We start from the raw sequence: 55,588 nt of genomic DNA on the forward strand, positions 1-55,588 counted from the left end.
TTGCTCAAAACGGTGTGGCCTTGGATTGAATCGGGCCGCATCAAGCCGGTCATCCACAGCGTGTTTGCTGCGGCAGAGGCGGGCGGTGGTTTGCCATCGGGTGCGGCGCAAGCCCATGCCTTGATGGAGACCAACCAGCATGTGGGCAAATTGGTGGTGACTTGGTGATGACGATGCACAGCAAGTTGATGGTCGGCAACTGGAAGATGAATGGCAGCTTGGCTGCCAATGCGTCTTTGTTGTCGGATGTGCTGGCGGCTATGGCTGATCTGCACTGCCGTTCTGCGGTATGCGTGCCCTCGGTTTATCTGGCGCAGGTGCAAAGCTTGCTCGTGGGGTCGTCCATCGGCTTGGGGGCGCAAGATGTCTCTGCCCATGACATGGGGGCCTACACAGGAGAAGTGTCAGCCGACATGCTGCGTGATTTTGCGGTGCGCTATTGCATCGTGGGTCATTCGGAGCGCCGTCAGTACCATGCTGAGTCAGATGTGTTGGTGGCCCGCAAGGCACAGCGTGCGTTGGCTGCGGGCATTACACCCATCGTGTGTGTGGGCGAGAGCCTGTCCGAGCGCGAAGCGGGTCAGACCGAAGCTGTGGTCAAGCGCCAGTTGGCTGCGGTGATCCATGCCAATGGCCATTGCATCAGTGAAATCGTGGTGGCCTACGAACCTGTCTGGGCCATTGGCACCGGATTGACTGCCACACCTGAGCAAGCGCAACACGTGCACGCCGTTTTGCGGGCACAGTTGCAAGCGGCATCGTCGCATGCGGATCGGGTGTCGATTTTGTATGGCGGCAGCATGAATGCCGCCAACGCTGCCGAATTGTTGGCCCAGCCCGATGTGGACGGTGGCCTGATCGGTGGTGCGGCGCTGAAAGCGCCTGACTTTTTGTCCATGTTGAAGACCGCTTCGCGCTGAGTCTTTGGCCCACTTTTGATTGATTTTTGGAGATACAGATGAGCATGGTGTTGACTTTGATTTTGGTGGTGCAGATGTTGTCGGCCCTGGCCATGATCGGTTTGATCCTCATTCAGCATGGCAAAGGTGCTGACATGGGCGCAGCCTTTGGCAGCGGCGGTTCGGGCAGCCTGTTTGGCGCGACCGGGGGTGCCAACTTTTTGTCGCGCACCACGGCCGTTTTGGCTGCGGTATTCTTTGTGTGCACTTTGTTGTTGGCTTATTTCAGCAACGCCCGCCCAACGGCCCCCACTGGCAGCGTCCTGGAAGGCGTCGCGGTGACGGCTCCCGCAGCGCCTGTGGACAGCAGCACTGCAGCACAAATTCCGGGCAACGCCCCCACGGCCAAGCCTGACAACAGCGTGCCACCGGCACCCGCCAAGTAAGCTGACATTCAGCTTTGCTGCTCTGCACAAATTTCCCGTTTTCTGAAAGGAAATGGCAGGTTTTTCGGAGTAAACTACGGGATTGTCCGGAGAGCTAAATGCATCGTTTGATGTACCTCATGCAACCTGGTCAAAAGTATCCTGCCGTCGTGGTGAAATTGGTAGACACGCTATCTTGAGGGGGTAGTGGCGAAAGCTGTGCGAGTTCGAGTCTCGCCGACGGCACCAGACAAACAGAAAAGCCCAGGTTGTAAAGCCTGGGCTATTCATTCGGTGATACCGTCAGTCTCAAGATGAACCTCGAACAATACCTCCCCATTCTCTTGTTCATTTTGGTCGGCATTGCTGTCGGCATCATTCCCCAGGTTTTGGGCTACATCCTTGGCCCCAACCGACCTGACGCGGAAAAAAATTCCCCCTATGAGTGCGGCTTTGAGGCTTTTGAAGACGCTCGCATGAAGTTCGATGTGCGCTACTACCTGGTGGCCATCTTGTTCATCTTGTTCGATCTGGAAATCGCGTTCCTGTTTCCTTGGGCTGTGGCGCTCAAGGAAGTGGGTGTGGCGGGCTTTGTGGCCGTGGTGATTTTCCTGGCCATTCTGGTCGTGGGCTTTGTCTACGAGTGGAAAAAAGGCGCTCTGGACTGGGAATGATCTTGTCAAACACAACAGCATTCAGCCTGCTTAAGGACTCAAAATGATTGAAGGCGTGATGAAAGAAGGCTTCATCACCACGAGTTACGACTCGGTGGTGAATTGGGCCAAGACCGGCTCGCTCTGGCCCATGACCTTTGGTCTGGCGTGCTGCGCGGTTGAAATGATGCATTCGGCGACCGCCCGTTACGACTTGGCCCGCTTTGGTGCTGAAGTTTTTCGTGCCAGCCCACGCCAAGCCGATTTGATGATCGTGGCCGGAACCCTGTGTAACAAGATGGCCCCGGCCTTGCGCAAGGTCTATGACCAAATGTCCGAGCCGCGCTGGGTGATCTCCATGGGGTCGTGTGCCAATGGCGGGGGTTATTACCACTACAGCTATTCGGTGGTTCGCGGTTGCGACCGCATTGTGCCAGTCGATGTGTATGTGCCGGGTTGCCCGCCGACAGCCGAAGCGCTGATCTACGGCATCATCCAGCTGCAGCAAAAAATCCGCCGCACGCACACCATTGCGCGTGCTTGAGGGAAAGAAGACGATGACCGATTTCGCCATCCGCCCCGAAGACCTGCAAGACACCTTGGCTGCGGCTTTGGGTGATCGGGTTCAAAGTATTTCGATCGCTCTGGGGGAGGTCGCTGTTCATGTGAACGCGCAGCATTACCTGAGCGTGATGCAGACCCTGCGCGATGCCGCTGGCTGCCAATTCGAACAAATGATTGACTTGGCTGGTGTGGACTATTCCGCTTACCGCGAAGTCGGCACCGACGGCCCCCGCTTTGGCGTCACCGTGCACCTGCTGTCGGTCAGCCTGAACCAGCGCGTGCGCGTCAAAGTGCTGTGCCCAGACGATGATCTGCCTTTGGTGGCGTCTGTCAACGACCTCTGGAACTCGGCCAATTGGTACGAGCGCGAAGCCTTTGACCTGTACGGCATCGTGTTTGAAGGTCACAACGATCTGCGCCGCATCTTGACTGACTACGGTTTCATTGGCCATCCGTTCCGCAAAGACTTCCCGCTGTCGGGTCACGTCGAAATGCGTTACGACGCCGAGCGCAAGCGTGTGATTTATGAGCCCGTGAGCATTGAGCCACGCGAAATCACGCCTCGCATCATCCGCGAAGAAAACTATGGAGGCCTGAACTGATATGGCCGAAATCAAGAATTACACGCTGAACTTCGGTCCACAGCACCCGGCTGCGCACGGTGTGCTGCGCTTGGTGCTCGAGCTGGACGGCGAGGTCGTGCAACGCGCCGATCCGCACATCGGTTTGTTGCACCGTGCCACTGAAAAGCTGGCCGAAAGCAAAACCTATATCCAGTCCTTGCCCTACATGGACCGACTGGATTACGTGTCGATGATGTGCAACGAGCACGCTTACTGCCTGGCCATCGAAAAGATGCTGGGCCTGGAAGTGCCGATGCGTGCGCAGTACATCCGCGTGATGTTCTCCGAAATCACCCGCATCCTGAACCACCTCATGTGGCTCGGTTCGCACGGCAACGATTGCGGCAGCTCCACCATCCTGATCTACACCTTCCGCGAGCGTGAAGACCTGTTCGACATGTACGAGGCCGTTTCTGGCGCGCGCATGCACGCAGCCTATTTCCGTCCCGGTGGCGTGTACCGCGATCTGCCTGACAGCATGCCGCAGTACAAGGTTAGCAAGATCAAGAACGCCAAGGCCATCGAGCAGCTCAACAAGAACCGCAACGGTTCCTTGCTGGACTTCATCGACGACTTTACGCAGCGCTTCCCCAAGTGCGTGGACGAGTACGAAACCCTGCTGACCGACAACCGAATCTGGAAGCAGCGTACCGTCGGCATTGGCGTCGTGCCACCTGAGCGCGCTCTGAATTTGGGCATGACCGGCCCCATGCTGCGCGGCTCGGGCATTGCCTGGGACTTGCGTAAAAAGCAGCCCTACGATGCGTACGACCAAGTCGAGTTTGACGTGCCCGTGGGCAAGACCGGTGACAGCTACGACCGCTATTTGGTCCGAATGGCCGAGATGCGCGAGTCGAACCGCATCATCCAGCAGTGCGTTGCGTGGCTGCGTGCCAACCCAGGTCCGGTCATCACCGACAACCACAAGGTGGCACCGCCATCTCGCGAAGGCATGAAGTCCAACATGGAAGACTTGATCCACCATTTCAAGCTCTTCACCGAAGGTTTTCATGTGCCCGAAGGTGAGGCCTACGCAGCAGTCGAACACCCCAAGGGTGAGTTCGGCATCTACATGGTCAGTGACGGTGCCAACAAGCCTTACCGCCTCAAAATTCGCGCCCCGGGCTTCGCCCATCTGGCCACCCTCGATGAAATGGCCCGAGGCCACATGCTGGCCGATGCGGTCGCGATCATCGGGACCATGGACATCGTTTTTGGAGAGATTGACCGATGATCTCTGAGTCAACCAAAGCACGCTTTGCGCGTGAAGTCGCCAAGTTTCCTGCAGAACAAAAGCAGTCGGCCGTCATGGCTTGCCTGTCGATCGTGCAGCAAGAACAAGGCTGGGTCAGCCCCGACAGTGAGCTAGTCGTGGCCGAAGTTTTGGGCATGCCCGTGATGGCCGTGCACGAAGTCACCACCTTCTACAACATGTACAACCAAAAGCCGGTGGGCAAGTTCAAGCTGAACGTCTGCACCAACCTGCCTTGCCAGTTGCGTGGCGGTGCTCAGGCGCTGGCCCATCTGGAGCACAAATTGGGTGTGCACGCCGGTGAAACCACCGCAGATGGCTTGTTCACATTGCAACCCAGCGAATGCCAAGGTGCTTGCGCAGATGCACCCGTGCTCTTGGTCAATGACCGCCACATGTGCAGCTTCATGAGCCACGAAAAATTGGACCAACTCGTCGACAGCCTGAAGAAAGCAGAGGCCGCCTGATGAAAGTCGAACAAATCCTGAGCCAATTCCAGGCCACCGGCGTCGAAACTTGCTTCCATGATCGCCACATCAATCCGCAAATTTATGCGGGTCTGAATGGCCAAAACTGGGGCATCAAAGACTACGAAGCACGCGGTGGCTATGCCGCATTGCGCAAAATCTTGGGCAAAGATGGCAGTGCGCCGAACGCTGAAACAGGCGTGGCGGGCATGACACAAGACCAAGTGATCGCCACCGTCAAAGAGTCCGGTCTGCGTGGTCGCGGCGGTGCGGGCTTCCCCACGGGTTTGAAGTGGAGCTTCATGCCCCGCCAGTTCCCCGGTCAAAAGTATTTGGTCTGCAACTCGGACGAAGGCGAACCGGGCACGTGCAAAGACCGTGACATCATGGAGTACAACCCCCACACGGTGATCGAAGGCATGATCATCGCCGCTTATGCCATGGGCATCAGCGTGGGCTACAACTACATCCACGGCGAAATTTTCCACACCTACGAGCGCTTTGAAGCGGCTCTGGAGGAAGCCCGTGCAGCAGGCTACTTGGGTAACAACATTTTGGGCAGCACCTTCAGCTTCCAGTTGCACGCCTCGCACGGTTTTGGCGCATACATCTGCGGCGAAGAAACCGCCTTGCTCGAATCGCTCGAAGGCAAAAAAGGTCAGCCACGCTTCAAGCCGCCGTTTCCAGCCAGCTTTGGTTTGTACGGCAAGCCCACCACGATCAACAACACCGAGACCTTCGCAGCGGTGCCTTGGATCATCCGCAACGGTGGTCAGGCGTATCTGGAATGTGGCAAGCCCAACAACGGCGGCACCAAGATCTTCTCGGTCAGTGGTGACGTCGAGCGTCCTGGTAACTACGAAGTGCCCATGGGCACACCGTTTGCCAAGCTGCTCGAACTTGCTGGCGGCGTGCGCGGTGGCCGCAAGCTCAAGGCCGTGATCCCCGGCGGCTCGTCTTCTCCGGTTGTTCCCGCCGATTTGATGATGAAGCTCACCATGGACTACGACAGCATCGCCAAAGAAGGCGGCTCGATGTTGGGTTCGGGCGCGGTGATCGTCATGGACGAAACCCGTTGCATGGTCAAGGCCTTGGCGCGTTTGTCTTACTTTTACTCGCACGAGTCCTGTGGCCAATGCACGCCTTGCCGTGAAGGCACGGGCTGGCTGTGGCGCATGGTCGATCGCATTGAAAACGGCCAGGGCCGTGCCAGCGACATCGACATGCTTGACAGTGTGGCTGGCAACATCATGGGCCGCACGATTTGCGCCTTGGGCGACGCAGCGGCCATGCCGGTGCGCGGCATGCTCAAGCATTTCCGTCACGAATTTGTACACCTCATCGAGCACAAGACCTCCATGGTCGGTGCCGATGCAACAACGGTGAAGACCCATGGTTGAAATAGAACTCGACGGTCAGAAAGTGGAAGTTGTCGAAGGCAGCATGGTCATGCATGCCGCTGAAAAGGCCGGCACCTACATCCCGCATTTCTGCTACCACAAGAAACTCTCCATCGCGGCGAACTGCCGCATGTGCTTGGTTGAGGTCGAAAAGGCCCCCAAGCCCATGCCCGCCTGCGCCACGCCCGTGACGCAAGGCATGATCGTGCGCACCAAGAGCGACCGGGCCATCGCCGCCCAGAAGTCGGTCATGGAGTTCTTGCTCATCAACCACCCGCTCGATTGCCCGATTTGCGACCAAGGCGGTGAATGCCAGTTGCAAGACTTGGCTGTGGGTTACGGCGGCACGACCTCGCGCTACGAAGAAGAAAAGCGCGTGGTCTTCCACAAAGAAGTGGGCCCGCTGATCTCCATGGAAGAGATGAGCCGCTGCATCCACTGCACACGTTGCGTTCGTTTCGGTCAGGAAGTGGCCGGTGCCATGGAGCTGGGCATGTCCCACCGTGGCGAGCATGCCGAGATCGAAACCTTCTTGGGTCAGACCATCGATTCCGAACTGTCGGGCAACATGATCGACATCTGCCCCGTGGGGGCTTTGACCAGCAAGCCGTTCCGCTACCACGCCCGGACGTGGGAGCTGTCGCGCCGCAAGTCGGTGGCCGCCCACGATTCCTCGGGTGCCAACCTGATCGTGCAGGTCAAAAACAACCAGGTCATGCGTGTCGTGCCTCTGGAAAATGAAGATGTCAACGAGTGCTGGATCGCCGACCGCGACCGTTTCTCGTACGAAGCCCTGAACGGCACTGACCGCTTGACCCAGCCCATGCTCAAGCAAGGTGGCGAGTGGAAAGAAGTTGACTGGCAGACCGCGCTCGAGTATGTGGCCAATGGCTTGCGCAACATCCAGCGCGACCATGGTGCCAACAGCATCGGCGCACTGGTCAGCCCGCACAGCACCGTTGAAGAGATTTACCTGGCCGGCGCTTTGGTGCACGGCCTGGGTTCGGACAACATCGATTACCGACTGCGCAACGCCGAATTTGGCGCTGCTGAAGGTGTGCGCACGCTGGGCACATCGGTTGCATCGCTGTCCACTTTGCAGCGCGTGCTGGTCGTGGGCTCTAACCTGCGCAAGGATCATCCGCTGTTTGCTCTGCGCGTGCGCCACGCCGTGCGCCATGGTGCACAGCTGAACGTGATCACATCGCCCGCCGCTTTCAACCACGCCGACGCTTGGGCCATGCCCGTGGCGCAGGTCGTGTTGGGTGACGCTGCCGCTTGGGCGCAAGCCCTGGCTGATGTGGCAGCCGCCATCGCAGCAGAGAAGGGCGTTAGCGCCCCAGCCGCTGGCAACATCACAGCCCAGGCTCAAGCCATCGCCAAGTCCTTGCTGGGCGGTGAACGCAAAGCCGTGTTGCTGGGCAACGCCGCAGCGCACCACGCCAACGCTTCGTCCTTGTTGGCCCTGGCCAACTGGATCGCCGAGCAAACCGGTGCCAGCGTGGGCTACCTGACCGAAGCGGCCAACACCGTGGGTGCGCAGTGGGCCGGTGCACAGCCTCAGACCGGTGGCAAACACGCAGGTCAGATGCTGGCCGGTGGCCTGAAAGCTGCCGTTTTACTCAACACTGAACCCGAGTTCGACAGCGCCGCAGGTGCTGCCGCTGCTCAAGCCTTGGGTCAGGCCGAGATGGTCGTTACGCTCAGCCCGTTCAAGGCCAACATGGCTTTCAGCGATGTGCTGCTGCCCATTGCACCGTTCACCGAAACATCGGGCAGCTTCGTCAATGCCGAAGGCCGTTTGCAGAGTTTCCATGCTGTGGTCAAGCCTTTGGCTGAAACCCGTCCGGCCTGGAAGGTGTTGCGCGTGCTGGCCAATTTGCTCGAAATTCCGGGCGTGGCCTTTGAAACATCGCAAGAAGTTTTGGCCCGTGCCACGGCCAAGCCACTGGCTGCATCCAACGCCACACGCGCTGCGATCAACTTGGCTGCAGCAGCGGGTACGCCTGCTGTGGCATCCATTTACCAGCTCGACAGCATCGTGCGCCGTGCGCCCTCGTTGCAGCTGACTGCAGACGCACGCCAGGAGGTGGCCCCATGATTGACGCTCTGTACAACGGCGGCCTGAACCTGGTTGCCGCCACTTGGTGGGCCACTTTGGTCTGGCCGGTTTTGTGGATTTTGCTCAAGATCGTCGCCATCCTCGCGCCTTTGATGGGTGCGGTGGCTTACCTGACGCTCTGGGAGCGCAAGCTGCTGGGCTTCATGCAAGTGCGCCACGGCCCCAACCGCGTGGGTCCCTTTGGTTTGCTCCAGCCGATTGCCGATGCGCTCAAGCTATTGACCAAGGAATTGATCAACCCGTCCGCCGCCAGTCTGGGCTTGTTCCGCTTGGGTCCGATCATGGCCATCATGCCCGCCTTGGCGGCGTGGGTGGCGATTCCTTTCGGACCGGAAGTCGCATTGACCAACATCAACGCCGGCTTGATGCTGGTGATGGCCATTACCTCGATCGAGGTGTACGGCGTGATCATTGCGGGCTGGGCCTCCAACTCCAAATACGCCTTCCTCGGTGCTTTGCGTGCCTCGGCCCAGATGGTGAGCTACGAAATCGCCATGGGCTTTTGCTTCCTGGTGGTCTTGATGGTGTCGGGCAGCATGAACCTGACCGAGATCGTTCTGTCGCAAGGCAAGGGTCAGATGGCCCACATGGGTCTGGGTTTCTTGTCGTGGAACTGGCTGCCGCTGCTGCCCATCTTCGTCGTCTACCTGATCTCCGGCGTGGCCGAGACCAACCGTCACCCGTTTGACGTGGTCGAAGGCGAAGCCGAAATCGTGGCCGGTCACATGGTCGAGTACTCGGGTATGGGCTTTGCGATCTTCTTCCTGGCCGAGTACGCCAGCATGTGGTTGGTGTCCATTCTGGCCGTGATCATGTTCCTGGGCGGTTGGTTGTCGCCCATCGACAGTGCCTTGTTCAACATGATTCCGGGCTGGATCTGGTTGGGCCTGAAAACTTTCCTGGTCGTGTCCATGTTCATCTGGATCCGTGCCACTTTCCCGCGCTTCCGTTATGACCAGATCATGCGTCTGGGCTGGAAGATTTTCATTCCGGTCACCCTGGTGTGGCTGCTGGTGGTGGGCGCTTGGTTGTTCTCGCCCTGGAACATCTGGAAATAAGCGGTTCACGACCATGACAACAATGACTGCTTCCTCCTTTTCGATCAAGGACTTCTTCAAGAGCTTCATGCTCGTGGAGTTGCTCAAGGGCATGGCCCTGACCGGACGCTACGCTTTCGCCCGCAAGGTGACGGTGCAGTTTCCGGAAGAAAAAACACCGCTGTCGCCGCGTTTTCGTGGCCTGCATGCCCTGCGCCGTTATGACAACGGTGAAGAGCGCTGCATCGCTTGCAAACTGTGCGAAGCCGTGTGCCCCGCGATGGCCATCACCATCGAAGCTGGCCAGCGTGAAGACGGCTCACGCCGCACCACGCGTTACGACATCGACCTGACCAAGTGCATCTTCTGCGGTTTCTGCGAAGAAAGCTGCCCGGTGGACTCGATCGTCGAGACCCATATTTTTGAATACCACGGTGAAAAACGCGGTGACCTGTACTTCACCAAAGACATGTTGCTGGCCGTAGGCGACCGTTACGAAAAAGAGATCGCAGCCAACAAAGCTGCCGATGCTCCTTACCGTTGAACGCCCCCCAGTCCTGAACATTTAAAAAGACAGACCTATGGACGTCAAGACCGGTTTCTTCTACCTCTTCTCGGTGGTGCTGCTGTTTGCAGCCTTCCGGGTGGTGACTGCGCGTAACCCCGTGCACGCTGTGCTGTACCTCATGCTGGCTTTTTCGCAAGCCTCTGCGGTGTGGTTCCTCCTAAACGCCGAATTCCTGGCCATTGTGCTGGTGCTGGTGTATCTGGGTGCCGTGATGGTGCTCTTCCTGTTCGTGGTGATGATGCTGGACATCAACATCGACACCATGCGCAAGGGTTTTTGGAAAAACTTTCCGTTGGCTGCAACTTTGGGGGCCATCGTGGCGCTTGAAATGGCTGCGGTGTTGTTGTCGGGTTTTCGCTTGTCCCAAGCACCTGCCATGTTGGCAGGTGCTGTGCCGGTCGATAACGGCAAGGCCTTGGGCATCTTGCTGTACACCGAATACCTGATGCCGATCCAGATCGCGGCTTCCATCTTGTTGGTGGCCATGATCGCGGCGATTGCCTTGACGCTGCGTGAGCGCAAGGACAGCAAGGCGATTGACCCGTCCATCCAGGTCAAAGTACGTGCGGCAGACCGCATGCAATTGGTCAAGATGGGTGTCACACAACCGGCACCGGCACCGGCACCTGTGGCTCCAGTGGAGGAAAGCAAATGATGACACTGACCCTGGGACACTTCTTGTCGCTCGGCGCCATGCTGTTTGCATTGGCCGTGATCGGCATCTTCCTGAACCGCAAGAACCTGATCGTCTTGCTCATGGCCATCGAATTGATGTTGTTGGCTGTGAACATGAACTTTGTGGCGTTCTCTCACTACCTGGGTGATATGCACGGTCAAGTGTTCGTGTTTTTCATCCTCACTGTGGCTGCGGCCGAATCGGCCATTGGCCTGGCCATCCTCGTGCTGTTGTTCCGCAATAAGAACAGCATCAACGTGGACGAACTCAATTCGCTCAAGGGTTAATAAGAATATGAGTCAAACCCTCAACGCAAGCACGCTGCTGGCTGTGCCCCTCGCGCCCCTGATGGGCTCGGTGCTCGCCGGTGTCCTCGGTACCCAATTCGGTGGCAACTGGATGGGTCGCCGCCTGTCTCACACCCTGACCATTCTGGGTGTTTTGGTGGCCTTCATCCTGTCGGCCATGACACTCAAGAGTGTCATCGACGGGGCCCGATTCAACGAGACGCTCTACACCTGGATGGTGGTCGGTGGCCTCAAGATGGAAGTCGGCTTTTTGGTCGATGGCATCACCGCCATGATGATGTGCGTCGTGACCTTCGTGTCGCTGATGGTGCACCTATACACCATTGGCTACATGGAAGAAGACGAAGGCTACAACCGCTTCTTCGCCTACATCTCGCTGTTCACCTTCTCCATGTTGATGCTCGTCATGAGCAACAACCTGTTGCAGCTGTTCTTTGGCTGGGAAGCCGTGGGTCTGGTGTCGTATTTGCTGATCGGCTTTTGGTACAACAAACCGACCGCCATCTTCGCCAACATGAAGGCCTTTTTGGTCAACCGTGTGGGTGACTTCGGTTTCATCTTGGGCATTGGCCTGATCGTGGCCTACACCGGCACGCTCAACTACACCGAGTTGTTTGCCAAAGCCAATGAGCTGGCCGCCATCAACTTCCCTTGGTATGTGTTTGGCCTGGACGGCATGCTGATCACCGTGATCTGCATTTGCTTGTTCATTGGTGCCATGGGCAAGTCGGCCCAGTTCCCGCTGCACGTGTGGTTGCCTGACTCGATGGAAGGCCCGACCCCCATTTCCGCGCTTATCCACGCCGCCACCATGGTGACGGCTGGTATCTTCATGGTGGCCCGTATGTCGCCGCTGTTTGAGTTGTCCGATGCGGCCCTCAACTTCATCATGGTGATTGGCTCCATCACGGCCTTGTTCATGGGCTTTTTGGGCATCATCCAAAACGACATCAAGCGCGTGGTGGCTTACTCCACCTTGTCGCAACTGGGTTACATGACGGTGGCTTTGGGCGCATCGGCTTACTCGGTCGCTGTGTTCCACCTGATGACGCACGCGTTCTTCAAGGCGCTGCTGTTCTTGGGTGCCGGTTCGGTCATCATGGGCATGCACCACAACCAGGACATCCGCTGGATGGGTGGCGTGCGCAAGTACATGCCCATCACCTGGATCACCTCGCTGCTGGGTTCGCTGGCCTTGATCGGTACACCGTTTTTCTCGGGTTTTTACTCGAAGGACAGCATCATCGAAGCCGTGCACGAAAGCCACTTGGCTGCCGCTGGTTTTGCCAACTTCGCCGTGCTGGCCGGTGTGTTTGTCACGGCTTTCTATTCGTTCCGCATGTATTTCCTGGTCTTCCACGGCAAAGAGCGTTACGACCAGAACCCTGACGCGCACCATGGTCACGATGACCACCATGGGCATGACGATCACGGGCATGACAAACCCCACGAGTCGCCTTGGGTGGTGACGGTGCCCTTGGTCCTGTTGGCCATACCCTCGGTGCTGATTGGCTACATGACGATCGAGCCCATGCTGTACGGCGATTTCTTCAAAGACGTGATCTTTGTGAACGCCGACAAGCACCCGGTCATGGTCGAAATGGCCGAAGCTTTCCACGGCCCAGTGGCCATGGCCAAGCACGCGCTGACCACAGCACCGTTTTGGCTGGCTCTGGCCGGTGTGGTGACGGCTTGGTACATGTACCTGGTCAACCCCAAAGTGCCTGCGTTCTTTGCCCGCACATTGCGTCCGCTGATCGTGGTCATGGAGAACAAGTACTTCATGGACTGGATCAACGAGAACATTTTGGCCAAGGGTGCGCGTGGTTTGGGCACCGGTCTGTGGAAGGTGGGCGACCGCGCCATCATCGACGGCTTCTTCGTCAACGGTTCCTGGAAAGTCGTGGGCATGGTGTCTGGCGTGGTGCGCTGGTTCCAGTCGGGCTTCCTGTACCACTATGCCCTGGTCATGATCCTGGGTGTGTTTGTGCTGATGACGTATTTCGTCTGGCTCGCTTAACGATTTTGAGGACGATATAAAAATGGGATTGTTAAGCCTTGCCATCTGGATGCCGATTGCTTTCGGCGTCATCTTGCTGGCCTTCGGTCGTGACAGCCAAGCCCGCGCCGTGCGCTGGCTGGCCCTCATCGGCTCCGTCGTCAGTTTCCTGGTCACATTGCCTTTGTATTCGGGCTTTCAGCTTGGCACCTCGGCCATGCAGTTCGTCGAAAAAGCGCCGTGGATCGAGCGCTTCAATGTGCACTACCACTTGGGCGTGGACGGCATTTCGCTGTGGCTCGTGTTGCTCACAGCGTTCATCAACGTGATCGTGGTCATTGCAGGCTGGGAAGTCATCACCCGCAAAGTCAACCAGTACATGGCCGCCTTCCTGATCCTGTCGGGTCTGATGATCGGTGTGTTCAGTGCGCTGGACGGTATCTTGTTCTATGTCTTCTTCGAGGCGACCTTGATCCCGATGTACCTGATCATTGGTATTTGGGGTGGCCCGAACAAGATTTATGCGGCGTTCAAGTTCTTCCTGTACACCCTGATGGGGTCCTTGCTCACGCTGATTGCGCTGATCTACCTGTACACCGCATCGAATGGCAGCTTCGACATCCTGACCTGGCACAAGCTGCAGCTGTCGGGCACCGTGCAAACGCTGTTGTTCTTTGCTTTCTTTGCGGCCTTCGCCGTGAAGGTGCCCATGTGGCCCGTTCATACCTGGCTGCCCGATGTGCACGTCGAGGCGCCCACAGGCGGCTCCGCTGTGCTGGCGGCCATCATGCTCAAGCTCGGTGCTTATGGTTTCTTGCGTTTCTCGATGCCCATCGCACCCGATGCGGCACGTGAGTGGGGCATGTTCATCATCGTGCTGTCTTTGGTGGCCGTGGTCTACGTGGGTTTGGTGGCCATGGTCCAGCAAGACATGAAAAAGCTGGTGGCTTACTCATCGGTCGCGCACATGGGTTTTGTGACCCTGGGCTTTTTCATCTTCAACCCGCTGGGCGTGTCCGGCGGCATTGTGCAAATGATCGCGCACGGTTTTGTGTCCGCCGCCATGTTCTTGTCGATCGGCGTGTTGTACGACCGCGTGCACTCGCGTGAAATTGCCAGCTACGGTGGCGTGGTCAACACCATGCCCAAGTTCGCTGCTTTTGCCTTGTTCTTTTCCATGGCCAACTGCGGCTTGCCAGGCACAGCCGGTTTTGTGGGCGAGTGGATGGTCATTCTGGGTGCTGTGAAATTCAACTTCTGGATCGGTGCTTTGTCGGCGTCGGCCCTGATTTTTGGTGCGGCCTACACCCTGTGGATGTTCAAGCGCGTATACCTCGGCCCCGTGGCCAACGATGACGTCAAAGCACTGACCGATATCAATGCCCGTGAGTTCCTGGTGATGGCCTTGCTGGCTGCTGCTGTGCTTTACATGGGCGTGTACCCCAAACCTTTCACCGACGTGATGGACACTTCGGTGGCCGACTTGCTCAAGCACGTTGCCTTGTCCAAGTTGCCTTGAGCAACAGGCATTGAACGTTTCGCCTGATTAGAAGAATTGAGAGAACACACATGATGGACACCTCCAGCTGGATGACGATTTATCCGGAGATCGTGTTGCTGGTCATGGCCTGCGTGATTGCGCTGGCCGACCTCTTCGTGAAAAGCCCCAAGCGCACCGCCACCTACGCCCTGACATTGTTGTCACTGGGCGGTGTGGCCTGGCTGCACGCCATGTACGCCGATGCAGGGCAGACGCTTTACGGTTTTGGCCGCCTGGTGGTCAGTGACCCGATGGGCCATTGGCTCAAGTGTTTTGCCACGATCGCCGTCATGGTGACCTTGGTTTATTCGCGCCCTTATGCCGCAGACCGCGACATGTTGCGTGGTGGTGAGATTTTTAGCCTGAGCATGTTTGCTTTGCTGGGCATGAGCTTCATGATCTCGGGGCAGAACTTCATTGTCATCTATTTGGGCTTGGAGCTGTTGACCTTGTCGAGCTATGCCTTGGTCGCGCTGCGCCGTGACCACACGCAAGCCACCGAAGCGGCCATGAAGTACTTTGTGCTGGGCGCCATGGCTTCGGGCTTCTTGTTGTATGGCATGTCCATGATGTACGGTGCCACGGGCAGCTTGGAGCTGTCGGCTGTCTTCAAAGCGGTGGCTTCTGGCCATGTGAACCACCAGGTGCTGGTGTTCGGTTTGGTCTTCATTGTTGCGGGCCTGGCTTTCAAGATTGGCGCAGTGCCTTTCCACATGTGGATTCCCGACGTGTACCAAGGTGCCCCAACGGCCGCCACCCTCATGATTGGCGGTGCCCCCAAGTTGGCGGCTTTTGCGATCATGATCCGCTTGCTGGTGGAAGGCTTGTTGCCTCTGGCTTTCGACTGGCAGCAAATGCTGTCGTTCCTGGCCATTGGCTCACTGGTGGTGGGTAACCTGGCCGCGATTGCACAGACCAACCTCAAGCGCATGTTGGCTTATTCGACCATTGCGCAAATGGGCTTTGTCTTGCTGGGTTTTGTCGCAGGCGTGATCAACGGGCAGACCCTGTTGGCGGCCAACGCATACAGCTCGGCCATGTTCTACATCGTCTCTTATGTGTTGACCACATTGGCCAGCTTTGGCGTGATCATGTTGCTGGCGCGCCAAGGCTTCGAGAGCGAAGAGATCACCGACCTGGCTGGTTTGAACCAACGCAGCCCTCTGTACGCGGGTGTGATGGCGATCTGCCTGTTCTCCATGGCCGGCATCCCGCCCATGGTGGGCTTCTATGCCAAGTTGTCAGTGCTGCAGTCGCTGATTGTTTCGGGTCAGAGCTTCTACATCGGCTTGGCGATCTTTGCTGTGCTCATGTCGCTGATCGGTGCTTTCTATTACCTGCGCGTCGTCAAGGTCATGTACTTTGACGAACCCGTCACGGCCACCACCGTGTCGGCCACCACCGATGTGCGTGTGGTCCTGTCGGTGAACGGCTTGCTGGTGCTGGTGTTGGGCATTGTCCCAGGTGCCTTGATGGCCCTGTGCGCAGACGCCATTGCCCGCATGTTGGCTGTTTGAGCCAATCCGCATGATCGCCGCCTGGCAAATGGGTTTCTTGATGGCACTGGCTTTGCTGGCTGCTAACTTGCCTTTTGCCAATCAACGCATTTTGCTGGTTGGGCCCTTGCGGAGCACCAAGTCACTGGCCATTCGGCTGGCGGAGTTGGTGCTGTTGTATTTTGGGGTCGGTGCCGTGGGCCTGGCGCTCGAAAATCATGGTGGCCAGATCGCTCCCCAGGGCTGGGAGTTCTATGCCATCACGGGCACCCTGTTTGTGACCTTGGCGTTCCCCGGCTTTGTGTACCGCTACCTGATGCACCGCCCGCATTGACCGCCTGCTTGTGCACCGTTTTGCATGTCTGACGATCACCTGATCGAACACCGACTCAGCCAGGAAGAATTGCTGCACGGCAACTTCCTGCACGCTTTTCGCGACACCGTTCGCTTGCCCAATCAAAGTCTGGCCACACGGGAGTACGTGGTCCATCCTGGCGCGGTCATGGTCATTCCGATGCTTGAGACACCCGATGGTTTGCGTTTGGTGCTGGAGCGCCAATACCGTTACCCGGTCGGCCAGGTGATGATCGAATTCCCGGCGGGCAAGCTCGACCCGGGCGAAGACCCGTTCTTGTGTGCACAACGCGAGCTGATGGAAGAAACCGGCTACACCGCACGCCAGTGGGTGAGGGCGGGCGTATTGCACCCGGTGATCGCGTATTCGACAGAAGTCATCGAAATCTGGTTTGCCAAAGACCTGACGCTGGGTGAACGCCAACTCGATTCAGAAGAGTTTCTGGATGTGTTCACCGCCACACCCGCAGAGCTGATGGCCTGGTGTCGAGACGGCCAAGTCACCGATGCCAAAACCCTCACGGGCGCGCTTTGGTTGCAAAATGTGCTGGCTGGCGATTGGCCGCTGACCTGGCAAACCTTGCCCTGACATCTTCCGCCCATGAAAGTCCTGGACCTTCAATGTTCGCAGGGTCACAGCTTTGAAGGCTGGTTTGGCTCTCAAGACGACTACGACGCACAGCGTGCGCGGGGTCTGCTCACGTGCCCGGTGTGCAACGACAGCGAGATCGTCAAAATGCTCTCGGCTCCCCGCTTGAATCTGGGGCATGGCGTGGGCCCGGTGGCGGCCGCGTCTGAAACGTCGGGCAAAGACAATGCCAGTCCTTCGGGCCCCCCTGCTTTGCCGGATACGGCCGCTGCGCATGGCTTGCAACACATGCAAGCGGCCATGCTGAACATGGTGCGCCATGTGATCGCCAACACAGAAGATGTGGGCCCCCAGTTTGCCGAAGAGGCCCGCAAGATCCATTATGGTGAGCGCGAAGAACGCAACATCCGTGGCCAGGCCACCCGAGAAGAAACCGAAGCCTTGCTGGAAGAGGGCATTGACGTCATGCCCTTGCCCGTGCCCGAAAACCTCAAGGGTCCGCTGCAATAAGTGCAGAGCCCGCGCTCCATACGGGATGGCGGGGCAAATGACTGTGTGGGAGCGAGCCCCTGCTCGCGCATGATGAAAGAGCCCCTAATCCGATGAAACACGCCCTGCACATCGACGATGCCGAAGTGGAACTGAGTGCCATCCGGGCGCAAGGCCCAGGAGGACAAAACGTCAACAAAGTCTCTAGCGCCATCCAGCTGCGCTTTGATGTGGCGGGCTCATCCTTGCCCGACGACGTCAAGCAGCGCTGGCTGCAGTCGGGCGACGGCCGCCTGACGCAAGAGGGGGTGTTCATCCTCAAGGCCCAGCGCCACCGAACCAAAGAGGCCAACCGGGTGGATGCTTGGGCCAGGTTGTACGAAACGCTGGACCTCTACGCCAAGCCCCCCAAACCCCGCAAGGCCACCAAGCCCACTTATGGCTCGGTCCAGCGGCGGCTGGAGGGCAAGGCCATGCAGTCGAAGATCAAAAGCGGCCGCCGCAAGGATGCGGCCGATTAGCGCAGGCTTTCTAGGGCGATGCGCTGAACTTGCGCCAGCGGCTGATGTCCATCGGCCTGCACCACATGCCGCGTCGGCATGCTGCGCATCCAAGTGATTTGGCGCTTGGCCAGCTGTCGGGTGGCAAAGATGCCGCGCTCCCGGATTTCGGCTTCGGGCCAGCCCGCATCCAGCCCCTCCCAGGCTTGTCGATAGCCCACGCAGCGCATGGATGGCAAATCAGGATCCAGGTCGCCGCGTGTCTTGAGCCGCTTGACCTCGTCCAGAAAGCCTTGCGCCATCATTTGGTCAAAGCGCAGTGCAATGCGCTGGTGCAGCCAGCCGCGATCTGTGGGCTCCAGGCTGATGACCGGGATGTGCCAGTCGGGCGCATGGGCTTTGGCGCTTTGGTGAAAGGACGACAGGGTTTGGCCGGTCGAAGTCCACACTTCCAGGGCGCGACCAATGCGCTGGCTGTCACCCGGGGCCAGGCGAGCGGCGGTGATCGGGTCCACCTGGGCCAGCAGGGCGTGCATGGCTGGCCAGCCCAGGCTTTCGGCTTGTTGCTGGATGTGGGCACGAACCTCGGGGTTCGCTGCGGGAATGTCGTTCAAGCCTTCGAGCAAGGCCTTGAGGTAAAGCATGGTGCCGCCCACCAGCAGCGGGGTTTTGCCGCGCGCACGGATGTCCCGTATCAAACGCGTCGCATCTTTGGCGAATTCGGCCGCGCTGTAGCTTTGCAGCGGGTCGAGGGTGTCGATCAGATGATGGGGTACAGCGGCCAACTCTTCGCGGTTGGGTTTGGCTGTTCCGATGTCCATGCCCCGGTAAAGCAGCGCGGAATCCACGCTGATGATTTCGGCCCCGCCTTGTGTCTGGAGTGCCTCGGCCAAGGCCAGGGCGGCTGCCGTTTTTCCGCTGGCGGTGGGGCCTGCGATCGCGATGGCGTCGATGGGTTTGGTGTGCATGGGGCTTTGTCTGCTCATGCCGGTTGCGCGGCCACAGGCTCCGGGCGGCCATGGCGTTGCACAGCGGTCCAGGCCACGATGGTGATGATGCAAGCCCACAGCAAAATGCCATGTGCCAGTGCAAAAACGGGTCGGTCCATGTGTGCGCCCAGCCAGCCGCCCATGAAGAAAGCGCCCAGCATCATCAAAAAACCGTTCAGGGCCGAGGCGGTGCCTGCCCGGTGTGGGAAGGGCGCGACCGCACCGCTTTGTCCGCAAGGTTGGTGCACACCGTGGCCCAGCATGAAGATGTACATCGGCCCCATCACGGCCCAAGCCCCATACCAGTCCTGGCCCTGGCCCGCATAAGCCAGCGCGGCCATGCTCACGCCTGCCGTGATGGTCAGCACTGCCGCGATGCCCACAGTGCGGTGCACGCTGGTGCGCCGCAGCATCCAGCGGCACCAGAAGGTGCCCACGATGTAGGACAGTGACATGCTGAGCATGAGAAAGCCGTAAGCCGTTTTGCTGTAACCCATGAAGGTGACGAAGACAAACGACGAGCTGGCCAGAAAAGTGAACAACCCCAGGTAAGAAGCGGCCGACAGGGTGCACCAGGTGAGGAACACGGGATGGCGCAGGATGTCGAGGTTGGCACGGATCAGTGGCTTGGCGCGCAAGGCCTGCGCATCGGGCTGAGCCAGGGTTTCTTCAAACCGCCAATACAACAAGGCGAGTGTGGCGGCACCGAACACGGCGAGCATGAGCAAAGCGATGCGCCAGCCCAACCAGTCGGTCAGCATACCGCCCAGCGGCGCACAAGCGCAGGCGATGATGCCCAGGCCGGTCAGGCCTTGCGACATGACGGTGGCCCCTTGGGCAGGTTGGAACAAATCACGCACCACGGCGCGTGCGGCCATGACGCCTGCACCCATGGCGATGCCTTGCACGGTGCGCCCCGCGATCAGCCAGGCCATGTCGGGCGCAAACGCGCAGGCCACCGAGGCCAGGGTGTAGGCACCCATGCCCCACAGCAAAATCGGGCGGCGGCCAAAGCGGTCAGACAGTGGGCCCCAGACGAGTTGCGACAGCCCAAAGGCCAGCAAAAGGGCTGTGAGTGTGAGCTGGGCCTGGCCCATGCCCGCGCCAAAGCCTTGGGTGATGGCGGGCAGGGCGGGCAAGTACAGGTCGGTGGTGACGGGTTGCAGGCCGAGCAGCAGGGCGAGAATGAGGACGATCAGTTTTTGCGGCATGCTGCCTTTGTGGTGGTTACTTCATGAAGCGCGATGGGCGAGGCTGGTGCGCGGCTGCCCTCATACTCGCTTCGCTCGCCAAATCGGGCAGTCCGCGCACCGGCCTCAACCATCGCTGTGTGGTGGTTCAAAGTCTGCTGTGTCTTTGAGCCCACTGACGCAGAGTCATGGGGGCGTGCCGCGCGGAGCTCGCGATTTGGCGAGCGAAGCGAGTATGAGCGAGACCGCGTGGCGGGCCCCCAGGACTCGGATTCAGACTGAGGTGATGAAAGACCCATCACCGACCCCGCAAAAACAGTGCATCCAGATCCCGCATCGTCATCTGACGCCAGGTGGGGCGGCCGTGGTTGCACTGGTCAGAGCGTTCGGTTTCTTCCATCTGGCGCAACAAGGCGTTCATTTCGTCCAGCGTCAGTCGGCGGTTGGCGCGTACCGCGCCGTGACAGGCCATGGTGGCCAGGATCTCGTTTTGGGCGCGTTGCACCACGGTGCTGGCGTCGTGCTGGGCCAGCTCCGCCAGCACGCTGCGGGCCAGCTCGACCGCATCGCCTTGCGCCAGGCTGGTGGGCACGGCGCGCACTGCCAGGGTTTTGGCCGACAGGGGCGAGATTTCCAGACCGAGTTGCTCCAGCGCCTCGGCGCAGGCCTCGGCCGTGGCCACTTCGGTGGGCGTGGCGGCAAAGGTGGCCGGTATCAGCAGCGGCTGGCTGGCGATGCGCGGGCCTTCGTCATCGGCGGCGTTGAGCTGGTTTTTCAGGCGCTCGTACACGATGCGTTCGTGTGCGGCGTGCATGTCCACCACCACCAGGCCTTGCTTGTTTTCGGCCAGGATGTAAACGCCGTGCAGCTGGGCCACGGCGCGGCCCAATGGCCAGTCACCTTCGGGTAGGGGTGAGGCAGGTGTCTCTGTGACCCTGTAGGAGCTTGCCCCTGCAAGCGAATCCCCTTCGGCCGCAGGGGTAGCCTCCCACATTCCTGCTGCCTCTGCGGCGTGCGGTGAGGGCTGCCACAACGCTTTCAAGTCGGCCATGGCCTGTTCGCCGTCCACACGGGGGCGCAAAAAATCGGCCGGTTTGTAGGCCGGGGCGTTGAAGCTGGACGGGCCGGGACGCTCAAAGGCCATGCCGCCTTGTTGCCAGCTGGCCGATTCGGGCAGGGCTTTGGGGGCAGGGCCGTTCTTCAGATCAAAGTCCGGGGCTGCATTGGCGGCTTCGTCCGTCAGATTCTGCGATCGCGGTGCGGCCAGTGCGTTTTCCAGGGCGTGGCGCACGGCTTGGTGCACGGCGCGGCTGTCCCGAAATCGCACCTCGATCTTGGTGGGGTGCACGTTCACATCGACCAGCGTGGGGTCGATCTGCATGAACAGGGCATAAGCCGGTTGTTTGTGGCCGTGCAGCACGTCTTCGTAGGCGCTGCGCGCACCGTGCATGACCACTTTGTCGCGCACAAAACGGCCGTTTACATAGGCAAATTGGTGGTCTGGGCGCGAGCGGGCGGCGTCGGGCAGACCGGCGCGGCCGATCACCTTGAGCGGCCCGGCGTTGTATTCCACGGCGATGGACTGCGCCACAAACTCTTCGCCCAGCACATCGGCCAGACGCTGCTCCAGCCCAGCAGCACCGGGGTGCACGCGCCACTGCTCGACCAGCTTGCCCTCGTGCCAGATGGCAAAGCCCACATCGGGTCGGGCCAGCGCGTGGCGGCGCACCGCCTCGATGCAGTGCGCCAGCTCGGTGCTGTCACTTTTCAAAAACTTGCGGCGGGCGGGGGTCGAGAAAAACAGCTCTTTCACCTCCACCGTGGTGCCCACGGCGCGGGCTGCCGGGCGAATTTCGCCGGTTCGGCCATCCAGGGCAAAGGCGGTGGGCTGGCCGTCCATGCGCGAAAGCAGGGTCAATTCAGACACCGAGTTGATGGCGGCCAGTGCTTCGCCCCGAAAACCCATGGTCATCACGGATTCCAGCTCGTCCAGGTTGCCGATCTTGCTGGTGGCGTGGCGTTTGAGGGCTGTGGCCAGCTCGTCCGGGGCGATGCCGCCGCCGTCGTCTTCCACCGAAATCAGCCGGGTGCCACCACCCATCAGGCGCAGCGTGATGCTGCGGGCCCCTGCGTCCATGGCGTTGTCCACCAGCTCGCGCACGACCGATGCGGGGCGTTCGACCACCTCGCCAGCGGCGATTTGGCTGATCAGTTCATCAGGGAGTTCGCGGATGGGACGGCGCGCGGAAGCCGGGGTCTGTTGGGAAGTCACCGTCTGATTTTAGGGGTTTGCGGTAGGCACATCTCTTTGTGGGAGGCTGCCCCTGCGGCCGAATGTCTGCGGGGATAATCGGCGCATGGACATCTTGTTGCAACTCGTCGATTTCATCCTCCATGTGGACCGTTATCTGGAGGCCTTTGTGGGGCAATATGGCGCTTGGGTTTATGCCTTGCTGTTCGTGATCATCTTTGTGGAGACCGGCTTGGTGGTCATGCCGTTTTTGCCCGGCGACTCGCTGCTGTTCATCGTCGGGGCGATGTGCGGTGCGGGTTTGATGAGCCTGCCGCTGGTGATGGGCTTGCTGCTGGTGGCGGCCATTTTGGGTGACCAGACCAATTACACGATCGGGCGCTACTTTGGCCCCAAAGTCTTCCAATGGGAGAACTCCCGGTTTTTCAACCGCCAGGCCTTTTTGCAGGCCAACGCCTTTTATGAGAAGTACGGCGGCATCACCATCATCCTGGCCCGTTTCATGCCGTTTATTCGCACTTTTGTCCCGTTTGTGGCAGGTGTGGCCGAGATGACCCGCCGCAAATTCACCACCTACAACGTGGTGGGCGGTGCCATTTGGGTGGTCGGGCTGACGCTGGCGGGTTATTTGTTTGGCAACTTGCCGTTTGTGCAAACGCACCTGTCCAAGATCATTTGGGCTTTGATCATCGTGCCCGGCCTGATCGCCATGTTGGGCGCTTGGAAGGCGCGTCGTGCTGGTTGATTGGCCTCTGGTTCGTGCGCGATCCAGTCTGTGCCGAGGATTATTCAGTTTGACGTTGGGTATCCAGTCTGTTGTAGGAGCCAGCCCTGCAGGCGACAGATGTCCCATAAAGTTCACCCATCGCTTGCAGGCAAGCTCCTATACACCCCTGCAACCCTGAGCGCTGCTCGCGCTGACAAGTAGATCTGACTTCAAAACGCCAATACCTCAGCCCGTGTCGGTGGCTGGCAACCTTGGCGGGTGCAGTTGATAGCAGCGGCTTTCATGGACAAATCGAGTGTGCTGGCCACGCGCCCAGCGGCACCGTCAGGCTGCAAGGCCCATTCGGCCAGGGTGTTGCCCCAGAAGGTGTCGCCTGCGCCCACGGTGTCGGTCACGGTGATGCGGGGCACGGGCAGGCTGTGGGTCCGGCCTTCGATGTCCAAATAAGCGCCGTCGCCGCCAAAGGTCAGGGCCACGCGGCTCAAGGCATCCGGTGCCACACCCGCACGCAATTCGTGCACCAGACGTGCAGATTCACCAATACCGACATTCGCAAAACCCATGGACTCCAGGTCTTCGTCGCTGGCTTTGAGCCAGTCGGTCAGGGTGATCACTTCGTGCAGGGCCTGCACATACGCGGTCAGGTCATGCGCCACTTTGGGCCGCAGGTTGATGTCCACGCTGATGGTCCAGCCCATCTCGCGTGCTGCCTTCAAAATGGCCACGACTTTGTGGTGTTCCGGCGGGATCAGCAGCAAGGAGCCTGTGTGCAGGATGCCCGGCGTTTTTTGCTGGTGCAGCAAAGCCACGATGCCGTCCACGGTGTAGTCGCGGTCGGCAATGCTTTCACGGTAAAACCCGTAGCTCGGTTGACCGTTTGTGACCTGCACCACCGCCAGCGAGGTGGGCAGGCGGCTGGTGCCGCCTGGCAGCTGTACGCCGTCACGCTGCAGCAGCTGCGCCATGCCCTGGCCGAACAGGTCGTTGGATAAGGGGTTGAGGTAAGCCACGTCGGCACCGCGCAGCGCGGCGGCGCGTGCCATGTTGAAAGGGCTGCCGCCCATGAAGGGACGCAATTGACCATCGGGCTGGGCGATGCAGTCCATCAGGGCTTCGCCGAGCACAAAAATTGGCGTGGTCATGGGCATCGGTGGGGACAGTGGTGTGGCCTGAAGAATCAGGCCACAGGGTTAAAGAGGAATGAAAAACGGACGATGTTGCGAATTTTGCTTATTTTTTGAGCAAATGCTTGCGGCGCACCACGTCGATCCACACGGCCACAATCACCACCGCACCAATCGCCATCATTTGCTTGAACTGGGAGACCTCCATCAGGTTCATGCCGTTGCGGATCATGGTGATCAGCACCGCGCCCAGCAAGCTGCCCCAGATGCTGCCGCGCCCGCCAAAGAGCGAGGTGCCGCCCAGAATGACTGCCGCGATCGCGTCCAGCTCGAACATTTGCGCCATCTTGCCGCTGGACGAATCCATGCGGGCCATGAGCACGATCGCCGCCAGCGCGCAGCACAGGCCCGAGATCACGTAAACGCCCAGTTTGTACCAGCGGATGTTGATGCCCACTTGGCGGGCACCCATTTCGTTGGAGCCCATGGCGTACACATAACGGCCGATTTTGGTGCTCGACAACACAAAGGCCATCACCACAAAAAAGACGCCGGTGATCAGCGTGGGCATGGGCACACCCAGCACATCGCCATAGCCGATGAAGGGCAGGGGGTCGGGCAAGCCTGCGTTGTCAAAACCGCCCGTCAGGTCAAAGGCCAAACCGCGCCACAGCGTCAGGCCACCGAGTGTGACGATGAACGCCGGAATGCCGACAAAGGCCACCAGATAACCGTTGAAAATGCCCACCGCTGCACCAATCGCCAGCGCCACGAGCATGGCCAGATAAGGATCGATGCCCATTTTGATCATCATGTGACCGGCCACGGCACCCGCCAGCGCGGTCAGTGCACCCACGGCCAGATCAACGCCACCCGTCAGGATCACAAAGGTCTGTCCACCCGCGAGCAAGGCGATCACCGAGGCCTGCACCAGGATGTTGGACAGGTTGCCGGTGGTTAGAAAGTAGGGCGAGGCGAAGGTGAGCAAAACGCCCAGCACGAGCACCGCTACCAAAGCGCCGTACCACTCTTGTCGGGTGATGGATTTCATAAATTTCTCAGTATTTCAAAAAGATAAGCCCGGACCTGCAGGTCCGGGCTGGCCCTATCGCGGCCTTGACTTATTTGGCCTTGACTTTCATGAACTGGCCCACGCCGGAGTCGGCAGCGAACTTGTCCACGTTGGCAGGCAGCACCAGGAAGGAGCCGGTGTCGATGCGAGCTTCGACCTTTTTGCCTTGCGCAGCGGCAATGGCGGTTTCCACGCCCACTTGACCGATTTTGGCCAGCATTTGTGCGGCGTTGGCTTGTTGCCAGCCTTGCTTCATCATGTCCAAGCCACCAGGGGAGCCGTCAAAGCCAGCGATTTTCACGTCGCCGGGCTTTTTGCCAGCGGCCATCAATGCGGCTTTGGCACCCAAAGCACCGCCATCCCATGCGCAGGCGATCACCTTGGCATTGGGGTTTGCGCGCAAAGCAGCTTCCACACCGTTTTGGGCCATGGTCTGGTCCCAAGTGGTGGCGACTTCGACGATCTTCACGTTCTTGCGGCCAGCGTTCAGGGCGTCCACAAAGCCTTTCTTGCGCTCTTGGCCAGTCGACTGACCTTGGTCGCCCGTCACATAAATCACGGTGTCACCGTCTTTGATCTCGCCTGCAGCCCATTTGCCTTGCACGTTGGCGGCTTTGATGTTGTCGGTGGCGACGTACGAAGTGATCTTGGAGCCGGTGATGCCGGTGTCCACAGCGACCACAGCGATGCCAGCGGCCAGGGCTTTGTTGATGGCGGGGGCGATGCCAGCGGAGTCGACCGGTGCGATGGCGATGGCGTTGACTTTGCGGGTGATCATGTCTTCCACGATGGCCAGCTGGCGAGACAACTCACCTTTGTCGGCGGCCAACTCGATGAACTTCACGCCTTTGGCCTGACCGGCTTTCTTGGCACCGCCGTTGATCAGCGTCCAGCCTTCGTTGGTGTTGCCGTTGGTGATGTAGGCCACCGTCACGTCAGCGGCCATGGCCGAGGTGAACAAAGTGGCAGCAGCTGCAGCGATGGCCAAACGGCCGAATGTGCGTTTCGTGATCATGGGTCTTATCTCCGTTGTTGATGAGGGTTCCGGCCAAAAAATACTTTTCCTTGACCGCGAACGGATTGGAAACGAAAAACCAGACTAAGTAAACCTAGTAGTTTTACTAATGCGGTAAATCTTGAAATGCGCGATGCTTGCGCCCATTCACAGTGAAAGCAGCCGACATGTCCACCTCCACACCTGTTCTCGAAATCCAGCAACTGACCAAGCATTACGGGGGCGTCAAAGCCCTGACCGATGCGCAATTTCGCCTCTTGCCCGGTGAGCACGCCGCCATCGTGGGCGACAACGGCGCTGGCAAAAGCACCTTTGTGCGCCTGATCACCGGGGCCGAGCAGCCCAACACCGGTGACATCCTGCTGGACGGCCAAAAGGTCCATTTCGAGTCGCCGCTGAACGCCCGTGAGCAGGGCATTGAGACCGTTTACCAAACGCTGGCGCTGGCCGAAGACCTGGATGTGCCGGCCAACATCTTTCTGGGCCGCGAGATCACGCGCCTGAATTTGGGCCCGCTGTCCATCCTCAACCACAAGGCCATGCGCGACAAGTCGGCGTCCATGCTGGCCACCACAGGCGTGAAGATCCAGGACATGTTCGAAAGCCTGCGCGGCATGTCGGGCGGGCAGCGCCAGTGCGTGGCGATTGCCCGCGCTGCCGGGTTTGCCAAAAAACTCATCATCCTGGACGAGCCCACCGCCGCTTTGGGCGTGCAAGAGACGGCCCGGGTGGAAGAGATCATCAAGGGCCTCAAAAAGCAGGGCATCCCGCTGATCATCATCAGCCACAACCTGCGCCAGGTGTTTGATCTGGTGGACCGCATCTGGGTGTTCCGCCAAGGCCGCATCATTTGCAGCCGCCTGACCCGCGAAACCAGCCCCGAGCAAATCGTGGGCTTGATCACCGGGGCCATTGACCCGGCCAGCCTGCCTTCCTCTGAAGTTCAAGAGGCCGCCACATGCTGAAAGGGATCGACCCGCTGCTGACGCCTGAGCTGCTGATGCACCTGTGCGCCATGGGCCACGGTGAGTGGGTGGCGGTGGTGGACGCGAACTTCACAGCCGACTTTCTGAGCCAGGGCAAGCCGGTGGTGCGCCTGCCCGGCCACAGCCTGGAGAGGGTCAGCCGCGCCGTGCTGTCGGTATTTCCGCTGGCCGCCGATGTGACGCAGCCTGCCGCCTTCATGCGCGTGTGCCACAGCGCAGAGGGCCACCGCACGGCGGCCCAGCAAGCGGTGGTCGATTTGGTGGTGGCCGAAGGCTTCAAGCCCGAACAGGTCGAGCCGGTGGAGCGCTATGCGTTTTACGAGAAAATCAAAGGGGCCAGCCTGATCGTGCAAAGCGGCGAGGGCACGGCCTACGGCAACGCCTTGTTTTGCAAGGGCGTGATTCTTCTCTGAAACATCCAAAGTCCCGCAACGCCATGAACAGCGCTCCCCCCACTTCTGCCATGCGTGGTTCCAACCACGTTGGGATGCGCCAGTTCAACGAGCGCATTGTGTTGCAGGCCATCCGGCACCACGGCGCTATCCCCAAGGCCGATCTGGCGCGCCTGACCCAGCTGTCCACCCAGACGGTGGCCATCATCGTGGGCCGATTGCTCGATGACGGTTTGCTGGTCAAGCAAGACCGGGTGCGCGGCAAGATTGGCCAGCCTTCGGTGCCGCTGTCGCTCAACCCGCAAGGCGCGTTCAGTGTGGGCATTCAGGTGGGGCGGCGCAATCTGGAGTTGCTGGTGGCCGATTTCACGGGTAAACCCGTCGAGCGCGTCGAGGTGCTTTACGACTATCCCGATCCCGATCACCTTTTTGCCTCGATGGCACAAGGCCTGCAAACCCTGCAAACGCGCATGGGCGATCTGTGGCCCCGCACCGTGGGGGTGGGCCTGACGGCGCCGCTGTCGCTCCACAAATGGGCCGATTTGCTGGGCGGGCAAGCGGCGCAAGCGCTCGCCCGATGGGAGCACATCGACCTGACGGCCGAGGTGCAGCGCCTGACCGATTTGCCTGTGGTGTTTGCCAAAGACACCACCGCCGCCTGCGTGGCCGAGTTGCTGCAAGGCCATGGCCGCAGCGTGCGCAGTTTTTTGTATGTGTTTGTGGGCACCTTCATCGGCGGTGGTCTGGTGCTGTCGGGCCACATCATGAACGGCGAGCGCGGCAACGCCGGGGCGATTGGCTCGCTGCCAGTGGGCTTGGCATCGACTGGCTCAGGCATGCCGCCGCAATTGCTGCAAAAAGCCTCGGGCTGGCAGCTCGAACAAGCTTTGCTGGCCGCAGGGCAAGACCCCTTGCTGATCCACCAGCCTGCCATCATGGACGCGGCTTACACCGAATACACCGCCCCGTGGATCGCGCAAGCCAGCCAGGCGCTGGCCATGACGGTGGCGAGTTCCGCCGCATTGCTCGATCTGGACGCGGTGGTGATGGACGGCTCTTTGGGTGCGCCGCTCATGACCGCTTTGATGGCGGCCACACAAGACGCGCTGACCCAATACCGGTTTGACGGCATGCACCAACCGCAGTTGTTGGCCGGGGAGGTGGGCGCCCACGCCCGTGCCTTGGGCGGGGCCTTGCTGCCCTTGCACAGCCAGTTTTTCCCGGACAAAGATATTTTTCTGAAGCAGGACGCTGCATGAAGTTCTTCCTCGACTCGGCTGACGCCAGCCAATGGACCTTGCCTGCGGGTTGCCCGCCCGTGCAGGGTGTGACGACCAACCCCACGCTGGTCATGCAGGCAGGTTTGCCGGTCAGCTTGCCGGGCTACCTGCAACTGGTGGCGCAGGCTGGTGAGGCTCGCATCCCCGAGCTGATGCTGCAACTGCCCCGCGCCGATGTGGGCGAAGCTGCGCAATGGCTCGAAGTGTTGCTGCCCGCCGCCGTGCAGGCCCGTGTGCGCCTGACCATCAAACTGCCGTGCCACCCCGATTGGCAGCCGGTGCTGCGCGAGGTGCAGGCTTGGGGCGTGCCCACGCTGCTGACGGGTTTGTCCAACCCGGTGCAACTGCTGTGGGCGCGCGCGCAAGGGGCCCATTTCGTCGCGCCCTATGTGGGCCGCCTGCAAGCCGACGGGCGCGATGTCTGGTCACTGATCGAGGCCTGCGTGGCGGTGCAGGCCGATGGCTTGCAGTTGCTGGCAGCCAGCATCAAGTCGGCCGATGTGCTCTCGCGCCTGATCGCTTGCGGCGCGCATGCCGTGACGGTGCGGCCCGAGTTCGCGGCCGGTCTGGCCACCGACCCGCTGACGCTTGCAGCGATGGCGCAGTTTGACCGGGATGTGGAATCCAGCCAGACGCCTTAAATGCTGCGGTTGCGCGCCAGCGGTGGGTTGCGCGAGAAATACTGCAAGATGCCGCGCATCAGCGCGTCAGTCAGTTGCTTTTGGTAGGCGTCGCTGCGCAGTTTTTCTTCTTCTTCCGGGTTGCTGATGAAGGCGGTCTCCACCAGCACGCTCGGAATGTCGGGCGCTTTGAGCACGGCAAAACCTGCTTGTTCCACCCGGGGTTTGTGCAAACGGCCCACGCCGCCGATCTCGCGCAGCAGGCTGCTGCCCAGCTGCAGGCTGTCCTTGATTTGCGCTGCCGTGCTCATGTCGAGCAGGGCGCGTTGTACCTGGGCATCCTGACTGCCCAGATTGATGCCGCCGATCAGGTCGGCCTTGTTTTCTTTTTGGGCCATCCAGCGGGCCGCACTGCTGGAAGCCGCCCCTTGGCTGAGCGCAAACACGCTGGCACCGCTGGCCTGCGGCGTAAAAAACGCATCGGCATGGATGCTGACAAACAGGTCGGCCTGCACGCGCCGGGCTTTTTGCACCCGCACATGCAGGGGCACAAAAAAGTCGGCATCGCGGGTCAGGTAGGCCCGCATGGGGTTGCCGTTGACGCTGCTGGCGTTGATGCGGTCGCGCAGCAGGTGGGCAATTTTCAGCACCACGTCTTTTTCGCGGGTGCCGCCGGGGCCTACGGCGCCGGGGTCTTCGCCGCCGTGGCCGGGGTCGAGCGCGATCACGATCAGCCGGTCGGTGGTGCCGGTGCTCGCTTGCCGTGGCGGGTGATTCGGGTTGTCCATCACGGCCGAGGGGGTGGGCTCAAAGTCCTGCTTGCGGGTGGTGGGGGCCATTGGCGTTGGCGCTGGCTTGCCGCTGGCTTGGCCTTGCTTGGAGATCAACTCGCCCAAGGGGTCGTTCACCGGCCCAGCATGGGGCAAGGCGGAGGCCGTTGGCTCAGCCTTGGCTGTCGCCCGCTCCTGAATCAGTTGCTCGAGTGGGTCCGCCGCTTGCGCGGGGTACAGATCGAGCACCAGCCGGTGGGCGTAGGCGGCGACGGGTTGCAAGGTGAAGACTTGGGGCGCGATGGGGCGTTTGAGGTCAATCACCAGCCGCACAGTGCTGGCATTGAACTGGCCCACGCGGATGCCGGCGATGTTGGGGTCCGAGGCTTGCACCTTGCCCACCAGTTCGCGCAAGGCGGCATTGAGTTCCAAGCCTTCAATGTCCACCGCCAGCCGGGGTGGCGAGTCGATGAAGGTTTGCCGGGTCTTGAGTGCGGTGTCCGACTCGAGCGTGACCCGGCTGTAATCGGGCGCGGGCCAAATGCGCACGGCCAGCATGCTGGCACCCCGGGCCAGCTGCGCTGCGCCCAAGCTGAGCACCAGCAGGCCGGTTTTGATCAGGCGGCGGCGGTCAGCCTGCATGGTCGGCCTCCGGAGGAATTTTTGCCCATGTTTGCAGCCAATTCAAGCCTCTTGGTGTGCCTGCGCTGATGTGTACGCGACGCTGGTCCTCATCGATCGCGTCCAGCGCAATCACCCAGTCGGGCGGCGGCAGTTGACCCGCCACCTTGTCTGGCCATTCCATGAGTTTCAGGCCCGGCCCGGCAAAGATGTCGCGAAAACCCGCCTCTTCCCACTCTTGGGGATCGTTGAAGCGGTAAAAATCGAAATGCCAGATGGGCCAGGCATCGTCGCCATCGCCAGCTTGGTGCGGCTCGACCACGGCATACGTCGGGCTTTTGATGCGGCCTTGCACCCCGGCGGCGCGCAGCAGGTGGCGCACCAGGGTGGTTTTGCCTGCGCCCAGGTTGCCCCGCAACTCGATGCAGGCATCGCGCCCGCCCGGCCAAGTGGTCAGGGCTTGGGCCAGTTGCGCGGCAAAGGCTTGTGTGGCGGATTCGTCGGCCCACACGCCCTCCCAAACCAGGGGCAAGGGCGGGGTTGTAGCGGGGCTTCCTACAATCGGTGGGTGACTGCTCAACGTACTCAAATCGACCTTCTTGAACTGTGGCCCCAGATCCAGATCTGGGCGCGTGAACTCGGATTGTCCCAAATTGGCGTGACGGGCATTGATTTGACCTCGGCCGAGCCCGGATTGCAGGCCTGGCTGGCCGCTGGTTTTCACGGCAGCATGGGCTACATGGCCAGCCACGGCCTCAAACGCGCCCGCCCCGCCGAGCTGCAGCCGGGCACGGTGAGCGTGATCACCGCCCGCATGGATTACTTGCCACAGGGCTCTCCGCCCGATTGGTTGGCCCGCGAGACGGCGCGGAGCCTGCAGCCCGGTGAGGCGGTGGTGTCGCTCTATGCCCGGGGGCGCGATTACCACAAGGTTTTGCGCAGCCGTTTGCAAAAACTGCAGGACCGCATCGCCCAGGCCATTGGACCCTTTGGTCACCGCGTGTTCACCGATTCGGCCCCGGTGCTCGAAGCCGAGCTGGCCACCCGCAGCGGGCTGGGCTGGCGCGGCAAACACACCCTGGTGCTGAGCCGTGAGGCCGGGTCGATGTTTTTCTTGGGTGAGTTGTTTGTGGACTTTGCCTTGCCCGAAACCCCTGCCGTGTCGGCGCACTGTGGCCAGTGCACCGCCTGCATGGACTTGTGCCCCACAAAGGCCATCGTGGGGCCATACCGGCTGGATGCGCGGCGCTGCATTTCGTATTTGACGATCGAGCATGCCGGGCCGATTGACGAGGCCCTGCGCCCGCTGATCGGCAACCGCATTTACGGCTGTGACGACTGCCAGCTGGCCTGCCCGTGGAACAAGTTCGCACAGGTCAGCCCTTTGCCCGATTGGCAAGCGCGCGAAGGTTTGGGCGCCGGCAGCCTCGTGCAGCTCATGGCCTGGAGCGAGGCTGAGTTTTTGTGCCGCACCGAAGGCAGCGCCATCCGCCGCATCGGCCATGCCCGTTGGCTCCGTAACTTGGCGCTGGCGGCGGGCAATGCCTTGGCGTCCGAAGTCATCACCGCGCCAGAGCGGCAAGCTTTGCAACAGGCGCTGGCGGTGCATCTGGTGCACACCGACCCCGTGGTGCAAGAGCAAGTGTCTTGGTCGCTGGCACAGGTTTGAGTGGGATGGTCATTCTTCCCTTGTCATACCCGTGAACACGGGTATCCATGGCAGCCGAAGCCATGGACCCCCGATCAAGTCGGGGGTGACGGTTGCTGATGTCGGGGGTAACGAATCGCTAGCGCAGCACCCCCAGTGCAAACGGCAAACTCAACATGCCGGACAGTGTGGACAGCGTGACCAGCCCCGCTACATACGGCCCGTTGTAGCCCATGCGTGCGGCCAGCACATAGCAAGTCGATGCCGTGGGCAAGGCCGAAAACGCCAGCAGTACGGTGGCTTGCATGGCGTTGAGTCCAAACAGTTTGGACATGCCCAGTGCGATCAAGGGCAGCAGCAGGTGCTTGACCATGAGCACGCTCATGGCCAGCAATTTGCCTTGACGCAAGGTGCGCAGTTCCATGCCGGCCCCCGCTGCCATCAAGCCCAAAGCCAAAGAAGCCGCGCCGATGCGGCTGACGCTGGGGTCCAACCAAGCCGGAATACTGAAACCCATCAAGTTGAAGGCCAGCCCAGAACTGGTGGCGATGATCAAGGGGTTGCGGGCCAGTTCACGCAAAAAACCGGTATTGGCATGGCGTGCCATGGGCCAAACGGCCCCGATGTTGAACAACGGCACACAAAACCCGATAAGCACCGAAATCAGCAGCAAGCCTTCTGGGCCCGCCAAGCGCTCGGCCAGAGCCAAGGCAATGAACGAATTGAAGCGAAATCCCACTTGAGCGCTGGCCGCATGGTCACGTTTGTCCAGCCGTTTGCCCAGAATCGGCCAGTAAGGCAAGCTGTAAGACAGTGCAATCGCGCAGACCCCCAAACTCAGGCCTGCGCCAATCAGGCTTGACGCGGCTTCCAGATCGAGCGGACTTTTGACGATGGACCGAAACAACAGCACCGGGAACAGGAACAGGTAAACCAAGCTGTCGACCTGTTGCCACACCGAGCGGTTCAGGGCGGTGTAGCGGCAAATCAGGTAGCCGCACAAAATCAGCGAGAAATCTGGGAAGAGGAGTTGGGCAAAGTTCACCCAATGAGCATAACGGCTTCAACAAGCCAGATGTCGGCGGCTTGTCACCCAGGGGTAAGGGGGTTGGGGCTTGAGATGCCCGGATTTTTAACGGTTTTGTGGGTTTATCCTCTCTCAAGTCACCCGCTTTATTGCATATCATGTGCACACTTTTTAGGAGTTTGGACATGAAACGTCGCAGTTTGGTTTCGGCAGCTGGTTTGGCTGTCACCGTTTTGGCCAGTGGTTCGGTGTGGGCTCAGGCTTACCCCAACAAACCCATCAAATTGCAAGTGCCTTTTGCACCTGGCGGCACCACCGACATCGTGGCCCGCGTGATCTCTGAGCCCCTCGGTAAAGCCTTGGGTCAAAACGTGATTGTTGAAAACAAAGCCGGTGGCGGTGGCGTGGTCGGTGCGACAGAAACCACCCGCGCTGCTCCTGATGGTTACAACTTGGGCATGGCCACGGTGTCGACCACCGCCGCCAACCCGGCCATCAACCCCAAGATCCCATACAACGTCTTGACCGACTTCACGCCCATCATCAACATTGCGGCCACGCCCAATGTGATCGCGGTGCACCCCAGCTTTCCAGCCAAAGACTACAAAGGGTTCTTGGCTGAGTTGAAGAAAAACCCTGGCAAGTACTCGTACTCATCTTCGGGCACGGGCGGTATTGGCCACTTGCAAACCGAATTGTGGAAAAGTCTGGCGGGCGTGTTCATCACCCACATTCCTTACCGCGGCGCAGGCCCGGCCCTGAATGACACCGTCGCAGGTCAAGTGCCTATCATTTTTGACAACCTGCCTTCGGCATTGCCATTTATCCAAACAGGTAAGTTGATCCCGATTGTGGTGGCTGCACCTCAGCGACTGCCCCAGTTGCCCAATGTGCCGACCTTCAAGGAAATTGGTTTGGAGCCCGTCAACCGAATGGCTTATTACGGCATTTTGGGCCCTAAGAACCTGCCCAAAGAAGTGGTGGAAAAAATCAGCGCTGGCGTGAAAAAAGCCCTTCAAGAACCCGGTGTGACCAAGCGCATCAACGACACAGGCTCTCTGGTCATCGCCAACACGCCCGAAGAGTTCAGTGCTCAGATCAAGGCCGAGTTCGAGGTGTACAAGAAAGTTGTGGACCAGCAAAAACTCAAGCTGGACTGATTCCAGTCCATGCACGAGGCCAGCCAGAACGCCATCGACCGCTTTGCCGAGGCCCTCTGGCTGGAGGACGGTTTGGCCGCCAACACCTTGGCGGCCTACCGTCTGGATTTGTCGCTCTACGCCACCTGGCTGTTTTTAACGCACAGGCTGGCGCTGGCGGCGACCCAAGAACACCACCTGCAGGCGTACTTTGCAGAGCGGCATGACCAGACCAAGGCCACATCGGCCAACCGCCGGCTCACGGTGTTCAAGCGCTTTTTCAGATGGGCGCTGCGCGAACGCCTCACGCAAGCAGACCCCACCTTGCGCATGCTGGCCGCCAAACAGGCGCTGCGCGTGCCCAAAACTTTGGGTGAGGCGCAAGTCGATGCGCTGTTGTCTGCGCCCGATGTGGCCACGCATCTTGGTTTGCGCGACCGAGCCATGTTGGAGCTGATGTACGCCAGTGGCTTGCGGGTGAGCGAGTTGGTCACACTCAAAACCTTGCATGTGTCGCTCAATGAAGGCGTTCTGCGCATCATGGGCAAAGGCAGCAAAGAGCGCTTGGTGCCTTTTGGCGAAGAAGCGCGTGAATGGTTGCAGCGCTACATGGGCCAAGCCAGACCGGCCATGCTGGGCCAACGCCAGACCGAAGACCTGTTTGTCACCAGCAGTGGCCCCAAGCCCGGCACCGGCATGTCACGCGTCATGTTCTGGAGCCTGATCAAGCGCTACGCCATCGCGGCAGGCATCACCGCACCCTTGTCGCCTCACACTTTGCGCCACGCCTTTGCCACGCATTTGCTCAACCACGGGGCAGATTTGCGGGCCGTGCAAATGTTGTTGGGGCATGCCGACATCTCCACCACCACCATTTACACCCATGTGGCGCGTGAGCGGCTCAAGACGCTGCACGCGCAGCACCACCCTCGGGGTTAGCTCAGCGCGGCCAACTCTGCTTCTTCAAACCCCGCCAAGCGCCGAGCCGCCATGTTGAAAGGCGGGCGCAATTTCGGGGCGTCGTATTGGGCGATCAATTCGGCATAGGTGCGCACCGGGTCGAGGCCGCGCTCGGCGCACAGGTAGCGGTACCAGCGGTTGCCTGCGGCCACATGGCCGATTTCTTCTTCCAGGATGATGTCCAGGATATCGCCCGCCCGGTGGTCGCCCACGCTGACCAGTTTGTTTTTCACGCCCGGTGAGGCGTCCAGGCCCCGCGCTTCCATGGTGCGCGGCACGATGCCGATGCGGGCCAGGACGTCGTCCTTGGTGCGCTCGGCCATGTCCCACAGGGTGTTGTGTGCGGGAAAGTCGCCGTAGTCAAAACCCATGCCCACCAGGTGGTTGCGCAACAAGGTGAAGTGCTTGGCTTCTTCTTGCGCGATGCGCACCCAGTCGGTGTAAAAAGCCTCGGGCATGCCCGCAAAGCGCCAGACCACGTCGAGTGCCAAGTCGATGGCGTTGAGTTCGATGTGGGCAATCGAGTGCACCAGCATGGCACGGCCTTCGGGGGTGGCCATGGATTTGGCTTTGAGCTGGGTGTGGGGCACCAGCTCGGGCTTGGCTGAGCGTCCGGGGCCTGCACTGGGCGATTGCAGGGCTTCGTCGGCGCGCACTGGCAGACTCAGGTCCAGCGCCAAAGTGGCCTGGGCTTTCAGCACGGGGTCGGTTTGGCCCCAAGGGGCCAGGGCGGCAGCGCGTAAAGACAAGGTGGTCACAACAAAATTGGCTTGGATTCAGGAAATGGTAGCAATGGCCTACGACAGGCCGCCAGCCTCCCTACAATTGTAGGTTTCCCTGATTCGGAAACAACTCGGCAACATCCAGGAGACTTCCATGGCCATTTACCAACTCGATAACCACATCCCCGCTGTGGCCGACTCCGCTTGGGTTGCCGACACGGCGCAGGTGATCGGTGCGGTCCATATCGCCGCCGATGCCAGCGTCTGGTTTGGAGCCACGCTGCGCGGTGACAACGAGCCGATTCAGATTGGCGAGGGCAGCAACATCCAAGACGGCAGCGTGCTGCACAGCGACCATGACAAGCCACTGTTGATCGGCAAGCACGTCACGGTGGGACACATGGTCATTTTGCATGGCTGCACGATTGGTGATGAATCGCTGATCGGCATGGGGGCCGTGGTGCTCAATGGCGCCAAAATTGGCAAGAATTGCCTGGTGGGGGCGGGTGCGTTGGTCACCGAGGGCAAGGAATTTCCGGATGGCTCGATGATCGTTGGGTCGCCTGCCAAGGTGGTGCGTGAACTGACGCCGGAACAAATTGAAGGTCTGCGCCAAAGTGCTCGCAGCTACATGCAAAACGCCCGACGCTTCAAGACGGGCTTGAAGAAAATTGGCTGACTTCGGCAGTCCAGAAAAACCATTTAACTTGTGAGGATCAGCCCGAGCGGCTGTTGATTGAACTGTGTCCGAACTCCATAAATTCATTTTTGAAGGCCTGCCGGTGCGCGGCATGCTGGTGCGCCTGACCGATGCCTGGCAAGACATCCTGGCGCGTCGTGCGGCCAATTCCGAGACCGGAGCCTACCCCGCGCCCGTGCGCCAGTTGCTCGGCGAGATGGCCGCTGCAGGCGTGCTGATGCAGGGCAACATCAAGTTCAACGGCGCTTTGGTGTTGCAGATTTTTGGCGACGGCCCGGTCAAGCTGGGTGTCGTCGAGGTGCAGCCTGATTTGAGCCTGCGCGCCACCTGCACCCAAGTGGGCGATGTGGCCGACGACGCGACATTGAGCCAAATGGTCAACGTGAACAACGAAGGCCGCTGCGCGATCACGCTCGACCCGCAAGACCGTTTGCCGGGCCAGCAGCCCTACCAGGGCGTGGTGCCGCTGTTTGGTGACCGGGGCGAAAAGCTGGAGAACATCAGCGAAGTGCTGGAGCACTACATGCTGCAGTCCGAGCAACTGGATACCGTGCTGGTGCTGGCGGCTGACGACAAGGTGGCGGCGGGCTTGTTGATTCAGCGTTTGCCCATTGAAGGCGAGGGCAATCTGGCAGGTAAAACCGATTCACTCATGCGCGAGTCGGTCTTGGGCCAGAGCGAAGATTTCAGCCGCATTTCGATTTTGACCAAAAGCCTCAAGCGCGAAGAGCTGCTGGGGCTGGACGCCGAAACCATCTTGCACCGCCTGTATTGGGAAGAGCCACTGGCCCGGTTTGAGCCCTTCATTGGCGAGACGGGGCCGCGCTTTGCCTGCCGCTGCAACCGCGAGCGCGTGGGCAACATGATTCGAAGTCTCGGCACTGAAGAGGTCGAGGGCATCATCGCCGAGCAAGGCCAGGTGGAAGTGGGCTGCGATTTTTGCGGTGCGCAGTACCGCTTTGACCCGGTTGACGCGGCGGGCCTGTTCACAGGGTTGCCCGCCGATGTGCCGGGCGGTTCGGTGCACTGATCTGCAAGTGTCTTGTAGGAGCTTGCCTGCAAGCGATGGCTGGCAGACCTTTTGGGGTTGCTTCAAGCGATAACGCCAAACCACCTCTTCGGCCGCAGGGGCGGCATCCCACAGAGTCCCTGAATTCGCAGCAGCGATCCCTGCCCCCGAAGGGCCGCTGACCTATCGCTTGGCCAGCAGCCCTGTGAAAAGTCGGTGCTCGCAATCCGGGTCGCTGCATTCGTTGCATTGCCACACGGTACGGCCTTGGTTGATCGCAAATTGGGCGTTTTCTCGGGTCATGCGGGCAGCCTCGTCTTCGCTTGACAAGCCCATGGCCAGCAGTGCGTTGTTCAGCCTTTTGTGCCCTTGCCCGTACACCACGCGGTACGCGATGCCCGCTCGCTCCAGTGCCTGGCGCACCAGGGTGTCCACCGGGCCGCGCACATGGGGGCCATCGCGCTGCAAGCCATCGGCCACCCAAGGCAAATCGAGGCCCGTGATCAAGGTGGCGTCGTAGAGCGCTTGGTGCGCCAAAGCCATGGGGTACAGGCTGTCGTCATCAAACAGCATGTGGCTGTAAACCGCCGTCATGATGGGGGTGGTGTCCGAGATGACCCAGCCCCGGGTGATTCGCGCCACGGCCTGGGCTTGTGCTTGGGCGATGCCCATTTGTTCGTGCGGCAGGGGCGTGCGGCCTTCGCGGTCACACCAAGCGCGCAACACCTCATCCACTGTGCTCACCGCATGCCCGCGCATTTGCATCACACCCGCCAAGGCTTGCGTCAGCCAGGATTTTCCGGTGCTTTCTGCCCCCAGGATGGCCACACGCCGAACGCGGTTCATGTGGCTTGCTTGGGCAAGCTGTGACGCCAGGCGCGCCAACCCCAGACGCTCATGAGGGTGAACAGCACATAGAGCACACAGGTCAACCACAAGCCTTTGTAGGCAAACAGCGCCACGCTGATGGTGTTGACCACCAGCCAGATGAGCCAGTTTTCGATGTATTTGCGGCCCAGCAAAGCCTGACCGACCAGACTCAAGGCGGTGGGCAGGGCATCCCACCAAGCCACATCGCTGTCGGTGAAGTGCTGCAAAAGCAATGCCAAAGCAGGCCACAACACCGCACTGGCGATCACCACCAGCCACCAGCCCCGCGTCGACAAGCGCTGGATACTGAGGGCTGGCTGGGCGTCATCGCCTTTGCGCAGCCATTGCCACCAGCCCCAAAAAGCCAATGCGGCAAAGACCAGTTGCAAACCCGCCTCACCATAGAGCAGGCTGTCTTTGAATACGAAAAAGTAAAGCAAGGAGCTGATGATGGCCAAGGGCCAGCTCCAGTGCAGCTCGCGGATGCTGCAGACCACCATCACCAAGGCCAGCACGAAACCGGCGATCTCGGTTGCGGACATCATTTGGCGATTTGAACGAAGATTTCGTTGGGTTTGACCATGCCCAACTCGTTGCGTGCCCGCTCTTCGACCATGTTCAGGCCTTCCTTCAGGTCATTAACCTCCGCGCTGAGCTGTTCAATTTTGCGCAGGGCCTCCTGGTTGGCCACTTTTTGCTGCTGCAGCTCACGCTCCAGCTCCGCAACGGTAGGCACACCGCCCCGACCAAACCACAGCTGGGCCTGCACGATCGCCAGCAGGGCGATCAGCACGATCGGAACGAGGCGGTTGCCCATGGCGTTCAGCGCAGGTTGTAGAAGGCGGCGAGACCAGGGTACACAGCCACTTCGCCCAAGTCTTCTTCGATGCGCAAGAGCTGGTTGTACTTGGCCATGCGGTCCGAACGGCTCATCGAGCCCGTCTTGATCTGACCGGCGTTCAGGCCCACCGCGATGTCGGCGATGGTGCTGTCTTCGGTCTCGCCTGAGCGGTGAGAGATCACAGCGGTGTAACCGGCACGCTTGGCCATCTCGATGGCTTCAAACGTTTCGGTCAAGGTGCCGATCTGGTTGATCTTGATCAGGATCGAGTTGGCGATGCCTTTGTCGATGCCTTCTTTGAAGATCTTGGTGTTGGTCACAAACAGGTCGTCACCCACGATTTGCACGTTTTTGGCCAAGCGGTCGGTCAGCACTTTCCAGCCGTCCCAGTCGCCTTCGGCCATGCCGTCTTCGATGCTGATGATGGGGTACTTGTCGCACCAAGTGGCCAGCATGTCGGTCCACTGCTCAGACGTCAGGCTGATGCCGCCTTCACCGGCCAGCACGTACTTGCCGTCTTTGTAAAACTCGCTGGCCGCGCAATCGAGGCCAATGGCGATTTGCTCGCCAGCCGTGTAACCGGCTGCGGCAATCGCGTCGAGCACCATCTGGATGGCCGCTTCATGGCTGTCCACGTTGGGGGCAAAGCCGCCTTCGTCGCCCACGGCAATGCTCATGCCCTTGTCGTGGATGATTTTCTTGAGCGCGTGGAACACTTCAGCGCCCCAACGCACAGCCTCGCGGAACGATGGTGCGCCCACGGGGATGATCATGAACTCTTGCAGGTCCAGGTTGTTGTTGGCGTGCGCGCCGCCGTTGATGACGTTCATCATGGGCACGGGCAGTTGGTTGCCGTTCATACCGCCAAAGTAGCGGTACAGCGGCAGGCCGGACTCTTCGGCCGCAGCGCGGGCCACGGCCATGGACACGGCCAGCATGGCGTTGGCACCCAAGCGGCTCTTGTTCTCGGTGCCATCCAGGTCAATCAGGGTGCGGTCCAAAAAGGCTTGCTCAGAGGCGTCCAGGCCCAGCACGGCTTCAGAGATCTCGGTGTTGATGTGCTCGACGGCTTTGAGCACGCCTTTGCCGAGGTATCGGCTTTTGTCGCCGTCGCGCAGCTCAATCGCTTCGCGGCTGCCGGTCGATGCACCCGACGGCACAGCCGCACGGCCCATCACGCCGGATTCCAACAACACGTCGCATTCGACGGTGGGGTTGCCACGGCTGTCGAGGATTTCACGGCCGACGATATCAACGATTGCACTCATTTTTGAACTCTCTCAATTGAAAAATAAAACGGGGTTTCAAGCTCAGGTCAAAGACCTTCGACCACGACCATGCGCATGATGGCGGCGCCTTCTCGGGCTTCTCGGGCTTTCAGGTATTCGGGTGTTTCGTAAAACGCCTTGGCGGCATCGAAGGTCGGGAACTTCAGAATCACGATCCGTTCCGGGGTCCAGTCACCCTCCAGCACTTCCACTCGGCCGCCACGCACGCAGACTTCAGCGCCTGTGGCCTGCATGGCTGCGGTAGACCACTTTTTGTACTCTTCGTATTGGGTGGGGTTGGTCACCTGAACGTGGGCAATGATATAGCCGCTCATGCGAAATCATCCTCTAACAGAGGGTTCTTTTTGGTGACGGAATCGAGTTGCACCAAGGTCTCCAGCAGGGCCTTCATGCGGCCCAAAGGCACCGCGTTAGGGCCGTCAGACCAGGCCTCGGCGGGTTTTGGGTGGGTTTCCATGAACAAACCCGCCACGCCTGCTGCTACGCCTGCACGGGCCAGCACCGGCACCATCTCGCGAGCTCCGCCGCTGCTGGTGCCCTGGCCGCCGGGCTTTTGCACCGAGTGGGTCACGTCAAACACCACCGGCGCACCGGTTTTGCGCATCTCGGCCAGGCTCGACATGTCGGCGACCAGGTTGTTGTAGCCAAAGCTCACACCACGCTCACAGGCCAAAAAGTTGTCTTCGGGCAAGCCGGCTTCACGCGCTGCGCTGCGGGCCTTGTCGATGACGTTTTTCATGTCCCAAGGGGCCAAAAACTGGCCCTTCTTGATGTTCACCGGCTTGCCCGACTGGGCCACGGCACGGATGAAATCGGTCTGGCGGCACAAAAAGGCGGGGGTCTGCAACACATCGACCACACTGGCCACGGTTTTGACCTGCGATTCGTCGTGCACATCGGTGAGGATGGGCACACCGATTTGGCGGCGCACTTCGTCCAGAATTTTCAGACCCGCATCGATACCGACACCGCGCTGGGTGCTGCCCGAGGAACGGTTGGCCTTGTCAAAGGAGCCCTTGTAGATCAAGGGGATGCCCAGACCCGCGCAGATTTCCTTGAGCTGTCCGGCCACATCGATGGACATCTCCAGCCCTTCGATGGAGCAGGTGCCCGCGATCAAAAAGAAGGGTTGGTTCAGGCCAACGTCAAATCCGCAAAGTTTCATGGAGCTGTCCTTGGGCGGATATTTCAGGCGGCAGCCTTGTGCTCAACCGCCGCCTTGACGAAGGCGTTGAACAGGGGGTGGCCGTCCCAGGGGGTGGACTTGAATTCAGGGTGGAATTGCACGCCCACATACCAGGGGTGCACAGTTTGCGGCAGCTCGACAATTTCGGTCAGCTGCTCGCGCTGCGTCAACGCCGAGATCACCAGACCGGCTTTGCGCAGCTCGTCCAGGTAATTCACGTTGGCCTCGTAGCGGTGGCGGTGGCGCTCTGTGACCACGTCGCCGTAGATTTGGTGGGCCAGTGTGCCCTTGGCCACGTCGGAGCTTTGCGCGCCCAATCGCATGGTGCCGCCCAAGTCGGAGTTGGCGTCACGCACCTGGATCGAGCCGTCCGCATCTTTCCATTCGTTGATCAGGGCGATCACGGGGAAAGGCGTCTCGGGCTCGAACTCGGTGCTGTTGGCGTCCTTCATACCGGCCACATGGCGGGCGTATTCGATGGTCGCGACCTGCATGCCCAGGCAGATGCCCAAGTAAGGCACTTTGTGGGTGCGGGCGAATTGGGCGGTTTCGATCTTGCCTTCGACACCGCGCTTGCCAAAACCGCCGGGCACCAACACGCCGTCGTAGTTGGCCAAGCTGGCCACGGTTTCGGGGGTGATGGTTTCGGAGTCGATGTGCTCGATCTTTACGCGCACATGGTTGCGCATGCCCGCGTGGCGCAGCGCTTCGTTGACCGATTTGTAGCTGTCCGACAGCTCGACGTATTTGCCGACCATGGCAATGGTGACTTCGCCCTTAGGGTTGGCGGTCTCGTACACCAAGTCGTCCCAGCGCTTGAGGCTGGCAGGCGGTGTGTTCAGGCGCAGCTTGTCGCAGATCAGGCCGTCCAGGCCTTGCTCGTGCAGCACGCGGGGTACTTTGTAGATGGTGTCCACGTCAGGCATGGAGATCACGCCCCAGCTTTGCACGTTGGTGAACAGCGAAATCTTGTCGCGCTCGTCGTCCGGGATGTAGCGGTCGGCACGGCACAGCAGCGCGTCAGGCTGGATGCCGATTTCGCGCAGTTTTTGGACGGTGTGCTGGGTGGGCTTGGTTTTGAGCTCACCCGCTGTGGCGATCCAGGGCAGGTAAGTCAGGTGCACAAAGGCGGTGTTGTTGGGGCCCAGACGCAGGCTGAGCTGGCGCACGGCTTCCAGAAATGGCAAAGACTCGATGTCACCCACAGTGCCGCCGATCTCGACGATGGCCACATCGACCGCTTCAGGGGTGTCAAAACCGGCGCCGCGCTTGACGAAGTCCTGAATTTCGTTGGTGACGTGGGGGATGACCTGCACGGTCTTGCCCAGGTAGTCGCCTCGGCGCTCTTTTTCGAGCACGCTTTTGTAAATCTGACCGGTGGTGAAATTGTTGGCCTTCTTCATCCGGGTGTTGATGAAGCGCTCGTAATGGCCCAGGTCCAGGTCGGTTTCAGCGCCGTCGTCGGTGACAAACACCTCGCCGTGCTGGATAGGCGACATGGTGCCAGGGTCGACGTTGAGGTAGGGGTCGAGCTTGATGAGGGTGACAGAGAGGCCGCGCGATTCGAGGAGTGCGGCGAGCGATGCGGAGGCGATTCCCTTGCCCAGGGAAGACACCACACCGCCGGTGACGAAGACGAATTTGGTCATGTCCAAGACGGGAGCCTTGAGCTCCCGGTAGGTGGAAATCGTGATTATAGACAGTCGCGTCTGCTACATTCCCCGGCATGAGCACATTGGCTGGAAAACACATCGTTCTGGGCTTGTCCGGCGGCATCGCGGCCTTCAAGTCGGCTGAACTCTGCCGCGCCTTGGTCAAGGCGGGCGTCACGGTGCAGGTCGTGATGACCGAGGCCGCCGAGCAATTCATGACGGCCGTCACCCTGCAAGCCCTGTCGGGCAGACCGGTCTACACCTCGCAGTGGGACCCGCGTGAGGCCAACAACATGGCCCACATCAACCTGAGCCGCGAAGCCGACGCCATTGTGGTGGCCCCGGCCAGCGCCGACTTCATGTCCAAATTGCTGCACGGTGGAGCCGATGAATTGCTCAGCCTGATGTGTCTGGCCCGTCCGATTGACAAAGTGCCCTTGATCGTGGCCCCGGCCATGAACCGCGAGATGTGGTCCAACCCCGCTACCCAGCGCAATGTGGTGCAACTCAAGGCGGACGGCGTGCATGTGCTGGACGTGGGGCAAGGCGATCAGGCTTGTGGTGAAACGGGCGACGGTCGCATGCTCGAAGCCGAAGAGATTCTGGAAGACCTGGAGGCGTTTTTCAGCCCCAAGGTGCTTGCGGGCAAGGCGGTTTTGGTCACGGCAGGCCCCACCTACGAAGCGATTGACCCGGTGCGCGGCATCACCAACTTGTCGAGCGGCAAGATGGGCTTTGCCGTTGCCCGTGCGGCGCGCCTAGCGGGGGGCGATGTGACCTTGATCGCTGGCCCGGTGAGCCTGGCCACGCCCCGGGGCGTGAAGCGCGTGAACGTGCGCTCTGCCCGCGACATGCTCCAAACCGTGCAAGCCTATCTGCCAGAGCGGGGCGTGTTTGTCGCCACAGCAGCGGTGGCGGACTGGCGCCCGGCCAATTCGGCCGACCAAAAAATCAAAAAAGACGGCTCAGGGCAGACGCCCGAGCTGAGCTTTGTGGAGAACCCCGACATTTTGGCCACAGTGGCCCAGTCTGCGGCTGCGCAAAAAGGTGAGCTGTTTTGCGTCGGTTTTGCCGCAGAAAGCCATGACTTGCTGGCCCACGCCACAGCCAAACGGGTGCGCAAACAGGTGCCACTGCTGGTGGGCAACATCGGCCCTGCCACCTTCGGGCAAGACGACAACGCCTTGCTGTTGGTGGACGCCCATGGCGCCCGCGAACTGCCGCACACCAGCAAGCAGGCGCTGGCCGTTCTACTCATTCAAGACATTGCCCAAAGACTGGGCGGAGCACAAGCATGACCATGGACATCGACGTCAAGATCCTCGATGCGCGTATTGCCGCGCAAATGCCCACCTATGCCACCCCTGGCAGTGCAGGTTTGGACCTGCGCGCCTGCCTGGACGCGCCGCTGACCTTGGCGCCCAACGCCTGGCAGCTGGTGCCCACGGGCATGGCCATCCACCTCAAGGACCCCGGTTACGCCGCTATGCTGCTGCCGCGCTCGGGCTTGGGCCACAAGCATGGCATCGTGTTGGGCAATTTGGTGGGGTTGATCGACAGCGACTACCAGGGTCAGCTCATGGTCAGCTGCTGGAACCGGAGCGAGCTGGCGTTCACCATTGAGCCTTTGGAACGTATTGCGCAGATGGTGATCGTGCCTGTGGTGCAGGCGAGATTCCATGTGGTGAGCGAGTTCGATGCTGCGACCGAACGCGGTGAGGGCGGTTACGGCTCCACAGGCAAAAAATAATGCCCCATTAAAAAAACCGCCTGCATCGGTCGATGCAGGCGGTTTTTCATGCGTGAAGTGGATGTGCGCTGGCTCAGTGCAGTGTGTTTAGGGTCGAATCGCCGTCACCGCCGACTTCAATTTTGAAAAAGCCGGTGCCGCAGCTGCCGCTGCCCACTTCAGACTCGGTCGGCTCGCGAACCGATTCGACTTTCAGGTGCAAGCGCAAGGCGATGCCCGACAGCGGGTGGTTGGCATCCAGCACAACGTGCTCGGGGTAGATTTCGGTCACGGTGTAGAGCGCGTTGCGTGGGGCATCCGGGTTGCAACCCTCTGGCAAAGCAGTGCCTTCGATCGTGAGGCCCGGCTCCAGGCCCTCGGGAAAGAGGGCCAGCGGCTCTAAGAAAAGCAGCTCTTCATTGAAGTCGCCAAAGGCGTCTTCGGGCTCCAGGTGCAGGTCGACCTTGGCGCCACGTTCGTGGCCTTGCAGGGCTTCCTCGATCTTGGGCAGCAGGTCTTGGCCGCCAATGAAAAATTCCACAGGCTCGTCCAGGGTGTCCAGAACTTCGCCCAGCGTGTCTTTGAGTGTCCAGGTCAGTGCGACCACAGAAGGTGTCTTGATTTCCATAGGACAATTGTCGCAGTTTGGCGGCCACTTTTTGGCTGCCCCGGCTTTGAGATGTGAGAACCCGCGATGAACACAGAACAACCCTTGGCCCTCTTGGGCGGCTTGACGCCCAGCCAATTCATGAAGCGCCACTGGCAAAAAAAGCCTTTGCTGGTGCGCAATGCTATCCCTGGTTTTGTGCCTTGTGTCGGGCGTTCAGGATTGGTGACGTTGGCTGGGCAGGAGGGGGTGGAGTCGCGCTTGATCGTTGATTCTCCCAAAGGGTGGAAGATGAAGCATGGGCCATTTCCGAAGCGCAGCTTGCCGCCCTTCAGTCAGAAAAAATGGACTTTTCTGGTGCAAGGTGTGGATCTGCACCACGACGGCGTGCACGCGCTGATGCAGCAGTTTCGATTTGTGCCCGATGCGCGGCTGGACGATTTGATGATCAGCTACGCCACCGATGGCGGCGGCGTGGGGCCGCACTTTGACAGCTATGACGTGTTTTTGCTGCAGGCCCATGGCCAACGCCGCTGGCGCATTGGCCGCAACAAAGATTTGACGCTGCAATCGGGTGTGCCGCTAAAAATTTTGCAAAACTTCGAGACCGAAGAAGAATTTGTGCTCAATCCGGGTGACATGCTTTATTTGCCACCCAAATACGCACACGATGGCGTTGCCGTTGGCGAATGCATGACATGGTCCATCGGCTTTCGTGCACCCCAAGAGGGCGAGTTGGCACGGGAGCTTTTGCTGGGCCTGGCCGATGAGTCTTTTGAGGGGCTGGGTGATGCGCTTTACCGTGATCCCAAACAAACGGCGGTGTCGTCTCCTGCTGCCATTCCACAGGCTTTGTCTGGCTTTGCACGCCAAGTGGTGGATAAAGCACTCAAAGACCCGCATTTGCTGGACAGCTTGTTGGGTGAATACCTGACCGAACCCAAATCGAATGTCTGGTTTGAAACCTCAGAGAACGAGCCTGATTTGTCGGCGGGTGTTCAGTTGGATCGACGCACCAAAATGATGTACGACGATCGGCATGTGTTCATCAACAGCGAAAGCTTTCGCGTAGGCGGCAAGGATGCGCGCTTCTTGCGTCAATTGGCCGACAAGCGCACGCTTTCTGCGGCTTCATGCGCCATGTTGAGTGATGCGGCTCGCGAGGCCTTGCTCGACTGGATGTCGGCTTCGTGGATAAAACCTCTTGAGGATTTCCTTGTGTGAGGAGCCGTCCGAAGGTTTCGTGTCAGGTTCGTGCGCTTGTTTTAGGATTTACTAGGGAAAACGCTATAATAGTGCGCTGAGTGCAGAAGAGCTCGAGTGCTTTTGTCTCGGTCAGAGCAACCGTCAAGGTTGTTTCGACAATTTCCGGAAATTGTTTTTCAACCCCTATAAGGAAAAATCATCATGAACAAGTCCCTCGTTTTGGCCGCCATCATCGCTGCTGCTGCTTTGTCCGCTTGCGGCAAAAAAGAAGAAGCCGCTGCTCCTGCTGCTCCAGCACCTGCTGCTGCCGCTCCAGCTGCTGACGCTTCTGCAGCTCCAGCCGCTCCTGCTGCTGACGCTTCTGCAGCCAAGTAATTGGCCAGCGCTTTCCCGGTATGTGCCGGGAACGCATCAAAAAACCCCGCATTGCGGGGTTTTTTTATGGGTGATCGCCAATGGCCATCAAAGGCTGAGGCAACAGGCCTTTGTGGGCCTGCTCCCAAATCAGCGCAGTTCGTTGGCCAAGAGCTTGAGAATGCGCTCGGCATTGCCCGAGGTCTCGGGTTGGCCATTGGCATCCAGCACGCGGACCATGCTGGCATTGCCTTTGTCGGTCAGCGCAATGCGGTAGCGTGACAAAGGCGTGGGTTCTGTTTTGCTGCTGAACAGTTTGGCAAAGAAACCTGGTTCTTTGTTGGTAGAGCCTGGTGTCACGTAGCGCACAAAATAAATGCCTTTGGTGCGGTCGCGGTCTTCGACCGTGAAGCCTGTGCGGTCCAGCGCCACACCTGTGCGACGCCATGCGCGGTCCAAGGTGTCGTTGAGCACAATGGTGGGTTGGCCGTCAACGGCCGTCACGCTGGCCACTGCCAGAGGCGTTGCGTCAGCGCTGGCTGTTTTGGTGGCTACTGGAGAGGCGCCCAGCTTCACCATCAGGCGACGCAAGAATTCGATTTCAAGCTCGGCATCGCTGGCGCGGGGTTGCCAGACCGTCGATTCTTTTTGTGCACTGGTGTAGTTTTCGACCATGCCGCGGTGGGTGATGTAAATCTCCACGCCGCCTTGCGCATTGCGCTCCACCCGGGTGCGGAACTTGTCTCGCTCGCCCGACGAATACAGCGAATCGAGCACTTTGCCCAAAGTCTTGCGGATGATGTCTTGCGGAATCTTGGCGCGGTTTTCCGCCCAATCGGTTTCCATGATGCCCACGTCAGGCGAGTCGGTGATCAGGACAAAACCGTTGCTGGTCCAGAACTCTTTCAGCGGTTCCCACACCTTGTCAGCTGGGCGAGCCACCACCAGCCAACGCTGGTTGCCTTGGCGCTCCATGCGCACATCGCCCAAATTGTTGGCTGCGGTGCCTGCATCGGCCACACGTGCACTGGCACTGTTGAAACCCGATGCTGTGGCCGAGTTGCTTTCAATGGCGTAGCGCGAGTCACGGCGCAATTGGCTCAGGTCGGGCGGGATTTCCAGTGTGGGGGCCTTGGCGGCGCTTTTGTAGTCAATCTTGTCTTCTTCCAGAATGGAGCAGCCGCTGACCAAAATGGCCAGAGCCGCGACAACGGCGGTGCGTTGAGCCGTTTGGAAAGACGTTGAGCGAGGGGACAATTTCACAGGCAATCCTTAGGTGGAAATCAAATCAGGCCGCTGGCCTTGAGCGCGGCTTCAACCACGGGGTGCTGCGACTCAGACAGTTCGGTCATGGGCAAACGCAATGTAGGGCCGCACAGGCCCATGCGGTTCATGGCCCATTTCACAGGAATCGGGTTGGCTTCGACAAACAGGTTTTTGTGCACGGGCATCAGCTGGAATTGAATCCGCATGGCTTCTGCGATGTCGCCACGGATGGCCGCCATGCACAAATCGTGCATCAGCCGCGGTGCCACGTTGGCCGTCACGCTGATGTTGCCGGCGCCGCCGCACAGCATCAGGGCGACCGCTGTGGGGTCATCTCCTGAATAGACCGCGAATTCCTTGGGCAGATCACGGATGAGCCATTGGGCACGTTCGATGTTGCCGGTGGCTTCCTTGATGCCGACAATGCCTGGCACTTGCGCCAGACGCAGCACGGTCTCGTGCTGCATATCGGCCACGGATCGACCGGGCACGTTGTACAAGATCACGGGCAAGTCCGGTGTGGCTTCGGCAATGGCGCGAAAGTGACGGTACTGGCCTTCTTGAGTGGGCTTGTTGTAGTAAGGCACCACTTGCAGTTGGCAGTCGGCCCCCACTTTTTTGGCGAACTTGGCCAGCTCAATGGCTTCTGCCGTGGAGTTGGCGCCGCAGCCGGCCATGATCGGCACGCGACCTGCAGCTTGCTCGACAGAAACGCGAATGATTTCGCAGTGTTCATCGACCGTGACCGTGGGTGATTCGCCCGTGGTGCCCACCACGCCGATGCAATCTGTGCCTTCGGCCACATGCCAGTCGATCAGTTTTCGCAGAGTGGGGTAATCCACTTTGCCGTCTTCGAGCATGGGGGTGATCAGGGCAGGAATGCTGCCTTGGATGGGGCGAAATTCGGTGGTCATGTCAGGTGTTTCTGAACAGAAAAAACCCATTCTAACGAGTCAACACCGGGTTTCGGTTTCACAAGTCTGGCGAATCTGAGCCGATGTGACAGAAAACCCTCTGCTGAGCTTAATTCGACTGCAATGACCAGCGGGTGACATGAGGGCTTGGCAAAGGGCGCACGGCCACAATGCGTTGCACAAACCGGTCGGGTGAAGCCTCAAATCCGTCTTCATAGGCCACAATCCGCAAGCCTTCGGTCGCCTTCAACAATTCGCCGGGCTGCAGTAAAAAGTCCGGACGCGAGGGTTTGCCCACGGATTCGTTGCCTGCGGCAAAGGTTTCGTAAATCAAGACGCCGCCCGGAGCCACGGCCTGCACGATGCTGGGCAGCAGCGGACGCCAGAGGTAATGGGTCACCACGACACAGCCAAAAGTTTGACCGGCGAAAGGCCAAGGGCCGTTTTCGATGTCCGCGCAGGTGACCTGCCCGAAAGCTTGTGCCAGTGCGATGGCTTCGGTGTTGCGGTCAACGCCCTGCGGGAGGTGACCTTGGGCTGCCAGCCAACGCATGTGGCGACCTGCGCCGCAAGCGACATCCAGGACCCGACTTTCAGGGGCGATCAAGTGGCTCCAACGCTGAAGCCAAGCAGAAGGGTTTTCGGTGCCGTGCATAGGGAGGGTGTTCAAAAAATCAGAAACAAGACCACAGTTGTTCGGACAACATGATGACCACATCGGGTTGTGCATAGAGCCAAAACGTCAGGCCAAGCACAGCGACCACCGATAAAAGGGTTTTGATCCGGGTGGTCATGCGGCGCGCAGGGGGTGGCGTTCGATTGGGCTTTCACGCACGGGCAGATTCACGAGCGCGGCAAACACGCCCAAGGCAATGGCTAAATACCAGACGATGTCGTAGCTGCCGGTCTTGTCATACAAATAGCCCCCCAGCCAGACGCCCATGAACGAGCCGATCTGGTGGCTGAAAAAGATGAAACCGCTCAGCATGGACAGGTGCGAAATGCCAAAAATTTGCGCCACCACCGCGTTGGTGGGCGGCACGGTGGACAGCCACAGCAAGCCCATGAAGGCCGAGAAGATATAGACGCTGGTGGGTGTGAGCGGTGCCAACAAGAACAGCACGATGGCCACTGAGCGAGCGGCGTAAATGAACGCCAGAATTTTTTTCTTCGCCATTTTCTGGCCCAGCGTGCCCGCCATGTAGGTGCCAAACACGTTGAACAGGCCAATCAAGGCCAGCGCATAACTGGCCACCTGGGGGGCCAGGCCGTGGTCTTTCAGGTAGCTGGGCATGTGCACGCCAATGAACACGACCTGAAAGCCGCACACAAAATAACCCGCCATCAGCAGCTGAAAGCTGGGGTATTTGAAAGCTTCTTTCAAAGCTTGAGCAATCGTCTGGTCGCGTTTGACCTGGCCGGGGGCATTCAAGGCGGGTTCGCGCAGGCCCAGAGCCAGGGGGATGATCAGCATGGCTGCAGCGGCCAAGGTGACCAGCGCGGTTTGCCAGCCCATTTGGCTGATCAGCAGGCCTTCTACTGGCACCATCAAAAACTGGCCGAAACTGCCTGCTGCAGCTGCCACGCCCATGGCCCATGAGCGGCGTTCGGCCGGCACGTTGCGGCCAATGACCCCATAAATCACGGCATAGGTCGTGCCCGCTTGCGCGGTGCCAATGATCACCCCGGTGAACAGGGCAAACACCCAAGGGTTGGTGGACCAAGCCATGCCTAAAAGGCCGACGCCATAGACCAAGGCGCCCAGCGCAATGACCCGGAACGCCCCAAACCGGTCGGCCACCATGCCCGCAAAAATGCCCATGAAACCCCAAGACAGGTTCTGGATGGCCATGGCGAAGCCAAACTCCTGACGGCCCCAGCCCTGGGCCTGGGTGATGGGCTGCAGCCAGAGGCCAAAGCCGTGGCGAATGCCCATGGACAGGGTGACAATGGCCGCGCCGCAGGCCAGCACTTGAAACAGGGAAAGGGGTTTGTGTTGCATGCTCCGACTTTAACCAATCTCCTTGCCGCGTGTGGCTCGCCAGAAACCACTGGTTTTGCATCCAGTAAGTCGGCGTAAATCCCACTACAATCCGCCACCATGGCCACCCAATCTACTGTCAAAACCTCCAACGAGTATTCCGAAGGCTCGATCCGCGTCCTCAAGGGCCTAGAGCCCGTCAAACAACGCCCGGGCATGTACACCCGCACCGACAACCCCCTGCACATCATCCAAGAGGTGCTGGACAACGCTGCCGACGAGGCGCTGGCGGGCTACGGCAAAAAGATCAAAGTCATCTTGCATGCCGACGGCTCGGTCAGCATCGAAGACGATGGTCGGGGCATCCCTTTTGGCTTGCACCCCGAAGAAAACGCCCCGGTGATCGAGCTGGTGTTCACCCGTTTGCACGCGGGCGGCAAGTTCGACAAGGGCAAAGGCGGTGCGTACAGCTTCTCGGGCGGCCTGCACGGCGTGGGTGTGAGCGTGACCAATGCGCTGTCCAAGCGTCTGGAAGCCACCAGCTACCGCGAAGGCCAAGTGGCGACACTGGTGTTCTCAGGTGGCGACGTGACCGAGCCGCTGGTCAAACGCGCCACAGGCGAGGGTGATCGCAAACAAGGCACCACCGTGCGTGCCTGGCCTGACGCCAAGTATTTCGAATCCAGCGCCCTGCCCATGAACGAGCTGACGCACCTGCTGCGCAGCAAAGCCGTGCTCATGCCGGGCGTGACGGTGACCTTGGTGAATGAAAAAACCAAGGAAACCCAGCAGTGGCAATACAAAGCCGGTCTGCGCGACTACCTGACGCAAACCCTGAACGGCGACCCGGTGATCCCGCTGTTTGAAGGCGAAGGCTTTGCCGACGGCAACAGCGAGAGCTTTGCAGAAGGCGAGGGCGCTTCGTGGGCCGTGGCCTTTACTGAAGACGGTGCGCCTGTGCGCGAAAGTTATGTGAACCTGATCCCCACCAGCGCTGGCGGCACGCACGACAGCGGTTTGCGCGACGGCTTGTTCACGGCGGTCAAGAGCTTCATTGAGCTGCATGGCTTGCTGCCCAAGGGCGTCAAGCTCATGCCCGAAGACGTGTTTGCCCGCGCCAGCTATGTGCTGAGCGCCAAAGTGCTCGACCCGCAGTTTCAGGGCCAGATCAAGGAGCGCCTGAATTCACGCGACGCGGTGCGCTTGGTCTCCAGCTTCGTGCGCCCGGCCTTGGAGTTGTGGCTGAACGAGCATGTGGATTACGGCAAAAAACTGGCCGAACTCGCCATCAAGGCCGCGCAAACCCGCCAAAAGGCTGGTCAAAAGGTGGAGAAGCGCAAGAGCTCGGGTGTTGCTGTTTTGCCCGGCAAGCTGACCGATTGCGAAAGCAAAGACATCCTGCACAACGAGGTGTTTTTGGTGGAGGGCGACTCTGCCGGGGGCAGCGCCAAAATGGGCCGCAACAAAGAAAGCCAGGCCATCTTGCCCCTGCGCGGCAAGGTGCTCAACACCTGGGAAGTGGACCGCGATCGCTTGTTTGCCAACAACGAAATCCACGACATTTCGGTGGCCATCGGCGTGGACCCGCACGGGCCCAACGACAACCCCGACATGAGCAATCTGCGTTACGGCAAGGTCTGCATCTTGAGCGATGCGGACGTGGACGGCTCGCACATCCAAGTGCTGCTGCTGACTTTGTTCTTCCGCCACTTCCCCAAGCTGATCGAAGCCGGGCATTTGTATGTGGCGCGGCCACCATTGTTCCGGGTTGATGCACCCGCACGCGGCAAAAAACCTGCCTCCAAAGCTTATGCGCTGGACGAAGGCGAGCTGACCGCCATCATCGACAAGCTGCGCAAAGACGGCGTGAAAGAAGGCGGCTGGAGCATCAGCCGATTCAAGGGCTTGGGCGAGATGAGCGCCGAGCAGCTGTGGGACACCACGCTCAACCCCGACACGCGCCGCCTGCTGCCCATCGAGCTGGGCCCGCTGGACAACGCCGGCACCGAAAACCTCATGACCCAGCTCATGGGCAAAGGCGAAGCCGCCGCCCGCCGCGAGCTGATGGAACTGCACGGCGACAGCATCGAAATCGATGTGTGATGGTCACTGTCATGGCCGCGAACGCGGCCATCCATGCCTGCTTGACTCGGGCCGAATGGTTCCTGGGCCAGAGCGTTCAACCTGTCGGTTGAAAAAATTTGAATACGTCATTGAAAGTAAGCCATGACTGTTGATTTGTTAACCCCCGAACCCACCGCCGCACCCGAAGGTGACCACCTGGGTGCCTACGCCCAGCGTGCCTACTTGGAATACGCGCTGTCCGTCGTCAAAGGCCGCGCTTTGCCCGACGTGTGCGACGGCCAAAAGCCGGTGCAGCGGCGCATTTTGTATTCGATGGACCGCATGGGTTTGTCCTACAGCGGCCCGAACAACAACACCGCGGCCAAGCCCGTCAAAAGTGCCCGTGTGGTGGGCGATGTGCTCGGCCGTTACCACCCGCACGGCGACACGGCGGCGTATGACGCGCTGGTGCGCATGGCGCAAGACTTTTCGCAGCGCTATCCGCTAATCGACGGGCAGGGCAACTTTGGCTCGCGCGACGGCGACGGCGCAGCCGCCATGCGTTACACCGAAGCGCGTTTGTCGCGCATCACCAGCTTGCTGCTCGACGAGATCGACATGGGCACGGTGGACTTCATCCCCAACTACGACGGCTCCACCGAAGAGCCGCGCCAGCTGCCCGCGCGCTTGCCCTTCAGCTTGCTCAACGGCGCCAGCGGCATTGCCGTGGGCCTGGCCACCGAGATCCCCAGCCACAACCTGCGCGAAGTCGCCGACGCCTGCGTGGCCCTGATCCGCAACGACAAGCTGAGCGACAGCGAGTTGATGGCCATCATCCCCGGCCCCGACTACCCAGGTGGCGGCCAGATCATCAGCCCGGCCAGTGACATTGCCGATGCGTACCGCACCGGTCGCGGCAGCCTGAAAGTGCGCGCCCGTTGGAAGATCGAAGAGTTGGCCCGTGGGCAATGGCAACTGGTGGTGACCGAGTTGCCGCAAGGCGTCAGCTCGCAGCGCGTGCTCGAAGAAATCGAGGAACTCACCAACCCCAAGGTCAAGGCTGGTAAAAAAGCGCTCAGCGCTGACCAGCTGCAGCTCAAAGCCAGCATGCTGGCCGTGCTCGACGTGGTGCGCGACGAATCGAGCAAAGACGCTGCCGTGCGCCTGGTGTTCGAGCCCAAAACCAGCCGCATCGAACAGCAAGAACTCATCACCGCCTTGCTGGCGCACACCAGCTTGGAAACGTCTGCGCCGATCAACATGACCTCGGTCGGCATCGACGGCAAGCCGATTCAAAAGTCCCTGCGCCAGATGCTGGTGGAGTGGATCAGCTTCCGCCAGACCACCATCACCCGGCGCAGCCAGCACCGCCTGAACAAAGTGCTGGACCGCATCCATATCTTGGAGGGCCGCCAGCTGGTGCTGC

Annotated in this window: 59 protein-coding genes and 1 tRNA gene (2 of these 60 running past the window's edge); 38 read left to right on the plus strand and 22 right to left on the minus strand. The window is 60.1% G+C overall.

Going from position 1 to position 55,588, the window contains the following annotated elements; translation table 11 throughout:
• The 22 genes from B9Z37_RS10835 to arfB all read left to right on the plus strand — a co-directional run.
• On the plus strand, positions 1–168 hold the 3' end of the coding sequence (locus B9Z37_RS10835; protein ID WP_108313050.1) for an NAD(P)H-quinone oxidoreductase. The gene continues 843 nt to the left of window position 1, outside the view; the window shows 168 of its 1,011 coding nt (coding positions 844–1,011); its start codon lies off the left edge, out of view; the stop codon is at positions 166–168.
• A gap of 5 nt (positions 169–173) precedes the next feature.
• Positions 174–920 carry a triose-phosphate isomerase gene (tpiA, locus tag B9Z37_RS10840; protein WP_167394382.1) on the plus strand — a complete coding sequence of 249 codons (747 nt, stop codon included), beginning with the start codon at positions 174–176 and terminating at the stop codon, positions 918–920.
• A gap of 38 nt (positions 921–958) precedes the next feature.
• Positions 959–1,345, plus strand: coding sequence for a preprotein translocase subunit SecG (gene secG / locus B9Z37_RS10845; protein WP_108313052.1), 387 nt, complete (start codon positions 959–961; stop codon positions 1,343–1,345).
• A 143-nt stretch (positions 1,346–1,488) separates the two neighbouring features.
• Positions 1,489–1,573: transfer RNA gene (locus tag B9Z37_RS10850), tRNA-Leu, on the plus strand.
• Between the two features lie 65 nt (positions 1,574–1,638).
• Positions 1,639–1,998 (plus strand): NADH-quinone oxidoreductase subunit A, encoded by a 360-nt coding sequence (locus B9Z37_RS10855; protein WP_108313053.1) that lies wholly within the window; start codon positions 1,639–1,641, stop codon positions 1,996–1,998.
• A 43-nt stretch (positions 1,999–2,041) separates the two neighbouring features.
• A complete protein-coding gene (locus B9Z37_RS10860; protein WP_019428571.1) occupies positions 2,042–2,521 on the plus strand; it encodes a NuoB/complex I 20 kDa subunit family protein in 480 nt (159 codons plus the stop codon).
• Positions 2,522–2,534: 13 nt separating this feature from the next.
• Positions 2,535–3,143, plus strand: a complete 609-nt coding sequence (locus tag B9Z37_RS10865; RefSeq protein WP_108313054.1) for an NADH-quinone oxidoreductase subunit C — start codon at positions 2,535–2,537, stop codon at positions 3,141–3,143.
• Position 3,144: 1 nt separating this feature from the next.
• A complete protein-coding gene (locus tag B9Z37_RS10870) occupies positions 3,145–4,398 on the plus strand; it encodes an NADH-quinone oxidoreductase subunit D (RefSeq protein ID WP_108313055.1) in 1,254 nt (417 codons plus the stop codon).
• Positions 4,395–4,883 carry an NADH-quinone oxidoreductase subunit NuoE gene (gene nuoE, locus B9Z37_RS10875; protein ID WP_108313056.1) on the plus strand — a complete coding sequence of 163 codons (489 nt, stop codon included), beginning with the start codon at positions 4,395–4,397 and terminating at the stop codon, positions 4,881–4,883. The genes B9Z37_RS10870 and nuoE overlap by 4 nt, the downstream gene beginning before the upstream one ends.
• Complete coding sequence (gene nuoF / locus B9Z37_RS10880) at positions 4,883–6,283, plus strand: NADH-quinone oxidoreductase subunit NuoF (RefSeq protein ID WP_108313057.1); 1,401 nt, start codon at positions 4,883–4,885, stop codon at positions 6,281–6,283. Before nuoE ends, nuoF begins: the two co-directional genes overlap by 1 nt.
• Positions 6,276–8,384: an NADH-quinone oxidoreductase subunit NuoG gene (gene nuoG, locus B9Z37_RS10885; RefSeq protein ID WP_108313058.1), complete on the plus strand. Its 2,109-nt coding sequence runs from the start codon at positions 6,276–6,278 to the stop codon at positions 8,382–8,384. Before nuoF ends, nuoG begins: the two co-directional genes overlap by 8 nt.
• A complete protein-coding gene (gene nuoH, locus B9Z37_RS10890; RefSeq protein ID WP_108313059.1) occupies positions 8,381–9,463 on the plus strand; it encodes an NADH-quinone oxidoreductase subunit NuoH in 1,083 nt (360 codons plus the stop codon). Before nuoG ends, nuoH begins: the two co-directional genes overlap by 4 nt.
• Positions 9,464–9,485: 22 nt before the next feature.
• Positions 9,486–9,986, plus strand: coding sequence for an NADH-quinone oxidoreductase subunit NuoI (gene nuoI, locus B9Z37_RS10895; RefSeq protein WP_369916743.1), 501 nt, complete (start codon positions 9,486–9,488; stop codon positions 9,984–9,986).
• A 37-nt stretch (positions 9,987–10,023) separates the two neighbouring features.
• Entirely contained in the window at positions 10,024–10,665 is a 642-nt protein-coding gene (locus B9Z37_RS10900) for an NADH-quinone oxidoreductase subunit J (protein ID WP_108313060.1), read from the plus strand.
• Positions 10,665–10,973: an NADH-quinone oxidoreductase subunit NuoK gene (nuoK, locus tag B9Z37_RS10905; protein WP_108287861.1), complete on the plus strand. Its 309-nt coding sequence runs from the start codon at positions 10,665–10,667 to the stop codon at positions 10,971–10,973. The genes B9Z37_RS10900 and nuoK overlap by 1 nt, the downstream gene beginning before the upstream one ends.
• Positions 10,974–10,980: 7 nt before the next feature.
• The gene (gene nuoL, locus B9Z37_RS10910; RefSeq protein WP_108313061.1) at positions 10,981–13,014 is read left to right on the plus strand and encodes an NADH-quinone oxidoreductase subunit L; all 2,034 of its coding nucleotides are present in this window, start codon (positions 10,981–10,983) and stop codon (positions 13,012–13,014) included.
• A 22-nt stretch (positions 13,015–13,036) separates the two neighbouring features.
• Positions 13,037–14,512, plus strand: a complete 1,476-nt coding sequence (locus tag B9Z37_RS10915) for an NADH-quinone oxidoreductase subunit M (protein WP_108313062.1) — start codon at positions 13,037–13,039, stop codon at positions 14,510–14,512.
• Between the two features lie 50 nt (positions 14,513–14,562).
• Positions 14,563–16,050, plus strand: a complete 1,488-nt coding sequence (nuoN, locus tag B9Z37_RS10920) for an NADH-quinone oxidoreductase subunit NuoN (protein ID WP_108313063.1) — start codon at positions 14,563–14,565, stop codon at positions 16,048–16,050.
• Positions 16,051–16,060: 10 nt separating this feature from the next.
• Positions 16,061–16,363 (plus strand): DUF2818 family protein, encoded by a 303-nt coding sequence (locus B9Z37_RS10925; protein ID WP_108313064.1) that lies wholly within the window; start codon positions 16,061–16,063, stop codon positions 16,361–16,363.
• Positions 16,364–16,387: 24 nt separating this feature from the next.
• On the plus strand, positions 16,388–16,972 hold the full coding sequence (locus B9Z37_RS10930; RefSeq protein ID WP_108313065.1) for an NUDIX domain-containing protein: 585 nt from the start codon (positions 16,388–16,390) through the stop codon (positions 16,970–16,972).
• Between the two features lie 12 nt (positions 16,973–16,984).
• Entirely contained in the window at positions 16,985–17,482 is a 498-nt protein-coding gene (locus B9Z37_RS10935) for a DUF1178 family protein (RefSeq protein WP_108313066.1), read from the plus strand.
• A gap of 92 nt (positions 17,483–17,574) precedes the next feature.
• A complete protein-coding gene (arfB, locus tag B9Z37_RS10940; protein ID WP_108313067.1) occupies positions 17,575–17,982 on the plus strand; it encodes an alternative ribosome rescue aminoacyl-tRNA hydrolase ArfB in 408 nt (135 codons plus the stop codon).
• Here the strand turns inward: arfB and miaA are convergent.
• The 3 genes from miaA to mutL form a co-directional block, all read right to left on the minus strand.
• Positions 17,979–18,929 (minus strand): tRNA (adenosine(37)-N6)-dimethylallyltransferase MiaA, encoded by a 951-nt coding sequence (gene miaA / locus B9Z37_RS10945; protein ID WP_167394370.1) that lies wholly within the window; start codon positions 18,927–18,929, stop codon positions 17,979–17,981. The two genes, arfB and miaA, sit on opposite strands and share 4 nt — an antisense overlap.
• 14 nt (positions 18,930–18,943) lie before the next feature.
• Positions 18,944–20,161, minus strand: coding sequence for a multidrug effflux MFS transporter (locus tag B9Z37_RS10950; protein ID WP_108313069.1), 1,218 nt, complete (start codon positions 20,159–20,161; stop codon positions 18,944–18,946).
• A 277-nt stretch (positions 20,162–20,438) separates the two neighbouring features.
• Positions 20,439–22,412 (minus strand): DNA mismatch repair endonuclease MutL, encoded by a 1,974-nt coding sequence (mutL, locus tag B9Z37_RS10955; RefSeq protein WP_108313070.1) that lies wholly within the window; start codon positions 22,410–22,412, stop codon positions 20,439–20,441.
• Between the two features lie 85 nt (positions 22,413–22,497).
• On the opposite strand from mutL, the gene B9Z37_RS10960 reads away from it, so the two are divergent.
• Positions 22,498–23,136 carry a DedA family protein gene (locus B9Z37_RS10960; RefSeq protein WP_108313071.1) on the plus strand — a complete coding sequence of 213 codons (639 nt, stop codon included), beginning with the start codon at positions 22,498–22,500 and terminating at the stop codon, positions 23,134–23,136.
• A 191-nt stretch (positions 23,137–23,327) separates the two neighbouring features.
• On the opposite strand, the gene B9Z37_RS10965 is transcribed toward B9Z37_RS10960, so the two are convergent.
• The 3 genes from B9Z37_RS10965 to B9Z37_RS10975 form a co-directional block, all read right to left on the minus strand.
• Positions 23,328–24,260 (minus strand): PfkB family carbohydrate kinase, encoded by a 933-nt coding sequence (locus B9Z37_RS10965; protein ID WP_167394371.1) that lies wholly within the window; start codon positions 24,258–24,260, stop codon positions 23,328–23,330.
• A gap of 88 nt (positions 24,261–24,348) precedes the next feature.
• Entirely contained in the window at positions 24,349–25,293 is a 945-nt protein-coding gene (locus B9Z37_RS10970; RefSeq protein WP_108313073.1) for an ABC transporter permease, read from the minus strand.
• 70 nt (positions 25,294–25,363) lie between these two features.
• Complete coding sequence (locus tag B9Z37_RS10975; RefSeq protein WP_108313074.1) at positions 25,364–26,329, minus strand: sugar ABC transporter substrate-binding protein; 966 nt, start codon at positions 26,327–26,329, stop codon at positions 25,364–25,366.
• Between the two features lie 167 nt (positions 26,330–26,496).
• Here B9Z37_RS10975 and B9Z37_RS10980 point away from each other — a divergent pair, with 167 nt between their 5' ends.
• Genes B9Z37_RS10980 through B9Z37_RS10995 form a run of 4 tightly spaced genes read left to right on the plus strand, consistent with a single transcriptional unit; the run spans position 26,497 to position 29,628 of the window.
• Entirely contained in the window at positions 26,497–27,294 is a 798-nt protein-coding gene (locus B9Z37_RS10980) for an ATP-binding cassette domain-containing protein (protein WP_167394372.1), read from the plus strand.
• Positions 27,288–27,728, plus strand: coding sequence for an RbsD/FucU family protein (locus B9Z37_RS10985; protein WP_108313076.1), 441 nt, complete (start codon positions 27,288–27,290; stop codon positions 27,726–27,728). Before B9Z37_RS10980 ends, B9Z37_RS10985 begins: the two co-directional genes overlap by 7 nt.
• A gap of 50 nt (positions 27,729–27,778) precedes the next feature.
• Positions 27,779–28,966, plus strand: coding sequence for an ROK family transcriptional regulator (locus B9Z37_RS10990; RefSeq protein WP_240606694.1), 1,188 nt, complete (start codon positions 27,779–27,781; stop codon positions 28,964–28,966).
• A complete protein-coding gene (locus B9Z37_RS10995; RefSeq protein WP_108313078.1) occupies positions 28,963–29,628 on the plus strand; it encodes a transaldolase family protein in 666 nt (221 codons plus the stop codon). The genes B9Z37_RS10990 and B9Z37_RS10995 overlap by 4 nt, the downstream gene beginning before the upstream one ends.
• Here B9Z37_RS10995 and B9Z37_RS11000 read toward each other — a convergent pair.
• Positions 29,625–31,019, minus strand: a complete 1,395-nt coding sequence (locus tag B9Z37_RS11000; protein WP_108313079.1) for an N-acetylmuramoyl-L-alanine amidase — start codon at positions 31,017–31,019, stop codon at positions 29,625–29,627. The two genes, B9Z37_RS10995 and B9Z37_RS11000, sit on opposite strands and share 4 nt — an antisense overlap.
• Entirely contained in the window at positions 31,009–31,530 is a 522-nt protein-coding gene (gene tsaE / locus B9Z37_RS11005) for a tRNA (adenosine(37)-N6)-threonylcarbamoyltransferase complex ATPase subunit type 1 TsaE (protein WP_108313080.1), read from the minus strand. Before tsaE ends, B9Z37_RS11000 begins: the two co-directional genes overlap by 11 nt.
• Positions 31,531–31,566: 36 nt before the next feature.
• On the opposite strand from tsaE, the gene queG reads away from it, so the two are divergent.
• Positions 31,567–32,667, plus strand: coding sequence for a tRNA epoxyqueuosine(34) reductase QueG (queG, locus tag B9Z37_RS11010; RefSeq protein WP_407067234.1), 1,101 nt, complete (start codon positions 31,567–31,569; stop codon positions 32,665–32,667).
• 118 nt (positions 32,668–32,785) lie between these two features.
• On the opposite strand, the gene B9Z37_RS11015 is transcribed toward queG, so the two are convergent.
• On the minus strand, positions 32,786–33,691 hold the full coding sequence (locus B9Z37_RS11015) for an AEC family transporter (RefSeq protein ID WP_108313081.1): 906 nt from the start codon (positions 33,689–33,691) through the stop codon (positions 32,786–32,788).
• 167 nt (positions 33,692–33,858) lie between these two features.
• On the opposite strand from B9Z37_RS11015, the gene B9Z37_RS11020 reads away from it, so the two are divergent.
• Positions 33,859–34,833, plus strand: a complete 975-nt coding sequence (locus B9Z37_RS11020) for a tripartite tricarboxylate transporter substrate binding protein BugE (RefSeq protein ID WP_108313082.1) — start codon at positions 33,859–33,861, stop codon at positions 34,831–34,833.
• Between the two features lie 9 nt (positions 34,834–34,842).
• Positions 34,843–35,751 carry a site-specific tyrosine recombinase XerD gene (gene xerD, locus B9Z37_RS11025; RefSeq protein WP_108313083.1) on the plus strand — a complete coding sequence of 303 codons (909 nt, stop codon included), beginning with the start codon at positions 34,843–34,845 and terminating at the stop codon, positions 35,749–35,751.
• On the opposite strand, the gene B9Z37_RS11030 is transcribed toward xerD, so the two are convergent.
• Positions 35,748–36,521: a ferritin-like domain-containing protein gene (locus B9Z37_RS11030; protein WP_240606695.1), complete on the minus strand. Its 774-nt coding sequence runs from the start codon at positions 36,519–36,521 to the stop codon at positions 35,748–35,750. The genes xerD and B9Z37_RS11030 overlap by 4 nt on opposite strands.
• Before the next feature lie 127 nt (positions 36,522–36,648).
• Here B9Z37_RS11030 and B9Z37_RS11035 point away from each other — a divergent pair, with 127 nt between their 5' ends.
• Together B9Z37_RS11035 and hslO are read left to right on the plus strand one after the other, a co-directional pair.
• A complete protein-coding gene (locus tag B9Z37_RS11035; protein WP_108313085.1) occupies positions 36,649–37,173 on the plus strand; it encodes a gamma carbonic anhydrase family protein in 525 nt (174 codons plus the stop codon).
• A 64-nt stretch (positions 37,174–37,237) separates the two neighbouring features.
• Positions 37,238–38,224, plus strand: a complete 987-nt coding sequence (hslO, locus tag B9Z37_RS11040; RefSeq protein WP_108313086.1) for an Hsp33 family molecular chaperone HslO — start codon at positions 37,238–37,240, stop codon at positions 38,222–38,224.
• 162 nt (positions 38,225–38,386) lie between these two features.
• Here the strand turns inward: hslO and B9Z37_RS11045 are convergent, their stop codons facing one another.
• The 7 genes from B9Z37_RS11045 to B9Z37_RS11075 are packed head-to-tail and all read right to left on the minus strand — an operon-like array spanning position 38,387 to position 44,038.
• A complete protein-coding gene (locus B9Z37_RS11045) occupies positions 38,387–39,049 on the minus strand; it encodes an AAA family ATPase (protein WP_108313087.1) in 663 nt (220 codons plus the stop codon).
• Complete coding sequence (pnuC, locus tag B9Z37_RS11050) at positions 39,046–39,618, minus strand: nicotinamide riboside transporter PnuC (protein ID WP_108313088.1); 573 nt, start codon at positions 39,616–39,618, stop codon at positions 39,046–39,048. The genes B9Z37_RS11045 and pnuC overlap by 4 nt, the downstream gene beginning before the upstream one ends.
• On the minus strand, positions 39,615–39,890 hold the full coding sequence (gene ftsB / locus B9Z37_RS11055) for a cell division protein FtsB (RefSeq protein WP_108313089.1): 276 nt from the start codon (positions 39,888–39,890) through the stop codon (positions 39,615–39,617). Before ftsB ends, pnuC begins: the two co-directional genes overlap by 4 nt.
• Before the next feature lie 5 nt (positions 39,891–39,895).
• Positions 39,896–41,182, minus strand: a complete 1,287-nt coding sequence (gene eno / locus B9Z37_RS11060; protein ID WP_108313090.1) for a phosphopyruvate hydratase — start codon at positions 41,180–41,182, stop codon at positions 39,896–39,898.
• A gap of 47 nt (positions 41,183–41,229) precedes the next feature.
• Positions 41,230–41,517 (minus strand): DUF1330 domain-containing protein, encoded by a 288-nt coding sequence (locus B9Z37_RS11065; RefSeq protein ID WP_108313091.1) that lies wholly within the window; start codon positions 41,515–41,517, stop codon positions 41,230–41,232.
• Positions 41,514–42,368: a 3-deoxy-8-phosphooctulonate synthase gene (kdsA, locus tag B9Z37_RS11070; protein ID WP_108313092.1), complete on the minus strand. Its 855-nt coding sequence runs from the start codon at positions 42,366–42,368 to the stop codon at positions 41,514–41,516. The genes B9Z37_RS11065 and kdsA overlap by 4 nt, the downstream gene beginning before the upstream one ends.
• A 23-nt stretch (positions 42,369–42,391) precedes the next feature.
• Entirely contained in the window at positions 42,392–44,038 is a 1,647-nt protein-coding gene (locus B9Z37_RS11075; protein ID WP_108313093.1) for a CTP synthase, read from the minus strand.
• A gap of 77 nt (positions 44,039–44,115) precedes the next feature.
• Between B9Z37_RS11075 and coaBC the strand changes: the two genes are divergently transcribed.
• Together coaBC and dut are read left to right on the plus strand one after the other, a co-directional pair.
• A complete protein-coding gene (gene coaBC / locus B9Z37_RS11080) occupies positions 44,116–45,339 on the plus strand; it encodes a bifunctional phosphopantothenoylcysteine decarboxylase/phosphopantothenate--cysteine ligase CoaBC (protein WP_108313094.1) in 1,224 nt (407 codons plus the stop codon).
• Between the two features lie 2 nt (positions 45,340–45,341).
• Positions 45,342–45,791, plus strand: a complete 450-nt coding sequence (gene dut, locus B9Z37_RS11085; protein WP_108313320.1) for a dUTP diphosphatase — start codon at positions 45,342–45,344, stop codon at positions 45,789–45,791.
• 73 nt (positions 45,792–45,864) lie between these two features.
• Here the strand turns inward: dut and B9Z37_RS11090 are convergent, their stop codons facing one another.
• The gene (locus B9Z37_RS11090) at positions 45,865–46,398 is read right to left on the minus strand and encodes an FKBP-type peptidyl-prolyl cis-trans isomerase (protein ID WP_108313095.1); all 534 of its coding nucleotides are present in this window, start codon (positions 46,396–46,398) and stop codon (positions 45,865–45,867) included.
• 66 nt (positions 46,399–46,464) lie between these two features.
• On the opposite strand from B9Z37_RS11090, the gene B9Z37_RS11095 reads away from it, so the two are divergent.
• Positions 46,465–47,601 carry a JmjC domain-containing protein gene (locus B9Z37_RS11095; RefSeq protein ID WP_108313096.1) on the plus strand — a complete coding sequence of 379 codons (1,137 nt, stop codon included), beginning with the start codon at positions 46,465–46,467 and terminating at the stop codon, positions 47,599–47,601.
• A gap of 183 nt (positions 47,602–47,784) precedes the next feature.
• A complete protein-coding gene (locus tag B9Z37_RS14495; RefSeq protein ID WP_167394373.1) occupies positions 47,785–47,958 on the plus strand; it encodes a hypothetical protein in 174 nt (57 codons plus the stop codon).
• A gap of 129 nt (positions 47,959–48,087) precedes the next feature.
• On the opposite strand, the gene bamC is transcribed toward B9Z37_RS14495, so the two are convergent.
• The 4 genes from bamC to B9Z37_RS11115 form a co-directional block, all read right to left on the minus strand.
• Positions 48,088–49,194, minus strand: a complete 1,107-nt coding sequence (gene bamC, locus B9Z37_RS11100; RefSeq protein WP_240606711.1) for an outer membrane protein assembly factor BamC — start codon at positions 49,192–49,194, stop codon at positions 48,088–48,090.
• A gap of 26 nt (positions 49,195–49,220) precedes the next feature.
• Positions 49,221–50,117, minus strand: coding sequence for a 4-hydroxy-tetrahydrodipicolinate synthase (gene dapA / locus B9Z37_RS11105; RefSeq protein ID WP_108313322.1), 897 nt, complete (start codon positions 50,115–50,117; stop codon positions 49,221–49,223).
• A 109-nt stretch (positions 50,118–50,226) separates the two neighbouring features.
• A complete protein-coding gene (locus B9Z37_RS11110; RefSeq protein WP_108313097.1) occupies positions 50,227–50,772 on the minus strand; it encodes a class I SAM-dependent methyltransferase in 546 nt (181 codons plus the stop codon).
• Positions 50,773–50,907: 135 nt separating this feature from the next.
• Entirely contained in the window at positions 50,908–52,119 is a 1,212-nt protein-coding gene (locus tag B9Z37_RS11115) for an MFS transporter (RefSeq protein WP_108313098.1), read from the minus strand.
• 99 nt (positions 52,120–52,218) lie between these two features.
• Here B9Z37_RS11115 and B9Z37_RS11120 point away from each other — a divergent pair, with 99 nt between their 5' ends.
• Positions 52,219–54,201: a DNA topoisomerase IV subunit B gene (locus B9Z37_RS11120; protein ID WP_108313099.1), complete on the plus strand. Its 1,983-nt coding sequence runs from the start codon at positions 52,219–52,221 to the stop codon at positions 54,199–54,201.
• Between the two features lie 123 nt (positions 54,202–54,324).
• Positions 54,325–55,588 carry the 5' portion of a DNA topoisomerase IV subunit A gene (parC, locus tag B9Z37_RS11125; RefSeq protein WP_108313100.1) on the plus strand. 1,100 nt of this gene lie beyond the right edge of the window, so 1,264 of the gene's 2,364 nt are visible here — the first part of the coding sequence; its start codon is at positions 54,325–54,327; its stop codon lies off the right edge, out of view.

The organism is Limnohabitans parvus II-B4, from assembly GCF_003063455.1.
Lineage (GTDB): Bacteria > Pseudomonadota > Gammaproteobacteria > Burkholderiales > Burkholderiaceae_C > Limnohabitans_A > Limnohabitans_A parvus.

Coding starts and splice junctions, on each gene's coding strand:
- B9Z37_RS10990 (WP_240606694.1), top strand. CDS start 27,779: ATGCGTGGTTCCAACCACGTTGGGATGCGCCAGTTCAACGAGCGCATT.
- miaA (WP_167394370.1), bottom strand. CDS start 18,929: ATGCACACCAAACCCATCGACGCCATCGCGATCGCAGGCCCCACCGCC.
- ftsB (WP_108313089.1), bottom strand. CDS start 39,890: ATGGGCAACCGCCTCGTTCCGATCGTGCTGATCGCCCTGCTGGCGATC.
- B9Z37_RS11110 (WP_108313097.1), bottom strand. CDS start 50,772: ATGCACGGCACCGAAAACCCTTCTGCTTGGCTTCAGCGTTGGAGCCAC.
- nuoL (WP_108313061.1), top strand. CDS start 10,981: ATGAGTCAAACCCTCAACGCAAGCACGCTGCTGGCTGTGCCCCTCGCG.
- B9Z37_RS11090 (WP_108313095.1), bottom strand. CDS start 46,398: ATGGAAATCAAGACACCTTCTGTGGTCGCACTGACCTGGACACTCAAA.
- xerD (WP_108313083.1), top strand. CDS start 34,843: ATGCACGAGGCCAGCCAGAACGCCATCGACCGCTTTGCCGAGGCCCTC.
- secG (WP_108313052.1), top strand. CDS start 959: ATGAGCATGGTGTTGACTTTGATTTTGGTGGTGCAGATGTTGTCGGCC.
- nuoK (WP_108287861.1), top strand. CDS start 10,665: ATGACACTGACCCTGGGACACTTCTTGTCGCTCGGCGCCATGCTGTTT.
- B9Z37_RS11075 (WP_108313093.1), bottom strand. CDS start 44,038: ATGACCAAATTCGTCTTCGTCACCGGCGGTGTGGTGTCTTCCCTGGGC.
- B9Z37_RS10900 (WP_108313060.1), top strand. CDS start 10,024: ATGGACGTCAAGACCGGTTTCTTCTACCTCTTCTCGGTGGTGCTGCTG.
- pnuC (WP_108313088.1), bottom strand. CDS start 39,618: ATGATGTCCGCAACCGAGATCGCCGGTTTCGTGCTGGCCTTGGTGATG.
- nuoE (WP_108313056.1), top strand. CDS start 4,395: ATGATCTCTGAGTCAACCAAAGCACGCTTTGCGCGTGAAGTCGCCAAG.
- B9Z37_RS10865 (WP_108313054.1), top strand. CDS start 2,535: ATGACCGATTTCGCCATCCGCCCCGAAGACCTGCAAGACACCTTGGCT.
- B9Z37_RS10995 (WP_108313078.1), top strand. CDS start 28,963: ATGAAGTTCTTCCTCGACTCGGCTGACGCCAGCCAATGGACCTTGCCT.
- B9Z37_RS10870 (WP_108313055.1), top strand. CDS start 3,145: ATGGCCGAAATCAAGAATTACACGCTGAACTTCGGTCCACAGCACCCG.
- B9Z37_RS11020 (WP_108313082.1), top strand. CDS start 33,859: ATGAAACGTCGCAGTTTGGTTTCGGCAGCTGGTTTGGCTGTCACCGTT.
- B9Z37_RS10855 (WP_108313053.1), top strand. CDS start 1,639: ATGAACCTCGAACAATACCTCCCCATTCTCTTGTTCATTTTGGTCGGC.
- B9Z37_RS10980 (WP_167394372.1), top strand. CDS start 26,497: ATGTCCACCTCCACACCTGTTCTCGAAATCCAGCAACTGACCAAGCAT.
- B9Z37_RS10930 (WP_108313065.1), top strand. CDS start 16,388: ATGTCTGACGATCACCTGATCGAACACCGACTCAGCCAGGAAGAATTG.
- coaBC (WP_108313094.1), top strand. CDS start 44,116: ATGAGCACATTGGCTGGAAAACACATCGTTCTGGGCTTGTCCGGCGGC.
- B9Z37_RS11035 (WP_108313085.1), top strand. CDS start 36,649: ATGGCCATTTACCAACTCGATAACCACATCCCCGCTGTGGCCGACTCC.
- B9Z37_RS11065 (WP_108313091.1), bottom strand. CDS start 41,517: ATGAGCGGCTATATCATTGCCCACGTTCAGGTGACCAACCCCACCCAA.
- B9Z37_RS10935 (WP_108313066.1), top strand. CDS start 16,985: ATGAAAGTCCTGGACCTTCAATGTTCGCAGGGTCACAGCTTTGAAGGC.
- B9Z37_RS10965 (WP_167394371.1), bottom strand. CDS start 24,260: ATGACCACGCCAATTTTTGTGCTCGGCGAAGCCCTGATGGACTGCATC.
- B9Z37_RS11115 (WP_108313098.1), bottom strand. CDS start 52,119: ATGCAACACAAACCCCTTTCCCTGTTTCAAGTGCTGGCCTGCGGCGCG.
- B9Z37_RS10975 (WP_108313074.1), bottom strand. CDS start 26,329: ATGATCACGAAACGCACATTCGGCCGTTTGGCCATCGCTGCAGCTGCT.
- nuoI (WP_369916743.1), top strand. CDS start 9,486: ATGACTGCTTCCTCCTTTTCGATCAAGGACTTCTTCAAGAGCTTCATG.
- B9Z37_RS11120 (WP_108313099.1), top strand. CDS start 52,219: ATGGCCACCCAATCTACTGTCAAAACCTCCAACGAGTATTCCGAAGGC.
- nuoF (WP_108313057.1), top strand. CDS start 4,883: ATGAAAGTCGAACAAATCCTGAGCCAATTCCAGGCCACCGGCGTCGAA.
- B9Z37_RS11045 (WP_108313087.1), bottom strand. CDS start 39,049: ATGAACCGCGTTCGGCGTGTGGCCATCCTGGGGGCAGAAAGCACCGGA.
- nuoH (WP_108313059.1), top strand. CDS start 8,381: ATGATTGACGCTCTGTACAACGGCGGCCTGAACCTGGTTGCCGCCACT.
- kdsA (WP_108313092.1), bottom strand. CDS start 42,368: ATGAAACTTTGCGGATTTGACGTTGGCCTGAACCAACCCTTCTTTTTG.
- B9Z37_RS11000 (WP_108313079.1), bottom strand. CDS start 31,019: ATGCAGGCTGACCGCCGCCGCCTGATCAAAACCGGCCTGCTGGTGCTC.
- B9Z37_RS10915 (WP_108313062.1), top strand. CDS start 13,037: ATGGGATTGTTAAGCCTTGCCATCTGGATGCCGATTGCTTTCGGCGTC.
- B9Z37_RS10860 (WP_019428571.1), top strand. CDS start 2,042: ATGATTGAAGGCGTGATGAAAGAAGGCTTCATCACCACGAGTTACGAC.
- arfB (WP_108313067.1), top strand. CDS start 17,575: ATGAAACACGCCCTGCACATCGACGATGCCGAAGTGGAACTGAGTGCC.
- tpiA (WP_167394382.1), top strand. CDS start 174: ATGCACAGCAAGTTGATGGTCGGCAACTGGAAGATGAATGGCAGCTTG.
- nuoG (WP_108313058.1), top strand. CDS start 6,276: ATGGTTGAAATAGAACTCGACGGTCAGAAAGTGGAAGTTGTCGAAGGC.
- B9Z37_RS14495 (WP_167394373.1), top strand. CDS start 47,785: ATGAACAAGTCCCTCGTTTTGGCCGCCATCATCGCTGCTGCTGCTTTG.
- B9Z37_RS10960 (WP_108313071.1), top strand. CDS start 22,498: ATGGACATCTTGTTGCAACTCGTCGATTTCATCCTCCATGTGGACCGT.
- B9Z37_RS11095 (WP_108313096.1), top strand. CDS start 46,465: ATGAACACAGAACAACCCTTGGCCCTCTTGGGCGGCTTGACGCCCAGC.
- B9Z37_RS10950 (WP_108313069.1), bottom strand. CDS start 20,161: ATGCCGCAAAAACTGATCGTCCTCATTCTCGCCCTGCTGCTCGGCCTG.
- dut (WP_108313320.1), top strand. CDS start 45,342: ATGGACATCGACGTCAAGATCCTCGATGCGCGTATTGCCGCGCAAATG.
- B9Z37_RS10925 (WP_108313064.1), top strand. CDS start 16,061: ATGATCGCCGCCTGGCAAATGGGTTTCTTGATGGCACTGGCTTTGCTG.
- nuoN (WP_108313063.1), top strand. CDS start 14,563: ATGATGGACACCTCCAGCTGGATGACGATTTATCCGGAGATCGTGTTG.
- B9Z37_RS10970 (WP_108313073.1), bottom strand. CDS start 25,293: ATGAAATCCATCACCCGACAAGAGTGGTACGGCGCTTTGGTAGCGGTG.
- eno (WP_108313090.1), bottom strand. CDS start 41,182: ATGAGTGCAATCGTTGATATCGTCGGCCGTGAAATCCTCGACAGCCGT.
- B9Z37_RS10985 (WP_108313076.1), top strand. CDS start 27,288: ATGCTGAAAGGGATCGACCCGCTGCTGACGCCTGAGCTGCTGATGCAC.
- dapA (WP_108313322.1), bottom strand. CDS start 50,117: ATGACCACCGAATTTCGCCCCATCCAAGGCAGCATTCCTGCCCTGATC.